The sequence below is a fragment of the Stenotrophomonas sp. 10N36 genome (assembly GCF_056395005.1).
In genome coordinates, this window is sequence record NZ_JBFTIS010000004.1 from 56368 (window position 1) to 114038 (window position 57671).

Here is a 57671-nt window from a genome sequence, read left to right on the forward strand (position 1 = left end):
GCACCGAGCGTGGTCACGTCGATGTCGTTGAAGGGCAGCACCTGCGGCGCATGCCGCTGCAGGGCCGGGAACGCGCCCAGGCGGTGGGCCAGGGCGCGTGCGTTGCCGGATTCGGAGCCGTATCCGACCAGGACGCGTTGGATCGGGGCGGCGGCGTCCATCAGGCGGCAGCGTAGAAGTCGTCGAACTTTTCCTTGCTGAACTCCACCGCCTCGAAGTTGCCCATCAGGTCATTCACCACGCGGCGGATGCTGATGTAGGCGGTGATCGTGCCGTCAGCGTCGAACAGCGGCTGCACGGTGGTGTCCACCACGTACAGCACGCCACCCTTGCCCAGGTTCGGCACGATGCCGGTCCAGCTCTTGCCGGCCTTGATCGTATCCCACATGTCCTTGTAGACAGCCTTGGGCACGTCCGGGTGGCGCACGATGCTGTGCGGCTGGCCAATCAGTTCGTCGCGGGTGAAGCCGGTGAGCGTGCAGAACAGGTCGTTGGCATAGGTGATGTTGCCCTGCAGGTCGGTGGTGGAGATCACCATGACGTTCTGCAGTGCGTTCAACAGCTGGGCATTGTCGGGGGCGTAAGACATGGCGGGTTCCTTGGAGCGGTGCGGTGGGTGCGGTGCCGGTGTACCGGCAACGCGTTGACGTCGTGTCCCGTACAGGATCGACGTAGCCCCCAGGCACCACCATGACAAAGGTCAAGGTCGCCGTTGCCGCTGCTGCGACATTGCGTCGCACGTGTGCACGCACGCGGTGCGAACGGCGCCCGCACCGCTGTGCATGCGCAGCGGGTACTTACAGGATGTCGCTGTACGCGCAGCCCACCGTCACCCAGCCCGGCGAGTAGCTCAGGTCCACCAGCACGCGGGCCGTGCGGTTGCCGCCCAGCGGCTTGCGGTAGTCCATGCCTTTCCAGCCGTAGGTCTCCTCCATGGCGGCCTGGTCCGGGCGCGGCGACATGCCGCCGATGCGGTCCACGATGGTCTTGCCGCGGGTCAGTTCCTGGCCCGGCGCGACCTTGAAGGCCAGCAGCATTTCGGTGGTGCTGGACAGGTGCACCAGGTCGGACGTCTCACCCCAGGCGGTGATGGGTGCGTCGCTCTTCCAGAGGCTGAGCGCGGCGTCGCCCGACGCTGCCGAACCGGCATGGGCGAAGTCGGTGACTTCTTCGGCGTTGATGCTGTCGGTGAAGGCGGCCACCTGGTCAGCGGTGAGTTTGCATTCCAGCAGGCGGGACAGCGTAGCGGCGCTGTCCTGGGCCATGGCAGCGGTCGGTGCGAGCAGGCCGAGCAGGGCGCACAGGGTGGTGGTCTTGATGGACATCGGGGTATCTCTTCGTGCTGGTGATGGGATGCCGCGCGCACGTTCCGTGTGAGCACGCCGCAGCGGCGCACGGATTCTGCACGATTCCCCATGTCCATCGATAGCGTTGCGTGGCACTCACGTGAAGATGAGGTAAGGATCACATTTTCGATGTGTAGTACCATGTGCCGCTTGATCATTGTCTCGGGCCGTTGCCCGTCTCTCGGTCACCCTTCCTGCAGCGCCGTGGAATTCCACGCGGCCGTCCGGGAACGCCTGTTGCCACCCCTTCTTCGCGCCTCGTGCTGCGTTCTTTCGAAGGCGGTTCTTTCCTGTGCCGTGCGCGGGACCTCGGGCGTGGTGGTGGCCATGCTTCCAGGAGAAAGCAGAATGCAGGACCTGCATGCCGCACACGCCCATTTCGGGTGGTTCAAACGCCGTCGCCACGTCCAGGTGGATGAAGTGACCGTTGTTGATCGCCCGATGCTCAAGAAGGCCGTCGGTGCCGCCGCCCTTGGCAATGCCATGGAGTGGTTCGATTTCGGTGTGTACGGCTACATCGCAGTCACCCTCGGGCAGGTGTTCTTTCCCGCCAGCAATCCGACCGCACAGCTGATCGCCACCTTCGCCACGTTCACCGTGGCCTTCCTGGTGCGGCCGCTGGGCGGCCTGGTGTTCGGGCCGCTGGGGGACAAGTACGGCCGGCAGAAAGTGCTGGCCTTCACCATGATCCTGATGGCGCTGGGCACCTTCAGCATCGGTTTGATTCCGTCCTATGAGCGCATCGGTCTATGGGCCCCGGCGTTGCTGCTGCTGGCGCGGCTGGTGCAGGGCTTCTCCACCGGCGGTGAATACGGCGGTGCGGCCACCTTCATCGCCGAGTATTCCACCGACCGCAACCGCGGCTTGATGGGCAGCTGGCTGGAGTTCGGCACGCTGGGCGGCTACATCGCCGGCGCGGGCACCGTGACCGCGCTGCATATGGCCTTGAGCAGCGCGCAGATGCTGGACTGGGGCTGGCGCATTCCGTTCCTGGTGGCCGGCCCACTGGGCCTGCTGGGCCTGTACATGCGCATGAAGCTGGAAGAGACCCCGGCGTTCCGGGCCTATGCCGAAGAGGCCGACAAACGCGACAACGAGCGCCCCGGCCTGGGTGCGCTGTTCCGCGTGCATTGGCCGCAGCTGCTCAAGTGCGTGGGCCTGGTGCTGGTGTTCAACGTCACCGACTACATGCTGCTCACCTACATGCCCAGCTACCTCAGCGTCACCATGGGCTACGCCGAAAGCAAGGGCCTGCTGCTGATCATCATCGTGATGCTGGTGATGATGCCGCTCAACGTGGTCGGCGGCCTGTTCAGTGACAAGCTCGGCCGTCGCCCGATGATCATCGGCGCCTGCATCGCGTTGTTCGCGCTGGCCATTCCGTGCCTGAAGCTGATCGGTACCGGCAACGACTGGCTGATCTTCCTCGGCCTGATGCTGCTGGGCCTTGCCCTGGTGTGCTTCACCAGCTCGATGCCCTCCACGCTGCCGGCATTGTTCTACACCCCGGTGCGTTACAGCGCGCTGTCGATCGCGTTCAATGTCTCGGTGTCGCTGTTCGGGGGCACCACGCCGCTGGTCACCGCCTGGCTGGTCGAGCGCACCGGCGACCCGCTGGTGCCGGCGTACTACCTGATGGGCGCAGCCGTCATTGGCATCATCACCATGCTGTTCGTCAACGAAACCGCGCGCCTGCCGCTGCGTGGCTCGCCGCCGGCGGTGGCCAGCGAAGCCGAAGCGAGGGCCCTGCTGCGCAGCGACGCCCCGATGACCGTGGACAACGCGCAGCCGACGTTGCCCGAGGCGGCCACCCACGATGACGCACGCCCGGCCTGACCCGGCCGATTCCCGTGCGCCGCCGGTAATGCCGGCTGCTGGCCGGCTCCGGCGCGATCTCGGTAATGCCGGTCGCTGGCCGGCACGCGTCCCCTCACCGCGTGCCCCCATCTACGCACTGCAACATGCGACCGCCCCGGACCGGTGCTAGGATCGAACCCACCTTGAATCGATCTAAATTCAAACGCCATGACGAAAACGGGGACGGTGCGGTGGTTGGGGCTCGCGGTTGGAGCGATGTTGGTGGCCGGCGCAGCGGGAGCGGCACCGGCAAACGTGGGTGAACGTGCCTACGCCGCCGTCGATCCCTTCATCGGTACCGGCGGGGAGGGGCATACCTATCCCGGCGCCACGGTGCCGTTCGGCATGGTCCAGCTCAGTCCGGACACCCGCATCCAGCCGCGCGAGAAGGCCTACGGCTGGGCCGCCGGTTACCGTTATGACGACAGCAGCATCGTCGGCTTCTCGCACACGCATTTCTCCGGCAGCGGCCATTCGGACCTCGGCGACGTGCTGCTGATGCCGTTCACCGGCGATCCCGGGCTGGACCGCGGCGATCCGGAGAAGCCCCGCAGTGGCTATGCCTCGCGCTTCCACCACGACAACGAGAAGGCCGAGCCGGGTTACTACGCGGTAACGCTGGACGACTACAAGGTGCGCGCCGAGCTCACCGCCAGCGCCCGCACCGGCGTGCACCGCTACACCTATCCAAAGGGCGAGAAGGCGCGGGTGCTGCTCGACCTGCGCACCAGCCTGTATGACTATCCGGGCAAGATCCTGTGGTCGCGGCTGCGCCTGCAGCCCGATGGCACGGTCACCGGCTTCCGCGAAACCCGCGGTTGGGCGCCGGGCCGGCAGCTGTATTTCGCGATGCGTTTCTCGCGCCCGCTGACCGGCCACGCATTGCACAACACCGAAACCGACATTGCCTACAAGGGCTTCCCACCGCCGGGCCAGAACGACCCCACGCAGCGCCCGCAGATCGAAGGGCGGCAACTGGTGGGCACGTTCGATTTCGGCAGGCTGGATGCGCCGCTGGTGGTCACCGTGGCCATCTCGTCGGTGAGCGAGCAGGGCGCGATCGCCAACCTGGACGCCGAAGCGAAAGACCAGAACTTCGACCGCGTGCGTGCGGCGGCAAAGCAGCAGTGGACCCAGGCGTTGTCCGCCGTGGACATCGAGGCCCCCGAGCATGACCGCCGCAGCGCCTACACCGCGCTGTACCACAGCATGCTGGGCCCGACCCTGTTCATGGATGCCGATGGCCAGTACCGCGGTTCGGACAATGCCGTGCACCGCGCCGAGGGCTACACCAACTACTCCACGTTCTCGCTGTGGGACACCTACCGTGCGCTGCATCCGTTGCTGACCCTGGTGCAGCCGGAAAAGCGCAACAGCGACTTCATCAATTCGCTGATCGCCCACCAGCAGCACAGTGCGTACGGCATGCTGCCGGTGTGGGCGTTCCACGGCCAGGAAACCTGGTGCATGATCGGCTACCACGCCGTGCCGGTGATCGCCGATGCCTACCTCAAGGGTATCCGCGGTTTCGATGCGGACAAGGCGCTGGATGCGATGGTGGCCACCGCCAACTACGGCCCGTATGACGGCATCGCGCAGTACCGCGAACTGGGCTGGGTGCCGATCGACGAAGAGGGCGAGGCGGCCAGCAAGACGCTGGAGTACGCCTTCGACGACTGGACCATCGCGCGCATGGCGGAGGCCATGGGCCGCAAGGACGTGCAGGCCACCTTCGACGGCCGCGCCGGCAACTGGCGCCACGCGTTCGACGCAGAGACCGGCTTCATGCGCGCGCGCAAGCGGGACGGCAGCTTCCGCACCCCGTTCGATCCGTCGGCCAGCGGGTACGGCACCGACTACACCGAAGGCAATGCCTGGCAGTATTCCTGGTACGTGCCGCAGGACGTGGCCGGGCTGGCCGCCGCACACGGGGGCAGCGACAAGCTGCTGGCCCGCCTGGACCAGGTGTTCGAGGCCAAGGTCGATCCGTCGATCTTCGAGCATATGGAAGACATCACCGGCCTGATCGGCTGGTACGCGCACGGCAACGAACCCAGTCACCACGTCGCCTACCTGTACGCCCATGCCGGCCAGCCGTGGCGCACCCAGGCGCGCCTGAAGCAGATCATGGACACCCAGTACGCCGACCGTCCCGATGGCCTGGCCGGTAATGACGACCTGGGCCAGATGTCGGCCTGGTACGTGTTCACCGCGCTGGGCTTCTATCCGGCGGCACCGGGCAGCGGCGAGTACATCATCGGCCGCCCGTTCCTGCCCAAGGCAACGTTGAACCTGCCCAACGGCAAGCGCTTCAGCATCGTCACCGAGGGGATGGGCAAGGGCCATCAGTACGTGGGCTCGGTTACCCTCAACGGGCAGCCCCTGCAGCGCACCTTCCTGCGCCATGCCGAAATCCTGGCCGGCGGCGAACTGCGCTTCACCCTGCAGGCCGAGCCGAACAAGGCGTGGCCGGGGGAGGGCGCGCAGGCGCCGTACTCGATGTCGCGCTGAGCCTTGGGGGAAACCCCGTACAGCCCTTGCAAGGCAAGGGCTGCACAGGTTCGGAGGTGCCCGGGGCGGGCCAAAATGGGAGTTAAGTCCAATTTGGCCAAAAGGCGTATGATGGCCCCATATCCCGCGCTGGAGCCTGTCATGACCCTGCCCCTGGACCTGCCCGACCTTGAAAAGGCCACTGCATCGTCGGTAAAGACCCGTGGCTGGCCAAGCCTGATGCGCACCGTGCGCGAAAAGCAGGCCCTGGTAATCACCAACCACAACCACCCCGAAGCGGTGATCGTGGACATCAAGGCCTACCAGGAGCTGCTGGCCAAGGCCGCCGAGGCCGACAGCGATGAGCGCGGTGGCGAGCTGGAACGGCTGCGCGCGCAGTTCGACGTGCAGCTGGCCAGCCTCAACCGCGACGGCGGGCTGGGCAACGTGCTGGGCCAGCCGATCCGGCGCGGCAGGATCACCCCCGGCAAGTCGCTCTGACCGATGGGGCAGATTCTGGTGCTTGCCGGCGTCAATGGCGCCGGCAAGAGTTCGCTGCTGGGAACCTGGCTGGAGGCCGATGGCCTGACCTGGTTCAACCCGGATTCCTTCACCCGCGCCCTGGTCCAGGCGGGCTGGGCGGCCGAAGAGGCCAACTCCGCCGCCTGGCACGAAGGCGCACGGCGGCTGCGCACCGCCATGGCCGAGGGCAGCGATTTCGCCTTTGAGACCACCCTGGGCGGCAACACCATCGCGCGGCTGCTGCGCGAGGCGTGCGAAACCCACGACGTGGCGATCTGGTTCTGTGGTCTGGACAGCGTGCAGCTGCATATCGACCGGGTGGCCGCGCGCGTGGCCAAAGGGGGGCACGATATTCCCCAGGACAAGATCCACGCCCGCTACGACGCATCGCGTGAAAACCTGTTGGCGCTGCTGCCCCATCTGGCCGAACTGCAGGTCTACGACAACAGTGCACCGCTGGACGCGCAGGGCTGCGCCAACCCGCTGCCGCTGCTGCACTTGGACCGCAAGGGCCTGCACTACCCGGAATCGGTGGCGCAGTTGCTGCACACCCCGGACTGGGCCAAACCGATCGTGATGCGGGCGATGGAGTTGCACGCCAGCGCGCCCTGACCGCTGCGCAGGGCGTGCGCTGCACACATGGCGAACACATTCGTATGCGCGGTGCTTACACCTGCCCGCCTACGGTGGAGCTGGGTGCACTGGCACCCGTTTTTCCACAGGAGTTCACCATGCAGCAGCAGATCCCGGAAGGCACCTTGATTGTCGTCGCAGACGGCGGCTCGGCCCGCGTGTTCACCAACATCGGCAGTGGCCATACGCTGCAGCTCAAGCAGCAGGATGCACTGAAGCTGCAGGACATCAGCGCGCAGGGTGTTTCGGGGCAGGGTCCGTCCGGCTCGATGCCGCAGGACACCAGCATCGCGCAGATGAACGAAGCCACCTTTGCCAAGCAGCTTGCCGGACAGTTGAACGAGGATGCCCTCAACAACCGTTATGCGCACCTGGTGCTGATCGCCGACCCGCAGACCCTGGGGCGTATCCGCCCGCAGCTGCACAAGGAAGTCCAGGCCCGGTTGCTGACCGATATTGCCAAGGACCTCACCAACGCGCCGCTTGAAGACATCCAGCGGGCGCTTGAGTCATCGCGATGAGCTACACGCGCGCCTATGCCGCGCTGGAACCCAGCCGCGCCGCTGTCGATGCGGCGCCCGGCTGGCAACTGCTGGAATTCGGCGCGCCGTGGTGCCCACACTGCAGTGCCGCGCAGGCGCCCCTGAAGGATTGGCTGGAGGGGAGGGACAGCATCTCCCACCTCAAGATCGAAGACGGCAAGGGGCGGCCGCTGGGCCGCTCTTTCCAGGTGCGGCTGTGGCCGACGCTGGTAGTGCTGCATGACGGGCAGGAAGTGGCGCGCGTTGTACGCCCGCGCGCGGATGCGGATCTGGCAGCATTGGTGGCGGCCACGCCGACCACCTGACGCGCAGGCCGCGGTGGCCTGGCCCTTCGGTGGGTCAGGCCGACGCCGGGGCTGCTCTGCAATGGCCCAGCAAGCCCTGCATGCCCTGGCGGTAGACCTCCGGGTCCATCGCATCGCTGTGTTTCGGGATCCAGTACGCCTGCCCACGACTGTGTAGCGCGGCGCAGGCCACGACCAGGAACGCATCTGTCTCCCGCACATGCACCACGTCGCTCCAGCGCAGCGCCGCAGGTGGTTGGCCTGGCCGCGACACCTGCATGCCTTGGGCATCGAACTGCACGCGGTAGTCGCCCTGCAGTCGCTTGAAGCGCGTCGCCAAGGTGAGCCGGGCGAGGGCGCGGCTGAGCGGGCGAACGCGTACCGTACTGTCCGTCTGCTGTTGCGCCATCGTGCAGCGCAGACGCGCGGCGAACGGGCGGGCAAATCGCCAGGCAGGCACCAGCAGCAGCGCCGCCAATGCCAGCGTCATCCACGTTTGGGGCGTGGCGCCGCGATGGATCAGCAGCCAGCCAGCGCCGCACACCGGCAGCAGCACCAGCATCGGTGTGACTGCACGCTGCTGGAAAGCGCCGAGCCGCTCGGCCAACGCATCGTCCCGCTGCATCTCGCGCTCCAGTGCCGCATCCACCCAGTGGCGGGTGTGCGCGGCGGTAATGGTGTAGCGCAGTTCGCCGCACGCCTCGCTCATCGTGCGCGGGTCCTGGGCAGGAATGCCGTGGCCAGGCCCAGCAGCGGCAGGTACGAGGTGAAGTGGTAGATCCACACGATGCCATGCACGTCGGCCAGTTTGCCCAGCCCGGCGGCACCGAGGCCGCCGATGCCGAACATCAGGCCGAACATCAGCCCCGACACCATGCCCACGCGGCCCGGTACGGCTTCCTGCGCGTAGACCACCAGGGCCGCGAATGCCGAGGACATCACCAGGCCGATGGCCACGGCCAGCACCGCAGTGCCCATCAGGTTGGCGTAGGGCAGGGCAAGCGCGAACGGGGCGACGCCCAGGAAGGAAATCCAGATCACCGCCTTGCGCCCGATCCGGTCGCCCACCGGGCCACCGATGAAGGTGCCCAGCGCGATGGAGGCCAGGAAGATGAAGAGGTACATCTGGCTCTGCTGCACGCTCAGATGGAAGCGCTCGATCAGGTAGAAGGTGAAGTAGTTGGTGAAGGACGCGATGTAGACGAACTTGGCGAACATCAACACCGCGATCACCGCGATGGCCTGGACCACCTTGCCGCGTGCCAGGCCGACCCCGGTGTTGCGCGCCAGGCTGCTCATCTTTGCCTGCCCGTGGCGGATGGTCCACCCGGTGAGCAGGAACAGCACACCCACGGCCAGCGCGGCGGCCAGCATGAACCAGGCAATCGAACGCTGCCCATACGGAATCACCACCGCGGCCGCCAGCAGCGGCCCGATCGCCGAGCCGGTGTTGCCGCCCACCTGGAAGGTGGACTGTGCGGTGCCGAAGCGCCCGCCGGAGGCCATCCGCGCCACGCGCGAGGCTTCCGGGTGGAAGGTGGCCGAGCCCACGCCGACCACTGCGGCGGCCACCAGCAGCATCGGGTAACTGCCAGCCAAGGCCATCATCGCAATGCCGATGCACGTGGCGATCATGCCGCACGGCAACAGATAGGGCAGCGGACGTTTATCGGTGTACATCCCGATCCACGGTTGCAGCAGCGATGCGGTGATCTGGTAGACCAGCGCGATCACACCGATCTGCCCGAAGCTGAGCTGGAACTCGCTCTTGAACATCGGGTACACCGCCGGCAGCACCGCCTGGATCATGTCGTTGAGCAGGTGCGCGAAGGCGGCGGCACCGACGATATGGACCGCGAAGCCCTGGTTGGGCGCGGTGGCGCTGGCGGCGACGGGAAGCGGCGATTGCGCGGGGGAAGGCGAAGTCATGGACGGTATCGGCAGCGGAGTACGGTCAGCGGCACCACACGCGCGCACCCGGGCGCCGCCTGGTCCCTGGCCCGTAGGTGAGGGGTAGCCAAGGATAGGCCGGTTACAGGGCGCCGTCCTGTGCCGGACCGGGCGAATGGCCGCGATGTGGGCAGCGCGTGCGCCGGCGCGGTAGCATGCGCCGGCCTTCTGTACTGCCAACGAGATATCCCATGGCGTTCCTTTTGCCTGCACTGGCCCTGGTCGTGGCGGGCAGCACCTCTGCCGCGCCCGACCTGCTGCAGCCCGGGCTGTACGCGCTGCAGCCCGACGCGCACCTGCTGGCCACCCCGGCGACCCCGGCGGCGGGAGAAACCTACCAGCAGCGCTACGAACATGCCGTTCCCACGGCGGCCCGGGTGCGCTATGCGTTCGTCGCGCGCGATCCGCAGGCGCAGCTCAACAAACTGGTGTTCGTTACCGACGCGGCCTACCGGTACGACATCAACAGCGCCAACCTGCTGTGCCCGGCGTACGCCTTCCCGGATTGGAATGCGCATTCCGACGCGCAGCCCTACTGCCGCACCAACATTGGCGCCAACGACCGGGAAGCGGCACTGGACTGGACTGCCACCGCGTTCTCAGTGCGTTGGGCCGACCGCAAGCAGCTGCTGGGCACGGTGCAGGTGCCGCCGCAGCGCGCCCCCACCGCGGACGAGGCCGGCGCCTGCGCCATCGCCGATGTCTGTGCGGCGGACGCCTACGGGCGCCAGATCAAGCAGTACGAGGTGGTGCACTACAGCGACCGGTTCACCCTGCAGCAGCCACGGGACTATGTGGACGTACTGCATGTGGACCGGGCGCTGCCGTTGTACGCCCAGGCCAGCGACGCGCGCAGCGTTGCGACGATGGCCGCCGGCAGCTACCTGGCCGTGCTGCAGCGTACCGCGGCGTGGTACCAGGTTGAGCAGATCGGCCAGGACGGCAGCGCCGTGCGTGGCTGGATCGACCGCGGTGCGGTGTCCCCCCTTACCTGGGTGGCACAGGCGGTCGCCATGCCGGGGGCCACGTTCCGCGCGGGCGTGGAGCGTGACGAAGAGGGTGCCCGGCTGACCGCGATCGAGGTGCGGGACGCGAGCACCGGCCAGCGGCGCCAGGTCCTGCGCGATTTCGAGGCGGACACCATTGGCGACGGCGATGCGCTGTTGCAGGTGGTGGACGCGAACTTCGATGGTCACCCGGATCTGCTTGCACCGGGCCTGTCCGGCGGTGCTGGCCCGAACAGCACCACCAACGTGTTCCTGTTCGACCCGGCCACCGGTGCGTTCGTGCACGACGCCACGTTGTCGGCACTGCCGCAGCTGTCGATCAATGCGCAGGATCGCAGCATCACCTCCGCATCGCGGGGCGGCTGCTGTTCGCATGCCTCGGAAACCTATCGCTACCGCGACGGCAGGCTGGAATTGGTGAGCAGTTGGGAAGAGGCCCTCTCCGCCGACGGCGCGCAGGTTGAAACCACCCGCGGCACCTTGCGCAACGGGCACATGCAGTACCGCACCACGCGGACCCGCGCGACGCCCGACGGACCGTGACGCCGGCCTAGCCGGCGTGTTCGGGAACGGCCTGGCGGGTCGATGGCGCGGCGTTCTGGCTGCGCCGCACCGCGCCGGGTGTGCGCTCCAGCAACAAGGGCGACGGCATCGCGCACGCCGGATGCATCCGGCAGAAGCCGTAGATCGCGCCGGCCAGGCCAATCATCAGGCCGGGCGTGAACGCGGCGCGGGTCAGGCCACCGACCATGCCGTGATGCTCCTCGATCGAGGAAATGACCTCGATGGCAGCGGCGTCGACGTCGTAGGGGCAGGCCGGGTCCAGTTCCGCCGCGCGCAGCAGCAGTTCGCGGGTGGACAAATCGCCATGGCAGAGCGTGTGGCTGAAGCCCCACTTGCCGGAGGCATCGGCGACGGCCCGGCGCAGTCCGCGCAGGTGCTGCTCACTGCCGGTGCGCGCATACAGGTCGGCGTGGGCCAGGCCGATGCCGACGCTGCCGTGGCACCAAGTCGGGAAGTTCTTCTGGCCGTCCTTCAGGTGGATGTCGCGCCAGCGCCCGGTAGCGGGCTCGAACAGCGCTTCCTGGAACGCGAAGGCCGCTGCGGCCAGCTGCCGCCAGTCATCGCGCTCGGCGGCGGTGCCGGCGTCGGTTGCCGCCAGACGCGCCAGCGACCAGCCGATGCCCATGGCCCCATGGGCGAAGCCGCCGATCGGTTCGTCGAACTGCGGGCTGGGCCAGCGCGCACCATCACTGTCGACGATGGCAGCGGCCTGGACGGCGCGCGCCACACGTGCGGCCAGCGCAAGCCAGCGCGCTTCACCGGTGGCATCGGCCAGGCCGATCAAGGGCAGGATGGCGCCGCTGACGCCATCCAGTACTTCGAACTTTGGTGATGCATCAAAACTGTGCTGCTCCAGCGACGCCGCGCAGTGCCGCGCGTCGTCGAGCAGGGCCGGGCGGTCCAGCATGTCGGCCAGCGCAAGCAAGGCCCAGATCCGCGAGCCGGCACCCACAAAGCCGCCGTCCATCTCCGAGTGATCCAGCCGCGACATGCTCGCCAGCACCTGGATCGATCCCTCCAGGGCGGGTTCCAGGCCGGCAACCGCGTCGGCACGTCCCGCCTGCACTTCCAGCCAGTAGCCGGCCAGTGCGAAGGCAATGCCGCCCAGCCCGAAGTAGGTGTCCGGTCGGACGGGCTGTACCGTCCAGCCGTTGGGTGTGATCTCCGGCGTGATCCAGGTCATCGACCCATCGTCGCCACGCACCGACAACCGCAGCAGGCTTTCCACCGCGGCGGCGGACAGCGTCCGACGGCGCGCGTCGAGGTCGTCCGGACGGGGATCGCGGGCGGCGTAGGAGTAGCCTTCGCGCGCCTCGGCGCGGGCCAGGGCATGTTGATTCAGGTCGGTGGCCACCAGCGTGCTGCGGATCGTGACGTCTTCCAGGTCGATGCGCATGTCACGCCAGTTGGCGACCACGGTGCGGATCCGGTCGGGCGCGACCGGGGCGGCGAAGATCGGAATGTCGCCATACCGCAGGTCGTCGATCTCGCCCATGATGGCGGCCGGTTCCGATGGCGCCGCACGCACCACCTGCGCATTGCGCACCAGCAGGTCCATCGCGCGCGCGACGGCCTTGGGTTCGTCGTGCAGGGACGCCGGGTGCCACAGCATCCGCCCGATTTCGGCGTAGGCCATGGTGGGGCGGCGCACGTCGCGCACCTGGCAGCCCTCAAACGGCGCCAGCAACGGCATCAGCGCCCCGGAAGCGTCCAGCTCGCGCAGCCGCTGGCTGGCCTGCATGAACCCCTCGCTGATCTGGTCCCAGTACTGGGACACGTCCGGATGCAGGCTCGGATGGTTCTGTGACGTCACAAAGTCCGCATCGACCATGCCCAGGCGCGGCCCGTCCGGCGTGTCCTCGACAATCACCGGTACCCGCAGCCGCGGCTGTTCGCCGGGCAGCGCGCCAGCGGCGGAAAGGTCGACACCGGCCATGCCCAGCCCAGCGGTGCGGAACGGCACGATGCCCGTGCGCAGGACCGAATTCATCATCAGCTTCACGGCGATGTCGTACGCCTGCCCGTAGCCGGATGTTTCGATCTCGATCACCGGGGCGAACACGCTCTCGGCATCGACCACCACCGGCACCGGCCCGACCGCGATCAGGTTTTCCAGATGGATGTCGGTACCGCCGATCAGGCGCAGCACCGCCAGCCAGTGGCCGAGCCCGCGGTAGTAGGTCTGCAGCTCCTGGTCACCGTCACAGTAGCGATGCGCGGCAAATGCCGCCCAGCCGTAGCTGCCGCGATCGATCACGCGTGGCACCCGCACCCGGACCTGCACGTCGCCGAACACGGCGCCAAGGAAGGCGTCCAGCGTGGCGTCGATGCGCAGCGAGCGCGGCTTGTACATCAGGGTGCCGCCCTCGAACACAAGGCGGGCGACGGTGCGCCCCTGTGAATGCAGGTCGCCTTTGCCCAGCGAGACCGACAACAGCTCGCCGGCCGGGCGTCCGAGCAGGGCAGGGAAGTCGTCGCGGTCGGCGACGATGCGCGTTGCCAGCTCTTCGACGGCCGTGCACTGCCCGGCCAGCATCTGCTGGAACCGGGGGTGCAAGGCAGGGTAGCGCTGGTCCAGGTGGGCGCTGAAATCGGGGTGGGTGGCGAGCTGCACGAACTGTGCAAACTGCTCCGCGCTGTCGGTCGCGGTAAGGGTGCCGCTGCGGACCGCTGCGTGCAGCTCCAGCAGCAACAGCCGGTTGAGTTTCAGGTGGGCATGCTCGAGCAGTGCGCTCTCGGCCTGCGCGCTGATCAGCGCGATTTCCGCGGCACTCAAGCCGGGGGCCAGGCTGTTCAGCCGCCTGGACAGTGCCTCGCGCTGGTCTGCCGTGATGTGGTTGATAACAAGAGCAAACGAATCGACTACGGTTGTGCCCGCCATTGCCTTCCCTGCGCTAGTGTCCGGATGCGGCATTGCTGGAGACGGCGCGCAGCACGGTTGGCTGCGCGCCGGTACAGGCTAGATCAGCAACACATGCAGTGATTGACCACTGACATGGTGGTGGTGCAGTTGCCGGTGCCGCCGGTCGCCATGGTCGGGGCCACCGCGGTCAGGGCAGCGTCGGTTGCCTCCTGGCCGTAGATGAAGAGCGAACCTGCCGGATTCTCGCAGCCGTCGACGCTGTCTGCGCCATTGAGCCAGCCTGCAACGACGTTGTCATTCAATTGCATTCCGCGTTCTCCTGTTGATCAACAATAAAGCGATCAAGGCGCCAGGACGAAGCTGGCGCCTCTGGGATACGGCCATTCCATGGCAAGGCGAGGACGCCCGGCAATACGGAGTGACGATGGTCAGGCCGCGTTTGTAGGGTGCACATAATTGTTTGTCAGGTCAAACTGAGAAATGGTGCTCAGAACAATTCTGTCTACGCTCATTACCGTGTAGGAAAATACCTACTCCCCGGTGCGATGCGGTGCTGCAGCATCGAAGTGACAACGGCGGGCGAGGCGAATATCCGCCTGCTGCATGGGATCGATGGCGGAAACTACACGCCAGAAAGGTGCCGCTGCGGTGACGCATTATGTTGCGTCTGTCAGCCGCCACGTGCCTGCTGAAAAGTGAAACCCGGAACGGGTGCAGGATGCCCCGCAACCCGGTGTGCCGGGCTGCGGAGAATCACATGGCGTCATTACCAATCGGTAGGCGCGTAGTCTTTCAGGAACTGACCCCAGACGTGCTCGCCTGTGTTGATGCCATGGATGATCGGGTCCACGATGCGCGCGGCACCGTCCACGATGTCCAGCGGCGGATGGAAGCGCTCTTCCTGCACTTTCTTGGCCGCAATGTCCGCCGGATCCTCGTCGGTCACCCAGCCGGTGTCCACGCTGTTCATGTGGATGCCGTCGTTCTGGTAATCGGCCGCCGAGGTGCGCGTCATCATGTTCAACGCGGCCTTGGCCATGTTGGTATGCGGATGCCGGGTGGTTTTGAAGTTACGGTAGAACTGCCCCTCCATCGCCGACACGTTGACGATGTGCTTGTCGCGGCCCGGGGTGCGCAGCATCAGCGGCTTCAACCGCGCGTTGATAATGAACGGCGCGATGGCATTCACCAGTTGGGTTTCCAGCAGTTCCACCGACGGCACTTCGGCCATCAGCATGCGCCAGGAATTGCGCCCGCGCAGGTCCACCTGCTGCAGGTCCTGGTCAAGGCGGCCATCGGGGAACAGATGCTGCTGGGCCACCAGCTCATCCTCCAGCAGCGGCACCTGCGACAGCTCGGCGGCGCGGGTGAGGCCGTTGGCGCCGTTGAAGCCCTGGTCCTGCACCACCGGCAGCGCGGCGGTCGACGTTGCGCCCAGCAGCTCGGCGCTGCGCAGGCCTTCGTAGTCGCCGATCAGCTTGCGCAGGGTTTCCGGGACCTCGTGCAGCGCCGCGGTTTCGCCGGCCATCATGTGCGCATAGAACTGCGGCGGGCGACGGACAGTCTGGCAGGCGTTGTTGATGATGAAGTCCAGACGCGTACGCGTGGCCAGCAACTCGTTGCAGAACGCTTCCACGCTGGGCGTGTGGCGCAGGTCCAGACCATAGACCTGGAGGCGGTGGCCCCACTCGGCGAAGTCCGGCTCTTCGGCGTAACGGGCGGCCGAATCACGCGGGAAGCGCGTGGTGACGATCAGCTCGGCGCCGGCACGCAGCAGCTTCAGACCCGCCTGGTAGCCGATCTTGACCCGGCCACCGGTCAGCAGCGCAACGCGGCCGTGCAGGTCGGCCGTCTCGGTACGCTTGGTGAAGTTGAGCTCGGCGCACGCCGGGCACATCTGGTCGTAGAAGTGGTGCAGCTGGGTGAACTTCTGCTTGCATACATAGCAGTGGCGCAGCTCCGGGGAGTGCACCGGTTCCGGCGTCTCGGCGGCGTTCTCGCCGTTGTGCGCGTCATGCAGCCCGGCGGCGTGCGGCGGGAAGTAGTTGGGCGTGCTGAACACCGGCTTGCGGCGCAGGGCGCGGATGCCGGTCTGCTCCAGCAGGGCCTCGGCCTTGGCCACCTTTTCCTGGTGGCGCTGCTTGGCCTGCTGCTTGAGCTTCTGCCGGCGCGCCTTCGGTTCGGGGTGGTAGACCTTGGCCACCACCTGGTGCAGACGCACGCGGTCGGCTTCGGGCAGCGTGTCGAGCACGGTGCGGTCGGCCTCGATCGCCTCCAGCAGGTCCAGCGCGGCGCGCAGGCGGTCGGTCAGGGGCAGGTCGTCGGCGTCGACGGGCGTGGCAATGGTGTTCAAGTCAGATCCGGGAGCAGCGGCGGGAAGACAGCAGTGGACGGCAGAGCGATGACCGCCTCGATGCGGGTCCATGCTGTAGCGGACCGGAAGGTCCGGCCAGCCGCCATTGTCCCCGATCCGGGGGTGTTGGCGCCAATCCGGCCCGCCGGGGCGAGGCCAGGGGCCGCCTGGCCGCGTGGTCGGACGCAGGGAATGCGCTGATCAAACCGGGCTGTTCAGGTCTGCCAGCGACGGATGACGCACGTCAGGTGCCAACTGCGCAGCGGACAAGCGCTGCGCAGCACCGAGCCGAAATCGTCGCCGCCCCGTAGCTAGCCGTGACGCTCAGGACGCGCGTCATCCCCGGCTGCGGCTTCATGGGCACGACGCACCGCCTCTTCGGCGGCGGCATCGGCGCACCGCGCGGCCTCGTTGGCGGCTTCGACTGCGTGCTGGGAGACCGCCATCGCCCTGCGGACGGCCTCGTCAGTGGCGGCCATCGCGGCGGCCACCAGTTCCTGGGCGATCTCCATCTGAGATTTGTGGGGCAGGTGAGCCTCGGGGGGCGAAGGAGGCGGCGTCGGAAACGACATAGGGCGGGCGCCGTCTGGGGAGGGGGAAACGGAAGGGGAAGGGGAAACGGAAGGGGAAGGGGACGAGGGGCGCCTGGGTTGCACGGGCGCGGCAGTCGCCTGGCTGGCGTGGCTGGTCTGGTTGGCGGCAGTGGCTTGGCCAGCATCATCGATGCCTGAACGGCTGTATCGGGCCAGGGTGATGCTGTTGTCCTCCACCTGCACCGCCGCATGCCCGTGTTTGCCCTCTATCAGGCAGTGCATGCTGGCGCCGTCCTGGCCCAATCGACTGCTGTGGACCCGGTGGCTGCCGAGGAGCGCCTGTACGTCCCGCATCCGGCAACGTGCATGCTCGGCGACCGCCTGTTCCCCCAGGTGTGCAGGCGGCAGGCCGATCGACAGCTGCTGGGCCGCCAGTGATATCCGTGCAAACCCCACCGTCCTGCCGCTCGCCAGGGTCCCGTTGATCGCCTGGTCAACCTCCTCGGGTGCGGGTAGGTGGGTCAGCTGAGCGCCGTCCAGCATCTCGAACAGGTTGGGCAACAGCAGCTGCAGCGTGTACATGGCATTCAGCCGGCGCTGCTCGGCACTGTCCGCAGTGTGCGGGGCCGTGCGGTAGAACCGGTAGTAGTCGCAGAATTCAATTGGCCGGCGGGCGTTCGCCAAGGCAAAGCCGGCCGCCTCGGCGCTCGGCGCATCGGACGCCATGGCCGTGCCCTGTTCACTGGACAGCTGGCACAGGGCCAGGCTCTCGTGAAAGTCCAGCTGCTGGAACAGCGGCGCATCCGCCACCCCGATGCTGGCCAGGAACGGACGGTAGGCCTGCAGCGCGGTGTTGGTGAGCAGCGCGTGCCGCGACAACAGGTCGTGGAAGCGGAGGCTCGCCGGGCGGTCATCCTCGCCCGCCTCGATCCGGCACAGCGTGTCGATGTCTTCCTGGCCCAGGCTGAGCAGTTTGACCGGCCCGATCTGCAGGCCCGCCTGCGGCAGCCAGGCCATTCGCGCGCCATGCAGGCCCTGCTGCACCCCGTCCAACAAACTGCCTTCATCGCCGAATGCATAACGCTGCGTGGTCGATGCCATGGCCCACTGCACCCACGGCACGCCACCATCGAGCAGGGAGAGCACCCTCTGGCCCAGCGGACTGAGCTGGTGTGGGTGGAGGATGGAACGACCGGCAACGAACAGACTCATCTGCGGTTCTCCTGATTGGCCCCAACCGGGCGGAAAGTCCCCCGGTGCTGATGCAACGGCCGTGCCAACGCGGTTGGCGACTGCCCTTGCAGGCCTTCAGTACGTTTACCGGAAGGAACGCGGTAGCTGTCGGGTCATCGCCAGCGTCAGGCGGCTTTCTGGCGTCATCAGGTGGTCGTGGCTGCCCTGCGAACCCAAGCGATGTCGCCACTGAACGGTGCCGTGCTGGCGTCAGCCGGGGACCGTGGCGGCATGCGGGTCATGCAGGCTGCGCAGCTTCTTCTTGTTGATCTTGCCCACGCTGGTGCGTTCGATCGCATCCACGAAGCTGACGCGGTCCGGGATCGCGAAACGGGAGATGTCGCCCGAGCGGCTGCGCGCGGCGACCAGTTCAATGATCTCCGCTTCGGTCACCTCGCTGCCGGGATGCCTGACCACCAACGGCAGCGGTCGCTCGCCCCATTTCGTGTCGGTAATCCCGATGACGGCCACTTCGTTGACCGCCGGATGCAGGGCGATGATGTCCTCCAGCGCGAGGGAGGAGATCCACTCGCCGCCGGTCTTGATCACGTCCTTGATCCGGTCGGCCACGCGCAGGTAACCGCCGGCATCGATGTTGCCGATGTCCCCGGTATGCAGGTAACCGCCGGCCCACAAGGCCGCCGACGCGTCCGGGTTGTGCAGGTAGCCTTGGGTAAGCCAGGGCGCGCGCACCACCACTTCGCCGGTAGCTACGCCATCGTGGGCGACATCCTGCATGTCTTCGTCCACGATGCGCAGGTCCACCAGCGGCACCGGAATGCCCGCCTTGGTGCGCAGCGACAACGCCTCGTCCGACTCCCCGAGGGTGGTGGCATCGATCTGGGCGAGGGTAAGCAGGGGGCAGGTCTCGGACATGCCGTAGCCGCCGAAGATGTCGATGCCACGGGCCAGCGCTTGCTGCGCCAGTGCGCGGGGCAGGGCCGCGCCGCCGATGACCACTTTCCAACCGCTCAGATCGGTATCGGCCGCGCTGGGATGGCCCAGCAGCATGTGCAGGATGGTGGGCACGCAGTGCGAGAAGGTCACCTTCTCGCGGGCGATCAACGCCAGCAGCTGCCCCGGCAGGTAGCGACCGGGGTAGACCTGCTTGATGCCCATCAGCGTGGCCACGTACGGCAGGCCCCAGGCGTGGACATGGAACATCGGCGTGATCGGCATGTACACATCGTCGCGGTGCAGGCGGCCTTGGCTGGCCGCACTGCCCAGCGCGGCCATCCCCGCCAGCGAGTGCAGCACCAGCTGGCGATGGCTGAAGTACACCCCTTTGGGCAGGCCGGTGGTGCCGGTGGTGAAGAACATCGTGGCGCGGGTGTTCTCGTCGAAGTCCGGAAAGTGGCTGACCGGCGTGGCGGCACGCAGCCCGGCCTCATACTCGGTCACGAAACCCGCCGGCAGCGGTTGATCGGCCTCGTCCTCCAGCAGGATCCGCGTGCGTACATCCGGCAGCTGGTCGTCGATGCCGTCCAGCACCGGCAGGAACGCGCGGTTGGCCAGAATCACGCGCGCACAGCTGTGGTTGAGGGTATAGGCAATCTGCTCGGGCGCCAGGCGGATGTTCACCATCATCAGCACCGCACCGAGCATCGGCACGGCGAAATAGCTCTCCAGATAGCGGTTGCTGTCCCAGTCCATCACCGCCACGGTATCGCCGTGCTTGACCCCAAGGGACGTCAACAGTCCGGCCAGCTGGCCGATGCGGGCCTGCAATGTGCGGTAGTCGAAGCGCACGGTGTCGCCGTAGACGATCTCCTGCTCCGGGCGCACCGCCAGCGGCGTGAGCAGCAGCTGCTTGATCAGCAGCGGGTAGGCAGGGGCGTCGGGGGCGGGCGTGTGTGCGGCGGTGGCAAGTGACATGGGGGGGTTCCTGGAGGGGGCGTGTCAGCGGCCGCGGGCGGCGGGAATGGACAGCTGCTCACGCTGCAACGGTGCTTCCGCGCGGGGTGTGGGCTGGATGCGGGCGTCCTGCGGCAGGGCGCGGGCAGAGTCCTCAAGGTGATCCCACACCTGGTCCATCGCCGCGAACATATAGGGCAGCAGCGGCACATAGCGCTTGCGGTAGTCGGGGAAGGCCAGCACCGCGTCGAAGTGCTGTGCGTTGTCCACGCGCCAGTAGGCGATCTGCGCCCCCGCCTTGCGTGCGAGGGGCACGTAGCGATCGCTGGTCATGCCGATCGGCACCAGCCCGTCGTCCATGCCGTGAATGACCACGATCGGCAGGCCGCGACGCGGCGCCTTGGCGGCTGCCTCGGCGATTCCTGCGCGTACCCGTCGGGCATCGGCGCTGTCGCCTCGGCCGAGCGCACGCAGGCAGTTCAGGCCCTGCAGCGGGTCCTCTGGCGAGCGTGCCGCATTGCCATCCACCAGCACCACGCCGCTGCCTGGCGGGATGCCGCTGCCTTCGCTCCACCAGGTGGCACGCAACGCCGCTGCGGCCGGGCCGGGTGTGCCGTCAGCGGCCGCGGCCGAGAAGCGGTACGCACAGGGATGCTCGCCCGCGCCAAAACGCCCATAGGCCGACGCATAGGTCACCGCGATGGCGCGCCACAGATCGAACCCGGTCGAGAACGCGCCGGCACGAAGTGCACCGTCGCTCAGGCCAGCATCGGTCAGCTGCTGCCGCGCGGAGCGTGCCTGTGTTGCGGTGTCATCGCCTTGCACCTGCCCGGCGGTTTTCAGCAGGGCACACCGCTGGCTCCCGGCCGCCGCGGCCTGTGCCTGCAGCGGCGGTTGTGGCAGATCCTCCAGGGCCAGCAGCGCGCAGGGCATCAGCAACGCGGCCTCGGTGACGAAGTCGTACAGCGCCGGTGCGCCGGCCACCGAGACATTGGGTTCGCCGGCCACCATCGCATCGAACCAGTCGCCGTCGATCTCCGCGGCACGCAGCACCGCGCCACCGCCGTTGGAGACACCCACACCCAGTGTGCGCGTCGTGGCCGGTGTGAACGGGGCGGATTCGGGGTAGGCGCGGTCCAGTGCCTGCAGGCCGAACTGCAGCGCCTGCAGCAGATGTTGGCCCCAGTCCGCTTCCGGGTTGTCGCCCGAATGGGCGTGCTTGAAGGCCACGCCGTGTGCGGCGGTCGGCGTGGCGGGCGCGAATGCCAGCGCGCCCTGCGAGGCGGGCGTGCCGTCGGCCTGGAAGCCGATCTTGGCGTCCAGGTCGTAGTAGTCGCTGCCGGTGCCTTTGTCGGTGTAGGCGACTGCACAGCCGTGGGTCAGCCCCCAGCTGCCGGCCACCGCGATGGCGCCATAGATGCCGCGCGAGCCGGACGAGGCGGCGACCACCAGGCAACGTCGCGCGGCATCGAAGGTATCGGGTACCTGCACCAGTACGCGGTGCGGGTGGCGCGCGCCGGGGATGCGCGCATAGGCGGCGAATTCGCGGCCGGGCACCGCCTGCAGGCGGCCGTAGACATCGCCGAAACCGCCGCCGGGGGTGAGGTCGGCGATGCCGCGCCAGCTGCTCCAGATTGCGCGCCGCCGGGCCTCGTCGGCTGTTGGCTGGGCCGGGTTGGCGAACGCCGGCGCGGTGGTCGAGCGCAGAGCGTCCAGTCCCAGCCCGGCGGTCAGCAGTTCATCGGTGCCGCGGTGCGGGGTTTCCCGCCACTGCTCGAACACGGGTGCTGCGGCGGTGGCGCGGGGCGCGGCGGCATCGGCGATGGAGATGCCGCCCGGCAACAGGGCCAGCGCGGCGCACAGTGGAGCAAGGGAGCGATGAATGTTCATTGCGCCACCCTAGCAAGCCCGGCAGCCCGCGCCAGCGTACCTAGGTACCCGTGCCGAGCGGTGGGCGATTTGCTAACCTCGGCTAGACATGCCGACCCTGCTCATCGCCGACGATCACCCCTTGTTCCGCGCGGCGCTGCATCGCGCGGCCGAGGAAGCCGTTGCCGATCTGCAGATCAGCGAGGCCGATTCCCTGCACAGCGTGCTGGAGGCACTCGAGAGCCAGCAGATCGACCTGATGCTGCTGGACCTGCACATGCCGGGCAACCACGGGCTTGCCGGACTGGCAACCATACGTGCGTTGCAGCCGGGGTTGGCGATCATCATCGTGTCGGCCAACGAAGAGCCGCACGTGATCCGCCGTGCCATCGACCTGGGCGCTGCCGGTTACCTTCCCAAGAGTTCGGGGCTGACCGACCTGCAGTCGGCGCTGCTGAGCGTGCTGGAAGGTGAACGCTGGATCCCCGCGCTGCTGCGCGAGCCGGTGGCGCGGGTGGCGCCCTTCAGCAAGGACGCCGACCTTGCCGCGCGCCTGTCCAGCCTGTCGGCGCATCAGTACCGGGTATTGAGCCTGGTCGCCGAAGGGCTGCTCAACAAGCAGATCGCCGACCGCCTGGGCGTGCAGCTGCGCACGGTCAAGGCACACATGACCCGCATCATGGGCCGGCTGGGCGTACGCAACCGCGCGCAGGCCATCCGTGTGCTGCATGAGATGGGGTTGACCGATCCCGCGCGGCAGATCGAAGCGGCGCAGGACGCCTGATCCTGCGTCAGGCGGTGGCCGGGCGCGGCGTGGCCAGCAGGTGATTGATCGCCCAGCGCAGCGCCAACGGCTTGAACGGCTTGTTCAACAGGGATAGCCCCACCTCGCGCACCGCTTCACGGGTGTCGCTGCCGGTGTCGGCACTGAGAATCACCGTTGGCCGCGGCCCATGCACGGCGGCAAGGCGCGTCCACAGCCCAACCCCGGTATCGCCCTCGTCAAGGTGATAGTCGAACAACCACAGCGCGGCCTCGTGCGCGGCTGCACCCACGTCACTGGCGTCGCGCACGGCGACGACCTCGCAGCCCCACGCAAGCAGCATCTGCCGCATGGCTTCCAGTGCGTCCGGGTCGTTGTCGACCACCAGCACGCGGAGGCCTTTTAGGGTGCTGGTGCCGGTCGTGGCTTCAATCCGCGGCGCGGTGGGCGCAGCGGCTTGTGCCACGGTGATGGAGAAAGCCGAGCCGCGCTCGAGCACGCTGTGCAGTTCCAGCGGTGCATGCAGCAGGTCGGCAATGCGGTGGGCGATGGTCAGGCCAAGGCCCAGTCCTTGGCCATTGCTGCGGTCGCCGCGGTGGAACTCCTCGAACACCACCGCCTGCTGTTCCACGGCGATGCCGGGGCCACTGTCATGCACCCCGATCGACAGCGTATCGCCCCGGCGACGCACGCCCAACAGCACGCCGCCGCTACGGGTGTAGCGGATGGCATTGGCCAGGAAGTTCTGCAGCACGCGGCGCAGCAGCAACGGGTCGCTGTGCACCCAGGCGCGGGTGCGGACATGGCGGAACTGCAGCCCGCGCGCCGCAGCCAGCACGGCGAACTCCTGCGCCAGCGGCTCCAGCACGGTGGACAGCGCGAACGGGCGGGGATCGGCCACCAGTCCACCGGCCTCCAGCCGTGAGATATCGAGCAGGCCCGACAGCAGGTCGTCGGTGGAATCGAGGGCGCCGCGAATCTGGCGCAGGAAGCTGTCCAGGAACTCAGACTCAATGTGCTGCGACATGGCGTCGGTGAGCAGCTGCGCCGCGTGCAGCGGCTGGATCAGGTCGTGGCCGACCGCGGTGAGGAAGCGGGTCTTGGCCACGTTGGCCCGCTCGGCTTCGTGCACGGCCTGCTCCAGCCGGGCGGTGCGGTCCTGCACGCGGCGTTCCAGGGTTTCGTTACTTCGCTTGAGGGCATCCTCGGCGCGGCGGAAGGCGGTGACATCGGTGAAGGTGGCCACGTAGCCGCCCCCCGGCATCGGGTTGCCGCGGATCTCCACGATGGTGTTGTCCGGGAATATCCGCTCGGACAGGTGCGGGGTAGCGCGGCGCATGTGGGCAACACGGCGCTGCAATGCCTTGTCGCGCGTATCACCGGGGCTGTCGCCGATTTTCAGCTGTCCCAACGCCCACGCCGTGAGGTTGACCACCGGCTGCCCCACCTGCAACAGCTCCGGCGGGAATTTGAACAGCGCGGCATAGCGGCTGTTCCAGGCCACCAGCTGCAGCTGGGCATCGACCACGCTGATGCCCTGGCTCATGTTCTCCAAGGCCGCTTCCAGCAGGCGCTGGTTGAAGCGCAGTACCTGGGTGGCCTCACCGACGGCGCGGGTGACCGCGTCCAGCGGCGCGGCGCCGCCATCGCGTGCGGCTTCCACCAGCAGCCGCGCCATCCCGGCGCCCACCACGGCGGTCAGCTCGCGTTCGATGGCAGTGACCCGGTCGTCATCCAGCATCTGCCCGGCGTGGCCGTCCATCAGCTGCCGTGCCCGTTCCGGGCCGAGGAAGCGACCGGCGGTCTTGCGCATCGACGCGGCGGCCACCGCGTCCCGTTGCCGTGGCAGCGAGGGCCGCACGGCACGCGACACCAGCACCACGGTGGCCAGGTTGACCGCCAGGCTGGCGCCCATGCTGATCGCGATATGCCCCGGTTGCATGCGCAGCGAGAACATCGCCAGCCAGTGCAGTCCCTCGGGGCTGGCCGACGCCGGCGCGGTCGGGATCACCATCGGCAGCAACACCAGCCACAGCCAGACCAGTGAGCCCAGCACGATGCCGGCAATGATGGCCGGGGAGGGCGTGCGCGGGCGATACACCGCCAACAGCACCGCCGGTGCCAGTTGCGAGAGCGCGGTGAACGACATCAGGCCGAAATCGCTGAGCGCCTCGGTGCCGCTCATCGCGCGGCTGTACAGCCACGACATCAGGAACACGGCGACGATACCGGCGCGCCGGAACGCCAGCACGCGCGGACGCAGATCGGCGCCGGAATTGAAGCCGGTGACGCCGCTCAGCAGGCGCGAGCCCACGCCGTGGTTGCCGAGCATGATCGACAGGGTCAGCCCGGACAGGATCATCATGCCGGTGGCCGCGCTCAGGCTGCCCAGGTACGCCATCAATGCCAGTACGTGGTGGCCGCGTGCCTGCGGCAGGGCCAGCACGTACAGGTCGGGCGACATCGATGCCGGCAGCTGCGCGGCACCGGACAGCGCCATCGGCACCGACGGCAGGCCGATCAGCAGCAGATACAGCGGAAACAGCCAGCGCGCCGTTTTCAGGTCCGAGGACTGGCGCAGTTCGACCACGCCCACATGGAACTGGTGGGGCAGGGTGAACGCAGCCATCGCACCGAGCGCGACCATGGTCAGGAAATCGGGGATGACCGCCGGCGGTGGCAGGTGCGCCATCTTCTCAAGCAGGGGCGTGCCGGCCTGGTGCACCGACAGCCCGGCATACAGGCCGATGGCCAGCAGCGCCGTCAGTTTCAACAGTGATTCCAGGCCCAGCGCGACCACGATGCCGCGGTTGTGCTCGGTGGCCGATGCCTTGCGTGCGCCAAACAGCAGGGTAAACGCAGCCATGGTCAGCGCGAACCAGAACGAGATATCCAGCTGCCACCCAACCGGCGCGAACTGATCGCCGAGCAAGGCGCCGAGACCCTGGCTGACCGCTTTGAGCTGCAGCGCGATGTACGGAATGATGCCGAACAGGGCGACCAGGGTGATGGTGACGCCCAGGCCTTGGTCGGTACGCAGCCGCGCGACCACCAGGTCGGCGATGGTGGCGCTGTTGTGCTGCTTGGCCAGGCGCCCGAGGCGCGCCAGGAACGGCAGGCCGAAAGCGAAGATCAGCGCCATGCCGATCAGTGTCGGTGGAATCGGGAAGCCCCATTGCACGCCCTGCGAGGCGGCGCCGTAGTACGTCCATGCGGTGCAGTGCACGCCGAGCGACAGCGCGTAGATGGCCGGCCAGAGCCTGGACAGGCGGTGCCCCTGGCGCTCCCCCCACAGGGCGACGCCAAACAGCAGCACGGTCCACGCGATGCAGGCGAACAGGACGATGGTGGGCGTCAACATCGCTCCAGTGTAGAGAGAACCGCCTCCGCCGGGCAGTAGGCCGGCACGGTGGGGTGGGGCAGTGCTAGGCGGTGAGCACGATCAGCGACAGCTGCTCGGCCACCAGCGCCACTTCGCCACCGGGGACAACCTCCACGGCCTTGTGCTGGGTCAGCAGCCACTGCCCCGGGTTGCGTGCTTCCAGTGCCAGCAGTCGCGAGCGCACCCGGACGTCGGCGCCGCTGGGCACCGGCGCCAGAAAGCGCACCTTGTTCAAGCCGTAGTTGAGGACATGGGCGATGCCGGGGAAGCCGGTCAGCGCGGCGACATCGTCTTCGACGGTGAGGGAGAGCAGGAGAAACCCATGGGCGATGGTCTGCCCGCCGGGCAACCCGGCCTGTGCGCGGGCCGGATCGACGTGGATCCAGTTGTGGTCACCGGTGGCGTCGGCGAATGCATCGATGCGTGATTGCGCGAGGCGGGTGCTGCCACCCACGCGCTCGGTTGCGGCCCATTGCCCCAGCGGCTTCAGCGCGGAGGGCAGTTCGTCGATCCAGGATGTGGGGCTCATCGCACGCGCTCCAGCAAGGCCAGGATCGCCTCACGCGCTTCGGGCTCGGACAAGGTCGGCGCATGCCCCACCTCCGGCACTTCGACCAGACGCGCGGTGGGGGAGGTCGCGGCCATCCTGCGTGCGACATCGGCCGGCAGGATGTCCGACAACGCCCCGCGCACCACCAGTACCGGCACGCGCGCCGTCAGCCCACGCACCGCGCGCCATAACACCGGGCGCAACAGCCACAACACCCAGGGCCGCGTGGTGCGGATCACCGCCGGGTCGTAGTCCAGCTCCAGCAGCCCATCGTCGCGCTGGCGGAAGGTATTGGTGGCCATCGTCTGCCAGTCCTCGGCAGTGAAGCGCGGGAACGAGGCCTTGCCGATGGATTCCACGTAAGCCGTGGCCTGCGTCAGGTCCATCGGCGGTACCGGCTTGCCGGCGTACTTGCCGATCCGCGCCAGGGCTTCGCGCGGCACCTTGGGGCCGGCATCGTTGAGCACCGCGGCGGCAATGCGCTCGGGCGCGCGGGAGGCGAGGGTGATGGTGACCAGCACGCCCAGCGAGGTGCCGATGAAGACCGCCTTGTCGATGTCCTGCGACTGCAGCAGCGCCACCATGTCGTCGGCATACGCGCGCGGGTTGTAGCCGGATGGGTCCGGCGCCCGCGCTGAGCGTGCCCGCCCGCGCAGGTCAACCGCAAGCACGCGCCAACCGGCGGCGGTCAGCGCGTGTGCAAGGGCATCGAAGTCGGCCGCATTGCGGGTCAACCCCGGAATGCAGACCACCGTGCCGCGAGGCGGTTGCCCCGCGGCCGGTGCATGGTCGCGTGCATGCAGGCGCAGACCATCGCTGCTGTTCCAGTACAGATCATCGTAAGACGGCGTCATGCACAAGCTTCCTAGAAATCGTAACGAACGCTGAGGCTATATTGGCGCGGCGGCCCATAGAAGCCTATCAGCGTGCCGACCGCCGGAATGTTGTAGCCGGTGGTGCGGTATTCCTTGTCGGCCAGGTTGGTGCCCTGCAGCGAGAAGGTCCAGGCATCGTCCAGCTTCCAGATCACACCGGCATTGACCAGCCCGTAGCCGTCCTGGCGGATCACCGGGCTCAGGTCGGTGGTCGGCCACACTTCGCTCTGGTAGCTGTAGCTCACCCGTGCCGAGAGGTTGCCGCCGCTGGCCAGATCGGTGCGGTACTCCACGTTCAAGGCGCCGGAGAAATCCGGTGCATTGGTGAACTTCATCTGGTCGGCCACGTTGACGCCACGGTCCATGTATTCATCGTACTTGGCGTCCAGCCAGGCCAGGTTGCCGGAGATCAGCCAGTGCTGGCTGGGCAGGTACTGGTATTCGATTTCCAGTCCGTTGATGGTGCCGGCGCCGGCGTTGGTGAAGTCGCCGAAGAAGGCATCGTTGGTGCCGTCGCCATTGGTATCGATGCCGGTAAACACCGACAGCTGGATATCCTTGTACTTGTTGTGGAAGGCCGACAGGTTCAGGAATACGCGCTGGTCGAGGAAGGCCATCTTGCTGCCGATCTCAACGCTGTCGACGGTCTCGTCGTCGAACGGCTCGGCCGAGCGCGGCACGGCCACGGCATTGGCACGGATGTTGTAGCCGCCCGACTTGAAGCCGCGCGTCGCCAATCCGTAGATCATGATGTCCGGGGTGATCTGGTAGTCCAGCGACACCTTCGGCGAGACATTCGTGAAGTTGGTCTTCTTGTCGAAATCCGCCGCCACCGCGATCGGTCTGCTGAAGGTCGCATCGGCGTAGAAGCGGTTCAACACGATCGCGCGCTTGTCCTCGTCGGTGTAGCGGGCGCCGACGTCCAGCTTCAGCTTGCTGGTCAGGTCGAAGGTCCAATCGGCATACAGCGCGACGCTGTCAGTCAGAACCTTGCCGCGGGTATCGCCGAACTGAAGGTTGAAGAAGTTGTTGCGGATCTGGCCACCGGCTTCACCGCTGAACTGGTAGAGGCCCACCACGCCGCGCACCTTGCCACCGGCATCATAGTTGAGCTGCACCTCGTTGCTGACCTGGTTGTCGGTGTAGGCACCGCCCACATCGGCCAGCTTCACCGGCGTGCTGTCGAAGTCGATGTTGGCATCGCTGTCCGACTCGCGCTTGGCCACCACGTACTTCAGTGCGAGGTCGTCGTTGGGCCGCCAGTTCACCGTTGCCGACGCGCCCTTGGTCTCGACGCTGTTGAGGTTGCGCATGCCCGACCGGATGTCGTAGCGATCATCCATCGGCGGGTAGGCCGGGGTGAACGGGTTGGGTGCCAGCATCTTCGACCCGCGCATGCCGGATTGGTCGTCGATCCAGTCCAGGGCGAACTGCACGTCGAAATCGTCGCCCGCGTAGGCACCAACGTTGAGGCGGGCGGCGTTGATCTGCTTGTCACTGACCGGCTGGCCATTGAACGTGTTCTCGCCGAAGCCGTCGCGGTTCATGCTGGCCACCGCCACGCGCGCCCGCAGGCCGCTGTCGGCGCCGCCTACCGGACCGCCGATAGCAGCCTTGGCGTCCAGCTGGCCGTAGTTGCCCACGGTGATCTGGGCGAAGCCTTCGTTCTGGGTGGGCAGGCCGCGCGAGATGTACTTGATCGCCCCGCCGATGGTGTTCTTGCCGTACAGCGTGCCCTGCGGACCGCGCAGCACCTCGATGCGCGATACGTCGAACACGTCCAGCAGCGCCCCCTGCGGGCGTGCGATATACACGTCGTCGAGGTAGATGCCCACGCCCGGGTCCGCGCCCCAGGTGGGATCGGACTGGCCAATGCCGCGGATGTAGGCGGTGACCGTACTGCTGGCGCCGCGCGCGGCGTAGATGGTCAGGTTGGGTACCTGGCCATCCAGGTCGCTGATGTCCTGGACATTCATCTTGTCCAGCGCCTCGGAGGTAAAGGCGGTGACGGCCACCGGCACCTCCTGCAGAGTTTCCTCACGCTTGCGCGCGGTTACCGTGATGCTGTCCAGGTTGGTGGCCGAAGCGGTCTTGCCTGCCGCCGGTGCGGCGCGTGGCGCCTCCTGTGCCAGTACCGGCCCGGAGGCCAACAGCGCGCCGATCATCAGGCTCAAGCAATTCCGTTTCATGCGGTCCTCCCCCAAGGCAGCTACGTTGCGGATGGCCCATTGCCACCCATGGAGCCTAGGCTAGCGGCGCCGCGGTGCACCGGCGAGTGGACCTAGGTCCAGTCGGCAGCGGTCGCCAGATCCGGATACTGGGCGCGTCCTCACCTGGAAGCGCCGTATGTCGTTACTGATCGTACTTGCAGCGCTGGGGTTCCTGATCCTGGTGGCCTACCGCGGTTACAGCGTGATCCTGTTCGCGCCCATCGCCGCCCTTGGCGCCGTGCTGCTGACCGACCCTTCGCTGGTGGCCCCGATGTTCACCGGCTTGTTCATGGACAAGATGGTGGGCTTCCTGAAGCTCTACTTCCCGGTGTTCCTGCTGGGTGCGGTGTTCGGCAAGCTGATCGAACTGTCCGGCTTTTCCCGCTCCATCGTAGGCGCCGCAATCCGGCTTTTTGGCCCACAGCGGGCGATGCTGTCGATCGTGCTGGTGTCGGGCCTGCTGACCTATGGTGGCGTGTCGCTGTTCGTGGTGGTATTTGCGGTCTATCCGTTCGCGGCGGAAATGTTCCGCCAGAGCAACATCCCCAAGCGCTTGATCCCGGCGACGCTGGGGGTAGGCGGTTTCAGCTTCACCATGGATGCGTTGCCCGGCACGCCGCAGATCCAGAACATCATCCCGACGACCTTCTTCGGTACCGATACCTGGGCGGCGCCTGTACTGGGCACGCTGGGCAGCATCCTCGTGCTTGCGGTGGGCATGGCGTATCTGGAGTGGCGGCGGCGCGTCGCGCAGCGCAACGGCGAGGGCTACGGCGAGCCGGCCACCCTGGTGAACGAGCCGACACCCTTCACCGGTTCGCATCTGGCGCACGCAGGTATTGCCGTGCTGCCGTTGGTACTGGTGTTCGTCTCCAACAAGCTGTTTACCCTGGGCATGCCGCACTGGTACGGCGGCGGCGAGCACAGCTTCGTGCCCTCGATCATGGGCAACGCCGCGCCGGTCGTGCAGGACGTGGCGAAGATCGGGGCGATCTGGGCGGTGGTGGGGGCGCTGCTGGTGGGCATCCTGTCGGTGCTGGCGCTGGCCTGGCGCCCGGTGGTCGCCCAGTTTGCCGAAGGCACCCGGGCGGCCATCAGCGGTGCGGTGCTGGCGGCCATGAACACCGCATCGGAATACGGCTTCGGTGCCGTGATCGCTGCATTGCCGGGTTTCATGGTGGTGGCCAACGCGTTGGGCTCCATCAAGGATCCGCTGCTGCATGAGGCGGTCACGGTGACCGGCCTGGCCGGCGTCACTGGCTCGGCGTCCGGTGGCATGAGCATCGCCTTGGCCGCGATGTCGGAGACTTTCATCGCCAACGCGCAGGCGGCCGGCATCCCGATGGAGGTATTGCATCGGGTCGCCTCGATGGCGTCCGGCGGCATGGACAGCCTGCCGCACAACGGGGCGGTCATCACCTTGCTGATGGTGACCGGGCTGACCCATCGCCAGGCCTACAAGGACATTTTTGCGGTGACCGTCATCAAGACCCTCGCGGTGTTCGTGGTGATCGGCATCTATTACGCCACCGGCTGGGTTTGACAGCGGCGTCGCAGCACCCTCTGGAAGGCTGGTCCACGAGGATTCCCGGAACCACTTCATCCACGACTCACGCATGAGGATCTGGCAATGAACTCTGGAATCAATTCGATCAAGGCGGCCGCGCTGGTGCTGTGCACCTGGCTGGCAACGGCGGCAAGCGCCTTCGCTGCAGGGCCCGCCGGGCATTGGGATGTGGGCCTGTTCGGCAACATCTTTGGCGCCCGCGAGTACCAGGTGTGGGTGCCCGCGGGCTACGACGCCACGCAGCCGCTGCCCGTGCTGCTTGTGCTGCACGGCTGCGTGACCGGGCCGAACCTGATGGGCGAGGCCTCCGGCTTCAACGATGTGGCCGATACAGAAGGCTTCCTGGTTGTCTACCCCCGGCAGAACGTCACCGCCAACCCCGCACGCTGCTGGAACTGGCAGCTGCCGATCAACCAGGCGCGCGGCAGCGGCGAGGCGTCGATCCTGGCCGGGATCGTGGACCAGGTGAAGGGCAGCTACAGCGTCGATCCGCGCCGGGTCTACGTCACCGGCATTTCGGCCGGCGGTGCGATGACCTCGATCATGCTGGCCTGCTATTCGGACGTATTCGCCGCCGGTGCGATCCATTCCGGTGGCATGTACAAGGGGGCCACCACCGTGTCCGGCAGCGCCTACGCGCTGCTGGCGGGCAGCATCTATTCGCCGGACAGCAACGGCCGGCTGGCCTGGCAGTGCTCGGGCTCGCCGACGCCGCGACCGATCCCGGTGCTGGTATTCCATGGCACCGCCGACAGCACGGTGAACCCGGTGAACGGCCAGCAGGCCGTGCGCCAGTTCCTGCAGACCAATGACCTCGCCGACGATGGCCTGGACAACGACTCGGTGAAGTACGTCCCGACCAATACCTACAACGGGCAGGTGCCGGGCGGGCGCGCGTATCGGGTTGACACCTACACCTACGGCGGCAGGACGCTGGCCCAGCATTACGTGGTACAGGGGATGGGGCATGCGTGGAGTGGCAGCCAGACGGGATTGCCGTTTACCGATCCCAATGGGCCCGATGCCACGCTGATCACGTGGGTGTTCCTGAAGGATCAGCTGCGCTGAGCCCATGGAATGAAAGGCCGGTAGGGGCGGACCGTTGCTCCGCTCCCACCGGGGGCAGACCGAACCATGGTAGAGCGGACCGTTGGTCCGCTACCGCCAAGGCAGACCGATCCATCGTAGAGCGGACCGTTGGTCCGCTGCCGCCCGCGGCATGGCCGGTAGCCGCCCAACCTCCCGCGACAGGCGTGCGCACCATCCATACGCTATCTTTAGGTCCCTTTCCACCTCCCCACCAAGCGCCGACGCATGCGAGCTACTTCGATGGTTGTACGACACAGGCTGTGGCTGAGTTGCCTCGTAGTGTCCGCTGCGCTTCTGGCCGCCGGATGCGCCGCCGAAAAAGCCCCGGCGAAGGATCTGGCCACGGACATCGACGAGGTCGCCGCAACCCTCATCGAGCAACCCTTGCTGCACTCCACCTCGATCGGCGTGGTGTACCGGGGCCAGGCGTTCATCCGGCACCGCGGCGACATGGAAGCAGGGAAGCCAAGCCCTCCCACTGACGCGACCCTCTATGAAATCGGCTCGTTGAGCAAGACCCTGGCCGGCACGCTGATGGCCAACGCCGTCCTGGAGCACAAGGTGGGTCTGGACGACGACGTCCGGATGTACCTACAGGGGGACTACCCGAACCTGCAGTACAAGGGCGAACCCCTGCGCGTTCGCAACCTGCTCTCGCATACCAGTGGTCTGCCGAACATGCTGCCGACGCGTGCGAACACAGTGCTGGCCGACTTCACCGATCACCGTACGCCCGGCGACCTCAATGCCGTTTACGCGCACTACGGCCAGGCGGATTTCCTCAGGGATCTGCGCACGGTCGAGATCGGCGGCATGCCCGGAAAGGAGTACGCCTACTCAAGTGCCGGAACGGAGCTGGTGGCGCACATCCTGGAAGTGGTCTACAAGCGCGACTACGAAACGCTGTTGCGCAACGTCCTGGATGATTCTGCGGGCATGACGGGTGTCAGGATCCGGCTGGACGGTGCCGAGGCAGCCCGCCTTGCGGTTGGGTACCACAGCGACAACCCGATGCCGACCACGCCGATGCCGCAGTTGCCGTGGGGCGCTTCCGGAAACGTGAAGGCGACCGTTCCCGAGATGGTGAAGTACCTCAAGTTCCAGCTGGCCGCTGGGCCGGTCGTGGCGGAATCGCATCGCGCCCTGGCCAAATTCGATCCCGAATTCAGCGTTGGCTACTTCTGGAACATCGTCAGCGGCGACGCCTTGAAGGGTGTCTACTACGCGCACCATGGGGGCGTACCACGGTCGCAGTGCTACATCTACATCGTGCCCAAGTACGACCTGGGCATATTCGTGATCACCAACCAGAGCGGCGACGATACGGCGCACGCCATGGAGGCGGCGATCGACACGCTGGTCGAGAGAATCGCCGCGCGCGAGAAGGCTGCGGGTTCGACCTGAAACACCGGGCCGAACCCTGACCGGCTGACCTCAGCCCGGCAGCTCGCACTTCATTCTGCCGTCCACGTAGTAAGGCTTGGGCACATTCGGGTTGTCGCTGATCTTCTCGAAGACCACTTCGAACGAATCGGCATCCGGCGAGCCCTTGCGTTCGGTGCAGGCCTCCTGCAGCTTCTTCTTCACCGCCGTGATACCGGCATCGCGGTTGGCGCCGTCTGCGCTGTTGGTCAGGTTGACGGTTTCAGCGGATGCCACGGCACTGAAGCCCATCAGGCAGCCGGCAATCATCAGCGTGTGCAGTTTGGTCATGGCGCTTTACCTTGTGGACGCGAAGGGGTTCCAGCATAGGGCGACGCGGTGAAGATGCCGTGGTCAGAGCGCTGGCAGACCAAAGGGGCTACCGCCGAGCACCTCCGCAGATGCGGGCCACTTCCGGCAGTGGGTTATCGATCTACAATGAAGAGCGCCAGACTCCAGCGCTCACAGAAAAGTAGCCCCAACGCATGGCCCCCTCGATGAAAAAACTGGCGTTTGTCGCATTCGCTGTCTCCATCTGCATCCCCCTCGCCGGTTGCATTGCCCCCTTCCGAGTGAAGGCGCGCGCCTACGCAACGGCCGACACGGCCTCGCCAGCGAAGCCGGATTCCCCGTCGCCGTCAGCGCCCCCGAAGTGATGGGAGGCGCGGCATCGCCTTGGCCGCGCCAACCAAACGCGGTCAGGCAGGGCAACGCTCCGTCTGGCCGGCACCACGACGGGCAGGTGGTCCCGACACTGCGCACGCTGCAGCGTCAGGCTTCAGCCACCTTGCTCATCGATGTCGGTGAAACGAGACGCTGCTCGCGGCGATGGCAACCGTCCTGAGGCCAGCCCAGGCCTCGATACGGAGTCACGCGTAATCAGCTGGTGCGCAAGCACATGATTGACCGTGACGCGTCCCGAGGACGGCGTGCGGCGAATCTCCCGCAACAGGATGTCGACCGCACTGTCTGCCATCTCGGCCACCGGCTGATGGAGGGTGGTCAGTTCCGGCCACACCATGGTGGATGCCGAGGTGTCATCGAAACCGACCACTGAAAGATCACCCGGTACCTCGAGGCCGCGACGATGCGCCACGGAAACAACGGCCGATGCCATGTCATCGTTGCTGGCGAAGATCGCGCTGGGAGGCGGCTGCAGGGTCAGCAGCCGTTCGGCCGCGTCCAGTCCGGAGCGGTAGGTGAAGTAGCCGGGTTGGACAAGCGCGGGGTCATAGCCGATGCCGGCGTCAGCCAGCGCATCCCGGTAGCCCTGCCAGCGGTGCGCGCTCGCGGTCTGGTTCGGATCGCCCTTGATGTACCCGATGCGCGTGTGTCCGCGTGTGATCAGGTGCGACACCATGTCGTGGCTCGCCTGGCGATCATCGATGCGCACGCAGGAAATTCTGTCGTTCAGATGGCTGGACGCAATGGACACCACCGGGATGCCGGCGCCGACGAACTGGTCGACGATCGCCTTCGATTCACACAGGGGCGGCGGAAGAATCACGCCCGCTACGCTGCTGGACAGCTGCCGTGCTGCTTCGCAGCGTGCATCGGTATCCAGTTCATCCCAGGTGGCGATGACCAACTGCGCCGCCGCCCGGGTGGACCCGCGCAGCGCGCCGACCAGCAGTTCGCGCAGGTAGCTGGAACTGGGATTGGTGTAGATCAGCGCGATGCAGGTGTGCTGTGCCGCCGCCAGGGCGCTTGCCGCAAGGTTGGGGCGGTAGTCCAGTTCGCGCACGCTGCGCATGACCCGTTCCCGGTTGGCGTCGCGCACGCTGGCATGGCCGTGAATGACGCGCGACACGGTCATGGCCGACACCCCGGCATGCGCCGCAACGTCGTCAATGGTGATGCCGCTCGCTTTCCGACGGGCCGCTTTGGGGCTGTTCTTCAAGGGCTCGGCTCCTTTGCTGCGCTGCATGATGACAAGCGTTATCCCGGGTGATTAGTCTGCGCCCGTGACGTGATGGTAGCGCTACCACTGTGCCGGGGTAAGGCCAGCGGGTACCCCCCCTTTACCACGCGGCTGTTCTGGCAAGCCTGAAAGCGAGTTGAGTCGCAGCGAGCGCACAGCGCGCTGCGATGTTCGGTGTGGAAGACGGGCATCGCCCGTACGTGCCCCTGGAGGGGCGGTACATCCATTCGATCGTATGTCAGAGGGGAGAGTCATGAGCGCGTTTTCGATCCGTCGTACTGCAGGCCGGAGGGCTCGTTCATGAGCCGTACGCTGGCGAAGTTCACATCCAGGGCCATGTTCACCTTCGTAGGTGGCGTCCTGGTCATCAATCCCGCATTTGCACAGGACGCCTCAACGCCTGCGCCGGTTGCCCAGCCGCAGGCCCAGCCCAGCCCGACACAGCTGGACACGGTGCAGGTCACCGGCATCCGCAACAGCCTCAGCCAGGCGATGGATATCAAACGCGACTCGGCCGGTGTGGTGGATGCGATCAGTGCCGAGGACATCGGCAAGTTCCCCGATACCAATCTGGCCGAGTCCCTGCAGCGCATCACCGGTATTTCCATCGAACGCCGTGACGGTGAGGGCGCGCAGGTAACAGCGCGTGGCTTCGGTCCCCAGTTCAATATGGTGACCCTCAACGGGCGCCAGATGCCGGGCGCGGATGCGTTCGGTGCGTCGGGCCAGGTAGCCATCGGCGGCGTGGACGGCGGTACCCGCGCCTTCAACTTCGCCCAGTTGGCCGCTGAAGCCATCAATGGCATCGAGGTCTACAAGACCAGCCAGGCCAACGTGCCCAGCGGGGGTATTGGCGCCACCATCAACATTCTGACCGCGCGCCCGTTCGATCATGAGGGCACGGTCGCAAGCGTCGGCGCCAAAGCCGTCTACGACAAGAGCCAACCGTTCGCTGACGATCTGACACCGGAACTGTCCGGCATCTTCAGCTACAGCAATCCGGACAAGACCTTCGGCGTCGGACTGAGTGCCAGCTACCAGAAGCGCAAGGGTGGCTCGGTGCAGGCCACCAACAACTACTGGAACATCCAGCCGTGGACCGGCACGATGCCCGGCAACCCGACCGTGGTCAATGCACCGGCGGTGGGCGCGCTGTACGGTCGCCCGAACGACCTTCGCTACGCGTTCTCCGAGTTCGAGCGCGAGCGCATCAATGGCCAGGCGGTGCTGCAGTTCGCGCCGACGGACGCGGTGACCTTGACCCTGGACTACACCTATTCGACCAACGAGATCACCGAGAATCGTGGCGAGCAGGGCATGTGGTTGCAGAACAGCAACTACACCGATGTCACGTTCGACACCAGCGGTGCGGTCGCTACGCCGATCTATATCCGTGAAATCGCCGGAACCAAGGATTTCGGGCTTGAACAGCAGCGCAGCATGCAGAAGTACAAGCTGGGATCGCTCGGCTTCAATGCACTGTGGAACGTCACCGACCGGTTCAAGCTGACCTTCGACGCGCACAACTCGAAGAACGAAAGCCGGCCGAACGATCCGCTCACCGGGGGCGGCTCGATCTTCAGCAGCATCGCCGGCACCAACAACTGCACCACCGGGCCGCACTGCGGTGGGTCATGGGTGCAGGAAATGAACTTCAACAACGGCCTGCCGGTGGGCACCCAGGTCTGGTACCCGAGCACGGCCGATGCCATCGCCAAGACAAACGGCGTGGTCAACCCGGGCTTCGTGCCGGGCGAGATTGGTTCGCAGGTGCTGCGTATCAATTCGCAGAGCCAGGTGAGCGAGATCAAGCAGGGGCGCGTCGACGGTGAGTGGAGCTTCGACAAGGGCCGCTTCCAGTTTGGCGTGGACTCGAGCAAGCAGACCACCCATCGCATCCAGGCCGCGGAGAATTACAACACCCTGGGCGACTGGGGCGTGGCCAACGTTGACGGGGATGTTGCCAACGGGCTGATGGACCTGCTGCAACCGGTCAACATCGTCGGGTTGTTCAACGATTACAACGCCAACAGCTTCACGGCCTGGCGCGGCGATGCCGGCCGCCTGGCGCAATGGGCGGCGGACAACTATGGCGCCAATCTCGGCGTGAGCCCGCAGCGCGCCGCCGACAACCTGGTGGAGGAGAAGACCAAATCGGCCTATTTCCAGGTCGAGCTGGACGGCGAACTGGGCGGCCTGCGCACCAATACCCGTCTGGGCGTGCGCTACGAAACCACCGATGTGGTGTCGACGTCGGTCATCGCCATCCCGGAAGCCATCGAATGGCAGTCCAACAACGACTTCCGCGTGGTGTTGTCCGACGAGCAACAGCCGTTCACCGAGAAAAACAGCTACAGCTACATCCTGCCCAACCTCGACTTCAGCATCGACCTCATGGACGATCTGAAGGGGCGCGTCTCATTCGGCAAGAGCATCGCGCGTGCGCCGATCGGCAACCTCTACGCAGGCCCGACCGCACAGCAACCGTTTGGCTCGGTGCTGATCGATCCGTCCTCGCGGGCCAGCGGCACCGCCCAGAACCCGCAGCTGAAGCCGCTGGAGTCGGACAACCTCGACCTGGCACTGGAGTGGTACTTCGCGGATGCGAGCTACGTATCGGTGACGTACTGGAACAAGTCGGTCGACAATTTCATCGGCAATACCATCGTGCAGGAGAACCTGTACGGCCTGAGGGATCCCACCGCCGGTCCCGATGCGCAGGCCGCCCTGGCATTCCTCAACAGCGGCGCCTGTATCACCCAGGTGGGCGCAGCCAATGCGGCGGCGTGCTCGGCCAATGACACCGCGCTGTTCACCGCGCTGGCCCTGCTGCGCAACAACCCCGCCGGGTTGGGCGCCTACACAGGTACCGATGCCCAGGTGCTGGCGACCGAAGCGGCCTACGATCTGTACGGCAACGCCGCTGACCCGTTGTACCAGTTCAACGTCAACCGCCCCATCAACCAGAACAAGGCCAAGCTGCACGGCTGGGAGCTGGGCGGGCAGTACTTCTTCGGCGACACCGGCTTTGGCGTCCTGGCCAACTACACCATCGTTGACGGCGATGTCGGCTACAACAATGCGGGTGACCCGGGCATCGACCAGTTCTCGCTCACGGGCCTGAGCGACACGGCCAATGCGATGCTAATGTACGAAAAGTACGGCTGGTCGGTCCGCTTGGCATGGAACTGGCGTGACGAGTACCTGATTCTGGCCAACCAGGGGGCCAGCCGGAATCCGTACTACGTGGAAGCGTACGAACAGTGGGATCTCAGCGTGAACTACACCCTGGATGATCACTGGTCGTTCGGCCTGGAGGCGATCAATCTGACCGGTGAAGACGTCCGCTGGCGTTCACGTACGTCCGAGATGATCGTGAAGCTGGCAGATCAGAGTCCGCGTTACATGCTTGGCGTTCGTTACAGGTTCTGAACGGAGGGTGCCGCTGCACGTGCAGCGGCACCTGTTCACCGCTCCTGAGGGGATTGGACAGCACCATGCCGCGTTACGAAATGCTCAACAACATCGCCCATCGCGACCTGCGGGTGGCGACCGGCTTCGGGCCCGAATATGGCGACGCGGTGGGCATGGTCCCGGCCTACCCGAGCGAGTTTGCCGAGCTGCAGCGCGAGTACCCCATCTTCCTTCGCAAGGACGCCGCAACGGGCCAGTGGCAGTCGGTGGTTCTGCTGGGGTTCGAGCAGCACGAGAATCTGTTTCTGCAGGACGGTCGCTGGAATGCGTCCTATCTGCCCGGGGCGGCAGCCAAGGGGCCGTTCCTCATCGGATTCCAGGAGCACCAGGTCGACGGCGCGTTCACCCAGGAAGCGGTGCTGCACGTGGACCTGGATCATCCCCGCGTCAAGGCGATGCAGGGCGAGCCGGTGTTCCTGCCGCAGGGCGGCAATACCCCCTACCTGGACCACATCGCAGGCGTGCTGCGTGGCATACATGATGGTCATGCTTTTGGCGCGGACATGTATGCCATGTTCGATGCGAAAGGCCTGATTCAACCCCTTACCCTGGACGTGCAGATCGATCCGCAGCATCGGATCGGCGTCAATGGCCTGCACGCGATCGACCGTGACCGCCTGGCCCTGCTGGACGGTCCTGCGCTGGCTGACCTCAATCGCGCCGGGTATCTGGAGGGTGCGTATCTGATGCTGGCGTCACTGCACAACATGCGCCGCCTGATCGCCGAGAAGCAGCGACGCCTGCGCATGCACGATGCCGCCGTTGCGGCCGGGGGACACTGACCCGTGCTGGACGGCGCCGCCATGCAGACCCTGGAAGGCCTGGACCCGGCCGCACTGCCGATGGAGGCGTTGGTGGCCGCGGGAGTGCCGGTGGTGCTGCGGGGCATCGCGCGCGACTGGGGGGTGGTGCAGGCCGGGCTGCGCTCCACGCACGAGGCGATGGCCTATCTGCGCGGCTTCGATGTCGGCGTGCCCGTGCCGTATTCCTTCGGCGGCCCCGAGATCGAAGGACGTCCGTTCTACAACGCCGATTTCACCCGGTTGAACGTGGAGGTCCGGCGTGGATTGCTGACGCAGGTGCTCGACGAGATTGCCGACACCCTCGATGACCCGAAGCCACCCACTTATTACGTGGCGTCGCTGCTGATCGATCGGGCGCTGCCCGGGTTTGCGCAGTCCAACGACGCCGGCTTGGCGGGGCAGGGCATCGAGGCCTCGGCCAGCATCTGGATCGGCAACCGCGTGACCGCCTCCTGCCATTTCGACACCCCCGAGAACCTGGCGTGCTGTGTAGTGGGCCAACGCCGCTTCACCCTGTTTCCGCCGGAGCAGATCGACAATCTGTACCCGGGGCCGCTGGAGCCCACGCCGGGTGGCCAGGTGGTCAGCGTGGTGGATATGGACCGCCCCGACTTCGCGTGCCATCCCCGGTTCCGTGACGCGCTCGCCAGCGCGCAGACTGCCGTGCTGGAGCCCGGCGATGCGATCTTCATTCCGAGCATGTGGTGGCACCACGTGCGCAGCCTGATGCCGTTCAACGTGCTGGTGAACTACTGGTGGCGCAGTTCGCCGCACTTCCTTTCCTCGCCGCTGCCGGCGCTCCAGCATGCAATGTGGGCGCTGCGCGATCTGCCGCCCCGCCAGAAACAGGCGTGGTCGGAGATCTTCGCGTACTACGTTTTCGGACCCGGCGAACGCGCAGGGCAGCACCTGCCGGACGTGGCCCGGGGTGAGCTGGCGCCGTTCGACGAGACACAGGCACGGCGCACGCGCGCCCAACTGCTGGCTCGACTCAACCGCTGATGGGAGCATTGCATTGAACGTGGCGGACACAACACACGGGCGCATCCGCAAGGTGGTCATCGCCGGCGGCGGTACGGCAGGCTGGCTGGCCGGCTGTGCGCTGTCCCATCAGTTCCGCGACCAGCTGGACATCACCCTGGTGGAGTCCGAGCAGATCGGTACCGTGGGCGTCGGCGAGTCGACGGTGCCGCCCATCCGTACCTTCCACCGCTTTCTGCAGATCGACGAGCAGGAGTTCCTGCGCGCCGTCGCCGGCACGTTCAAGCTCTCGATCTCGTTCGAGAACTGGCGTCGCCCCGGGGACCGGTTCATCCACCCGTTCGGCACCATCGGGCAGGGCACCTGGGCCACGCCGTTCCATCATTTCTGGCTGGACAGCCTGCGCCGCGGCATGCCGTCGGACCTGGGCGACTTCTGCCTGGAGAGCGTCGCCTCCCGCGGTGACCAGTTCTCGCTGGAGACCCAGCCCGCGCTCAACTACGCCTATCACTTCGACGCCGGGCTGTATGCCAGGTTCCTGCGAGGCAAGGCCGAAGGGCATGGTCTTCGACGGGTGGAGGGAAAGATCCGTGAGGTCAGGCAGCATCCCGACGACGGCTCCGTCGCGTCACTGGTGCTGGAGGATGGGCAGGTCATCGAGGGCGACCTGTTCATCGACTGCACCGGGTTCCGCGGGCTGTTGACCGAGCAGACCCTGCATACCGGCTACGAGGACTGGCACGAATGGTTGCCCAGTGATCGCGCCGTTGCGGTGCAGACCGAGGCGGTCGCGCCGCCCGTTCCGTACACCCGTGCCATTGCGCACGAGGCCGGCTGGCGCTGGCATATCGCGCTTCAGCACCGGGTTGGGTGCGGGCTGGTGTTCTCCAGCCGGCACATGTCCGATGACGAGGCGCAGGCCAAGCTGCTGCGTGATGTTGACGGTCCGCCCCTGCGCGATCCCTGGTTGGTGCCGTTCCGCAGCGGGCGCCGGTTGAAAGCGTGGAACAAGAATGTGGTCGCGCTCGGGCTTGCCAGTGGCTTCATCGAGCCGCTGGAATCGACCAGCATCCACCTGACCATCAGTGCCGTGGTCCGCCTGATCCAGCTGTTCCCGATCGACGGCATCAGCCCGGCGCTGGTGGCGCTGTACAACGATGTCAGCCGCCAGGAAATGGAGCACGTGCGCGACTTCATCATCCTGCATTACCACGCCACCCAGCGCGACGAGCCGATGTGGAAGGCCTGCCGCGAGATGGCACTGCCGGAGTCGCTCGCGGTCCGGCTGCGCGCCTGGCGCGAACGTGCCCATGCCTGGCAGGACCCCGGTGAGCTGTTCCGCGTGGATTCCTGGACCAGCGTGCTGATGGGGCAGGGCATCCAGCCCGGTCCGCCGCACCCGCTGGCGGCCGCCATCAACGACGCAGACCTGCGGACGCTGCTGGCGCGGATTCGGCAGCCCGTGCAGCAGGCGGTCGCAACGATGCCGTCGCAGGCCGCCTTCATTGAACGCTACTGCAAGGCAGCGGCGGACGTATGGCCACGGCGCTCCGCCGTGGCGTAGCAGAGCCGCACGCTGCGGCTTGGAAATGGTAGCGCTACCTTCAACAACAGGCGAGGTGGAAGACGATGGATCTGGTGGCTGGAATCGACGCGGGTACGCAAAGTCTGAAGGTCGTGGTCTACGACCCTGCCGGGCGGCGTCTCATTGCCAACACCAGCGCGCCCCTGGACCTGGCGTCCGACGCCGATGGGAGCCGCGAACAGCGCCCGGCCGATTGGATCGCCGCACTGCATGCCTGCTTCCGTGCGGTTGATCCCAAGATACGGTCCCGCATCGCCGCACTGGCGGTCTCGGGCCAGCAGCACGGCTTCGTGCCGGTGGACGCGGCAGGGGAGGTGCTGGCACCGGCCAAGCTGTGGTGCGACACCAGCACCTCGGCGGAGTGCGTGCAGATCATGGACGCGGTGGGCGGAACGGCGCGCACCATCGCACTGGCGGGCAATCCGGTGCTGACCGGTTATACGGCATCCAAACTGCCGTGGACAAAGGCCCACCGGCCGGAGGCCTACGCGCGGCTTGCCAGCATCCTGCTGCCGCACGACTACCTCAATTTCGTATTGACCGGCCAGCGCTTCTGCGAATTCGGGGATGCCTCGGGCACGGGCTGGCTGGACGTGCGGACCCGTACCTGGTCGGCCGAGCTGCTGCGCGCGACCGATCCGGATCGCGACCTGGCCGCGTGCTTGCCGCGCATCGCCGCGCCCGAGGAAGTGTTCGACATCGACCCGTCCACCGCAGCGGCGCTGGGCCTGCCCGCGACAGTGAAGGTGGCCGTCGGCGGTGGCGACAACATGATGGCGGCCATCGGCACTGGCTGCGTCGCACCGGGTCGCCTGACGGTGAGCCTGGGCACCTCGGGCACCCTGTTCGCCTACTCCGACACCCCGGTGGTCGACCCCGACGGGGCGTGGGCCGCGTTCTGTTCGTCCACCGGCGGCTGGCTGCCGCTGATCTGCACGATGAACTGCACCGTGGTGACCGAACAGGTCGCCGACGCGTTCAGCTTCAGCACCCGGTACGGCGACGGACACCTGCGCGCGACCGCGCCCGGGGCCGACGGCCTGGTGATGCTGCCGTTCCTCAATGGCGAGCGCACGCCGGACCTGCCGCGTGGCAAAGGGGTACTGGCGGGTCTGGACACGACCAACATGACCCCGGCGCACTTCTACCGCGCGGCTATGGAAGGGGCGACCTACACCCTGAAATATGGCTACGACGCCTTTGTCCGCGCGGGCATGCGGTTCGACCGCATCGTGCTGACCGGTGGCGGCAGCAACAGTGCGCAGTGGCGGCAGATGGTGGCCGATGTGTTCCGCCTGCCGGTGGACGTACCTACCCAGCCCGAGGGCGCAGCCTTCGGTGCGGCATTGCAGGCGCTGTGGGCCTTGGGTCACGCCCGCGGTGACGCCGCCTCCATCGCCGACATAGCGGACCGGCACGTGGCGGTCGACCCGCTGCAGTCCGCACAACCCGATCCAGCGCGTACGGCCGCTTACGCAACGGCGTATGCCCGTTTTCTGCGCCATCTCGATGCCATCACGCCGTTGTATCGCGGCTGATATCCCCTTTTTCGCGACGCCTCGCACAACGACAGGAAGACGCACCATGAGCAACCAGCCCTTCATCGGCGGCAAGGAATACTTCCCCGGCATCGGCCGCATCCCCTTCGAAGGCCGCGCCTCGGACAACCCGCTCGCGTTCAAGGTCTATGACGCGAACAAGGTCATCGGCGGCAAAACCATGCAGGACCACCTGCGTTTTGCGGCCTGCTACTGGCACACGTTCTGCAACGCCGGCCATGATCCGTTTGGCCCGGGCACGCGCCACTTCCCGTGGGAGACCGGCTCGCCGATGGGCACCGCCGAGGCGAAGGTGGACGCGGCATTCGAGTTCTTCACCAAGCTCGGCGTGCCGTACTGGTGCTTCCACGATATCGACCTGGCGCCGGATGCCGAGGATGTCGGCGCGTACGAAAAGAACCTGAAGCACATGGTGCGCCTGGCCAAAGAGCGCCAGGACGCGACCGGCATGAAGCTGCTGTGGGGCACGGCCAACCTGTTCTCGCACCCCCGCTATATGAACGGTGCATCCACCAACCCGGATTTCGCGGTGGTCGCGCGTGCCGCCGTACAGGTGAAGGCGGCGCTGGACGCCACGGTTGAGCTGGGCGGCGAGCACTACGTGTTCTGGGGCGGCCGCGAAGGCTACGGCTCCCTGGCCAACACGCTGATGAAGCGTGAGGTCGACCACTTCGCGCGGTTCCTCACCATGGCGCGCGACTATGGCCGCAGCATCGGGCTGAAGGGGAATTTCCTGATCGAGCCCAAGCCGATGGAGCCGATGAAGCACCAGTACGACTTCGACAGCGCCACCGTGGTCGGCTTCCTGAAGGAGCATGGCCTGGACAAGGATTTCAAGCTCAACATCGAGGCAAACCACGCCACGCTGTCCGGTCACACTTTCGAACACGACCTGCAGGTCGCTTCGGATCATGGCCTGCTGGGCAGCATCGACGCCAACCGCGGCAATGCCCAGAACGGCTGGGATACCGACCAGTTCCCGACCGACCTGTACGACACCGTGGGCGCGATGCTGGTGGTGCTGCGCCAGGGTGGGCTGGAAGGCGGCTTGAACTTTGATGCCAAGGTGCGTCGCGAATCCACCGATCTGGAGGACCTGTTCATTGCCCACATCGGTGGCATGGATGCGTTCGCCCGCGGGTTGGAAGTGGCCCATGCGCTGCTGAACGACTCGCCCCTGGAGCAGTGGCGCAAGGCGCGTTACGCCAGCTTCGACAGCGGGTCCGGCGAGCAGTTCGCGCGCGGCGCGCTCAGCCTTGCCGACCTGGCCGCACTGGGTGCCAAGGGTGGTGAACCCACGCAGATCAGCGGCAAGCAGGAGCGTTACGAGAACCTGATCAACCAGTACCTGCTGCGCTGAGCGTTGCAGCTCGCATTGATGACACCGGACCGGAGAAGGGCAGGGCAATGGACCAGGCAATGAAGGGCGGCGAGAACACCCGCCTGATTGTAGTGATCAGCGTGGTGGCGACGATTGGCGGATTCCTGTTCGGCTTCGACAGCGGGGTGATCAACGGTACCCAGGACGGGCTGCACCAGACCTTCAAATCCGGCGAGTGGATGCAGGGGTTCGAGATCGCATCGATGCTGTTGGGCTGCGCGGTCGGTGCCTTCAGCGCCGGCCGTCTGGCCGACCGCCTGGGGCGCCGCAACGTGCTGATCGTCTCGGCAGTGCTGTTCCTGCTGTCGGCGATCGGCGCGGGTGCGGCGTCGTCCTCGGCCATGTTCATCGTCGCGCGGGTGATGGGCGGCTTTGCGGTGGGGGCGGCGAGTGTGATCTCGCCGGCCTACATCGCCGAAGTGGCGCCGGCACGCTACCGCGGCCGCCTGGCCACGGTGCAGCAGATCGCCATCATCAGCGGGCTCACCGTCGCGTTCCTGTCCAACTATCTGCTGGCGGCCACGGCGGGTGCGTCCACCGAAGCGCTGTGGGGCGGGTACGCGGCGTGGCGTTGGATGTTCTGGATGCAGGCGGTGCCCTCGCTGCTGTTCCTCGCGCTGTTGCTGACCATTCCGGAAAGCCCGCGCTACCTGGCGGTGAAGCGCCGCAAGGACGAGGCATTGCAGGTGCTGACGCGGCTGTTCGGCGCTGCCGAGGCGCAGGCAAAGCTGGCCGAGATCGACGCCTCGCTGTCGACCGACCATCATCGCCCGCGGCTGTCGGATCTCCTCAGCAAGGCGACCGGCCGGGTCCGCTCGATTGTCTGGGTCGGCATCGGCCTGGCCACCTTCCAGCAGCTGGTCGGTATCAACGTGGTGTTCTACTACGGCGCCGTGCTCTGGCAGGCGGTCGGCTTCTCCGAGAACGACGCGCTGATGATCAATGTGCTGTCCGGTGCGCTCAGCATCGGCGCCTGCATCGTCACCGTGCTGCTGATTGATCGCATCGGGCGCAAGCCGCTGCTCTGGGCTGGCTCGGCCGGCATGGCGGTGTCGTTGGCGCTGTTGGTGGTCGCATTCGCCAGCGGCTCCCTGGTCGATACACACCTGCAGCTGCCGCCGGGCATGGGCACGCTGGCGCTGGTGGCGGCCAATGCCTACGTGGTGTTCTTCAACATCTCCTGGGGGCCGGTGATGTGGGTGATGCTGGGCGAAATGTTCCCCAACCAGATCCGTGGCTCGGGGCTGGCCGTGGCGGGGGCGGCGCAGTGGACCGCGAATTTCGCCGTCACGGTGACCTTCCCCATTCTGCTGGCGGGAACCGGGCTGGCAACCACGTACAGCCTCTACCTGGTGGCGGCCGTCATCTCGATCTTCTTCGTGCTCAGGTACGTGCACGAAACCAAGGGCAAGGAACTGGAGCAGATGGAAGGATGAACACGATGACCAATCAAGGCGCTTCCCGCGCCCGGAAGGGCGTGCTGCTGACCGCGCTGCTGCTGGTACTGGCCGCCTGCGGGAAGGAAGACAATGCGCCCGCAGCTGCGACGGCGGCCCCCAATCCATGGCCGGAGGTCACCTGGCCGCTGGCCGAGGACCCCGCCCTGGAAAAGCGCATCACCGACCTGATGGCGACCATGACGGTAGAGGAGAAGGTCGGTCAGCTGGTGCAGGGGGATATTGCCAGCATCACGCCGGATGACCTCCGCAAGTACCGGCTCGGCTCGATCCTGGCCGGCGGCAACTCCGACCCGGGCGGCCGGTACGATGCGTCGCCGGCCGAGTGGCTGGCGCTCGCCGACGCGTTCTATGCGGCATCGATGGACACCTCGCAGGGCGGCAAGGCGATTCCGGTGCTGTTCGGCATCGATGCCGTGCACGGGCAGAGCAACATCATCGGCGCGACCCTGTTCCCGCACAACATCGGTCTGGGCGCGACCCGCAACCCGGAACTGCTGCGCCGGATCGGTGAGATCACCGCGCTGGAGACCCGTGCCACCGGCATGGAGTGGGCGTTCGCACCCACCGTGGCCGTCCCGCAGGACGACCGCTGGGGGCGCACCTATGAGGGCTATTCCGAATCACCCGAAGTGGTGGCCAGCTATGCCGGTGCGATGGTCGAGGGCCTGCAGGGCAAGGTGGGCACGCCGGCCTTCCTGGACGGTCGCCATGTGATTGCGTCGGTAAAGCACTTCCTCGGCGACGGCGGCACGGCCGATGGCAAGGACCAGGGCGATACCCGGATCAGCGAGGCCGAGCTGGTGCGCATCCATGCGGCCGGGTATCCGCCGGCGATTGCCGCCGGTGCGCAGACCGTCATGGCGTCCTTCAACAGCGTCAACGGCGAAAAGATGCACGGTCACAAGCCGTACCTGACCGATGCGTTGAAGGGCCGCATGCACTTCGGTGGGTTCGTGGTGGGCGACTGGAACGGCCACGGGCAGGTCAAGGGCTGCACCACCACCGATTGCCCGGCCACCCTCAATGCCGGCCTGGACATTGCCATGGCGTCGGACAGCTGGAAGGGCTTCTATGAGACCACGCTGGCCGCAGTGAAGGCGGGCACCATCGCCCCGCAACGCCTGGACGATGCGGTGCGCCGGATCCTGCGGGTCAAGATGCGGCTGGGTCTGTTCGAGGCGGGCACGCCATCGTCGCGCGCAGTCGGTGGCCAGTTCGCGCTCATCGGCGCCCCGGCGCATCGTGAGGTCGCACGGCAGGCGGTACGTGAATCGCTGGTGTTGCTGAAGAACCAGGGCGGCGTGCTGCCGTTGTCGCCGAAGCAGCGCATCCTCGTCGCCGGTGACGGTGCCAACGACGTCGGCAAGCAGGCGGGCGGGTGGACGCTGAACTGGCAGGGCACCGGCACCACCCGCAAGGACTTCCCGAATGCGGACACCATCTTCGAGGGCATTGCGCGGCAGGCGAAGGCCGCTGGCGGTCAGGCGGAGCTGGCGGTGGATGGCAAGTATGCGGCCAAGCCGGACGTCGCCGTGGTGGTGTTCGGGGAGAACCCCTATGCGGAGTTCCAGGGAGATCTGCCGACACTGGCCTACAAGCCGGGGGACGACGCCGATCTTGCGTTGATCAAGCGACTGAAGGCCGAGGGCATTCCGGTGGTCGCGGTGTTCCTGAGCGGGCGCCCGCTGTGGGTGAACCGGGAGATCAATGCCGCCGACGCGTTCGTGGCGGCGTGGCTGCCCGGCTCGGAAGGCGCCGGCATTGCCGATGTGCTGCTGCGTGGGCCGGGGGGCGACGTGCAGCACGACTTCAAGGGCACGCTGAGCTTCAGCTGGCCGCGCACGGCAACGCAGTACGTCAACAATGTCGGGCAGAAGGACTACGCCCCGCAGTTCGCGTTCGGCTTCGGCCTGACCTACGCCGATAACGGCGATCTGGCCCCGCTGCCGGAAGTCTCTGGCGTTACCGGCAAGGAAGGTGCGGGCGGCGTGTTCTTCGCGCGCGGTGATGCCGGCGCCGGCATGGCGCTGCGACTGGAGGGCAGCACAGGGCAGGGCGTGACCGTCACCAAGGTGCCGGAGTCCCTCGATGGCGACCTGCTGCAGGTCACCGGCGTGGATCATCTCGCACAGGAAGACGGTCGTCGCCTTGCGTGGACGGGCAAGGGCGAGGCGACTGCCGCGTTGCAGTCGCATACGGCGCTGGACCTGCAGCGCGAGAGCAACGGCGACCTGATGCTGTTGACCACGCTGCGCGTTGACGCCGCACCCCAGGGCGATGCGTGGTTGTCGGTAGGCTGCGGCCCGGGCTGTTCGGCCCGTGTGGCGCTCGGACCGACGCTGGCCAAGCTGCCCAAGGGTCAATGGACCCGCGTGGGCGTGCCTTTGAAGTGTCTGGCGGCGGCAGGCGCGGATGTCGGCAAGCTGGATCGCCCCTGGTCCATCGGGACAGCGGGCGCGATGACGCTTTCGGTGTCACGTGTCGCGCTGGGTGCCTTGAACGAGGTGGAATCCACCATCGCATGCCCGGGCGCGTGACGATGCGTCGCGCGCCATCAGCGCTTGGGTGGGCGCGCGACCGAGTCGCGCACCACCAGCCGGTGCGGCATAACGTGGTCGGTCAACACGCGCGTGTCCTCGCCCTTGCGGCGGATGGTGCGCAGCAGGATATCGATGGCGGCGTCGGCCATCGCGGCGATGGGTTGATGGATGGTGGTCAGCTCGGGCCAGACGGTGGTGGCGGCCGAGGTGTCATCGAAGCCCACCACCGACAGGTCGCGGGGTACGTCCAGGCCGCGCCGGTGCGCGACGGAGATCACCGCCGCACCCATATCGTCGTTGCTGGCAAAGATCGCGGTGGGCGGCTGGCGCTGGGCCAGCAGCTTCTCGGCGGCGGCGAGCCCCGAGCGGTAGGTGTAGTCGCCCTGCTGCACCAGGCCGGGTTCAACGTCCAGCCCGGCCGCGTGCAAGGCCGTCACAAAGCCGTCGTAGCGCCGTGCACTGGCACTGAGGTCCTTGCGCCCGCAGATGAAACCGATGCGGCTGTGGCCGTGCTCGATCAGGTGTTCGGCCAGTTCCCTGCCGGCCTGGAAGTCGTCGATGCGCACGCAGGAGATGCCGTTGCCCAGGTGGCCCGGTGCGATCGCGACCACCTGGATGCCCGCCTTGATGAGCTCGGTCACCGCCGGCTGCGACTCGCACAGCGGGGGCGGCAGGATGACGCCATCCACACGGCCGGCCAAGGCACGCGCGGCCTTGCGCTCGGCGGCGGGTTCGAAGTCCTCCCAGTAGTCGACCACCAGCTGGATGGCGGCATTGGACGCCACACGCAGCAGGCCGACCAGCAGTTCGCGCAGGTAAGCGCCGCTGGGATTGGTGTAGATCAGGGCGATGCGCGTGTGCTGTGCGGCGGCCAGCGTACTCGCGGCCAGGTTGGGCGTATAGCCCAGTTCGCGCACCGCGCGCATCACGCGTTCGCGGGTGTCATCGCGCACCTTGCCCTGGTTGATCGCCCGCGACACCGTCATCGGCGACACCCCGGCCAGGGCCGCCACTTCGTCGATCGTCACGCCACTGGTTTTGCGACGGACCGATTTCTTCGGCTTGTCCAATACGCGCTCCCGTTTTTCGTTGCGACGCTGGCGCATCGAAGGCACGTCCGGAGCTTACAAGGTTTGCTGTCCCCGCTGCGGTTCCGCTGGGATGTCGAGCGGTGTCATTGGAGGGTGGGTGCGTTGATGGCGTTGTTGGCGTGCACCTGCACCGTGCACGCGGAGGATGGCTACGCGCTCTGGATGCGTTACGCGCCCCTCGAACCCGCGCTGGCGGCCGATTACCACACGCGCCTGGCGGAGGTGGTGGCCCCGGATCAGACACCCACCCAGCGTGCCGCGCGCGAGGAGCTGGAACGTGGTCTCACGGGTCTGACAGGCAGCGCGCCGCGGATGCATGTCGCGCCTGCCATCAACCCGTCACTGGTCATCGGCACACCGCAGTCGTCGACCTTGATCGCGCCGCTACGCCAGGAGCTTGACGCGCTGGGCGACGAAGGCTATCTGCTCCGGCAGACCCGCATCGACGGGCGCGACGTACTGCTGGTGGCCGCGCGCCGGGACATCGGCGTGCTGTACGGCGTGTTCCATCTGCTGCGACTGCTGCAGACCGGCGCCTCACTGGAGGCGCTGGAGGTGCGCGAATCGCCGCGGATGCGGCTGCGGGTGCTCAACCACTGGGACAACCTGGACGGCTATGTCGAACGCGGCTACGCCGGTCGCTCGCTGTGGGACTGGCAGACGCTGCCGGAATGGCGCGACCCGCGTTACACCGACTACGCACGCGCCAACGCCTCGGTGGGTATCAACGGCACCGTGCTCAACAACGTGAACGCCAATGCGCAGAGCCTGGCGCCGGACTACCTCGCCAAAGCGGCGACGCTGGCGGACATGTTCCGGCCCTACGGTATCCGCGTGTACCTCAGCGTGCGTTTCAGCGCGCCCATCGAGCTGGGCGGCCTGAAAACCGCCGATCCGCGCGATCCGGAGGTACAGCGCTGGTGGCAGCACAAGGCCGACGAGATTTACGCGCGCATTCCGGATTTCGGCGGCTTCCTGGTGAAGGCCAATTCCGAAGGGCAGCCCGGTCCGCAGGACTACGGCCGCTCGCACGCCGAGGGCGCCAACCTGTTGGCCGATGCGCTGGCCCCGCATGGCGGCGTGGTGATGTGGCGGGCGTTCGTCTACGCGCACGATGTTCCTGCCGACCGTGCCACACAGGCATACACCGAATTCGCGGGGCTGGACGGCGCCTTCCGCCCGAACGTGATCCTGCAGGTGAAGAACGGGCCCATCGACTTCCAACCCCGCGAGCCGTTCCACCCGCTGTTCGGGGCCATGCCGCGTACGCCGCTGATGATGGAAGTGCAGATCACCAAGGAATATCTCGGCTTCGCCACGCACCTGGTGTACCTGGGGCCGTTGTACGAAGAGGTGCTGCAGTCCCCCACCCGTGGACAGGGCGCCACGGTGGCGCAGGCGCTGACCGGCATGGCCGGCGTTGCCAACATCGGCACGGATCGCACCTGGAGTGGCTCGCACTTCGATCCCGCCAACTGGTACGCCTTCGGCAGGCTGGCATGGAATCCGCAGCAGTCGGCCCGCGCCATCGCGGCGGACTGGGCGGCGATGACCTTCTCGCCAGACCCCGCGGTCGTGCAGCCCATCGTCGGGATGATGATGGGCTCGCGGGAGGCCGCCGTGAACTACATGACCCCGCTGGGCCTGCACCACCTGATGGCACGCGGACACCACTACGGGCCCGGCCCGTGGGTCGACGGCGGCCCGCGCGCGGACTGGACGTCGGTGTACTACCACCGCGCCGACCGCGATGGCATCGGCTTCGACCGGACCGCCCGTGGCAGCAACGCGGTGGGCCAGTACGCCCCTGACGTGGCCGCGCGGTATGGCGATCTGGCGCGGGTGCCGGAACCGCTGCTGCTGTGGTTCCATCACGTGCCCTGGGATCACCGCATGGCGTCGGGCAGGTCATTGTGGGACGAACTGGTCGGGCGCTACTCGCAGGGCGTGCGCCAGGTCCAGGACATGCAGGCGACCTGGGCCAGCCTGGGGGGCAGGGTGGATCCACAACGGCATGCGCAGGTCACCGCGTTCCTGCGCATCCAGCTGCGCGAAGCACAATGGTGGCGCGATGCGAGCGTGGCGTATTTCCAGTCGGTGAGCGGCAGGCCCCTGCCTGCCGGCGAGATCGCCCCGCCGCACCCGCTGGGCTGGTACCAGGGCCTGCAGTTTCCTTCCGCGCCGGGAGATGGGCGATGAGTCATAGGACCTGGATTGGTTGGCTGCTGGCAGTCGCGTTGGCGTGCTGCGTCATGCCGTCAACGGCGCAGGAACCGGTGACGACGCTGTTGCATCCGCTGTTCCAGGACCACGCCGTGCTGCAGCGCGACCAGCCGATTCCGGTCTGGGGCAACGCTGCGCCGGGCACCACGGTGTCTGTGACATTGGCAGGGCGAACCGTCACCACGCGCGCCGATGCCAGCGGTCGCTGGCAGGCACGGCTCGCCCCTCTCGCCGCTGGCGGTCCGTACGTACTGTCGGTGCGCGCAGGGAAGGCCAGCCAAGTGGTGCAGGACGTGCAGATGGGCGATGTCTGGTTGTGTTCCGGACAGTCGAACATGGAACTGCCGGTGTGGCGCGCGCTCGACGCGGGCAGCGAGATCGCCTCGGCCACACACCCGACGATCCGCCTGTTCACCGTGCCCAAGGCGGTGGCCACCGTGCCGCAACTGCAGTTCGGCGCGCCGGTTGCGTGGCACCCCGCGTCACCGGAGACGGTGCGCGACTTTTCTGCGGCCTGCTTCTACTTTGCGCGCGAGCTGCAGAAAACCGTCACCGTTCCGATGGGGCTGATCCAGGCGGCGTGGGGCGGCTCGCGGATCGAGGCCTGGACCAGCGCCGATGCGCTGCGCGCACAGGGCGGCATGGACCCGGCGCTCGACGTGCTCGCGCTGTATGCCCGCGATCCGGCGGCGGCAAACGCACGCTGGGGCTTGCAGTGGCAGCACTGGTGGGCAACGCGCGAGGGTGCGGTCGCGGACGACAGGCCCTGGCAGCCAGGTAAAGACGGCAAGGGATGGCAAACGGCGCCGGCCATGCTTGGGGCATGGGAGCGCTGGGGTGTGCCGGCGCTGTCCACCTACAACGGCATGGTCTGGTACCGCACCCAGGTGACCCTGACCGCCGCGCAGGCGGCGCAGGGCGCACGACTTGCGCTGGGCTCCATCGATGAGACGGACATGACCTGGGTGAACGGCGTGGCCGTGGGCAGCCAGTACGGTCCGGGCGAGGCGCGGTCGTATGCGCTGCCCCCCGGTGTGTTGACCGCCGGTGCGAACACGGTGGTGATCAATGTGCTGGACACGTACGGCGACGGCGGCCTGGCAGGCCCTTCGGACGCCCACGCCGTGGCGCTCGACGATGGCACGCGGATCGCCCTGGATGCGCCGTGGCAGTACCGGGTCGCGCCGGGCGCGCAGGCACCGCCGTCCGCGCCGTGGCACGCCGCCACCGGCCTGTCGACGTTGTACAACGCCATGATTGCGCCGCTGGGCGCCTATGGTCTGCGCGGCATGCTGTGGTACCAAGGCGAATCCAACACCGGGGATGGCCTTGCCTACGCCGCACGGCTGCGCGGCCTGCGCGCGGACTGGCGCAGGCAGTTCAGCGCGCCGATGCCGCTGCTGGTGGTGCAGCTGGCCGGCTACGGTCAGCCGCCCGTGGCGCCGGTAGACAGTGGCTGGGCGCAGGTACGCGAGGCGCAGCGGCGGGTCGCGGCCGAAGACCCGCGCACCGGGCTTGCGCTGGCCATCGACATCGGCGATGCCTACGACATCCATCCGCCCAACAAACAGGAACTGGGCCGTCGCCTGGCCCGGGTGGCGCGCCACGTGGTGTACGGCGACCGCACGCTGGCACCCTCCGGCCCGACGGCCCGCACGGCGTCGCTCGCAGAGGGCAAGGTGCGGGTGATGTCCGACGGTGTCACCGGCAGCCTGGTCACGACCGGTGCGAACGGCCCCATAGGATTCGAGCTCTGCGACGCCGACGCACGGCACTGTGGCTATGCCGACGCGGTGCTGGAGGGGCGTGAGGTTGTGCTTTCTTGCGCGGATTGCGTGGAGCCGGCCAGCGGCCGCCACCACCTCGGCGCTGCGTTGCGTGTGCGCTATTGCTGGGCCGACGGTCCGGTCTGCACGCTGCGCGACAGCAGCGGTGCGCCGGCCGGGCCTTTCGAGATTTCCCTCACTGCTGCGGAGGTTCGCTGATGCGTCTGCTGATGGCCATTATCGTTCTGCTGGTGTCGGCGACGGTGTCGCCACTGGGCGCTGCGCCTGCGCCTGCGCCGCCGGTGTACTTCGACTGGTTCGAATATTCGGGTCACGACGCGGCCTTTGAAACACCCCTTCCAGCCGGGCACTACCGCAACCCGATCCTGGCCGGCTTCCACGCGGACCCCAGTATCGTCGGCGCGAACGGGCGCTTCTACCTGGTCAATTCCAGCTTCACCTACTTCCCGGGCATTCCAGTGTTCGAGAGCGTGGATCTGGTGCACTGGAAGCAGATCGGCAACGTGATCGACCGTCCGGGTCAGCTGGATTTCGATGGCCTGAGCGTGTCGCGCGGCATCTTCGCACCGGCGATCGCGTACCACGACGGCATGTTCTATGTGGTCACCACGGCAGTGGACAGCGGCGGCAACTTCATCGCGACCGCGCGCGACCCTGCCGGCCCGTGGTCCGACCCGCACTGGCTGCCTGGCGTGGAGGGCATCGATCCGTCGCTGTTTTTCGACGACGACGGCACCGTTTACCTGCTGAACAACGATGTGCCACCCGGTCCGCAGCGCTACGAAGGCCACCGCGCCATCTGGATGCAGCAGATCGACCTGGCCACCTTCCAGCCGGTGGGTGCGCGCAAGGTGCTGATCGACGGCGGCGTGGAGCCGGCGAAGAACCCGATCTGGATCGAAGGGCCGCACCTGTACAAGCGCGACGGCTGGTACTACCTCTCCGACGCCGAGGGTGGCACCGGGCCGCAGCATTCCCAGGTGGTGCTGCGCAGCCGTGACGTCTGGGGTCCCTACGTGCCGTATGCGGGCAATCCGATTCTTACCCAGCGCGACCTGCCCGATGACCGGCCGCTGCCGATCACCAATGCCGGGCATGCCGATCTGGTGGAAGGGCCGGACGGCTCCTGGTGGGCGGTGTTCCTTGCCAGTCGCAATTACGACACACGCCACTACAACACCGGCAGGGAGACGTATCTGCTTCCGGTGGAATGGCGGAATGGCTGGCCGGTAATCCTGCCGGCCGGCCAGGCCATCCCGTATGCGGTCAAGGCACCTGCGTGGATGCAGGGCGAGGCGTCGCAGGCACCTTCCACCGGCAACTTCGTCGACCGCGACGCGTTCGATGCCCCGGTGCTGGGCACGGGATGGGTGCACGTGCGCGTTCCCAAGCAGGCCTGGGCAGACCTGCGCGGGCGACCGGGCAGCTTGGCGGTGCACCCGCTGCCGGAGAATCTGGACACGCTGCGCAACCCGGCCTTCCTGGGACGCCGCCAGCAGCATCTGCGCTTCGAGGCCAGCACCGCGATGACGCGCCCGGCGGCAGGGGTAGCGGCCGGCCTGGCCGCATTCCAGAGCGAGGCGTACTGGTATTTCCTTGGCGTCCGCAGCCTCGGCGGTGACCGTGTTGCGGTCTTCCTCGAAGCACGCGACGGCGGCGGCGCGACCAGGACGCTGGCCAGCCAGGAGCTGGACGCAACCCCGTCACTGCGCCTGCGGATTGCAGGCGACGCAGGCCACTATGCGTTCGCGTTCGACACCGGCGACGGCCGTGGCTGGCAGACGCTCGCCGACAACGTGGACGGCACTGTATTGAGTACTGATCGTGCCGGCGGTTTTGTCGGCGCCCTGCTGGGACCATTCGCGCGCGATGAGCGTGCCTTGAGGAGCAAATGATGACGCGCATGCCCATCGTCCGCACGCTGGCGCTATGCGCCGCCGCTGCCCTGGCGAACGTCGGTTACGCCGCCGGACCCCAGCCTTGGCTCGACACCTCGGCCAGCTTTGAAACCCGGGCCGCCGCGCTGGTGGCGCAGATGAGCCTGGAAGAAAAGGCGGCGCAGATGCAGAATGCCGCCCCTGCCATCGAGCGCCTGGGCGTGCCGGCCTACGACTGGTGGAACGAAGGCCTGCACGGCGTCGCGCGGGCGGGGCAGGCCACGGTGTTTCCGCAGGCCATCGGGCTGGCGGCCACGTTCGATGTGCCGTTGATGGGGCAGGTGGCGACCACCATCAGCGACGAAGCGCGGGCCAAGCATCACCAGTTCGTCCGTGAAGGATCGCATGGCCGCTATCAGGGGCTGACCTACTGGTCGCCGAACATCAACATCTTCCGTGACCCGCGGTGGGGGCGGGGCCAGGAGACCTACGGCGAGGACCCGTACCTCACCGCGCGGATGGGCGTTGCCTTCGTGCAAGGCCTGCAGGGCGACGACCCGGTGTACCGCAAGCTCGACGCCACGGCCAAGCACCTCGCCGTGCACAGTGGCCCCGAGGCCGACCGTCACCACTTCGATGCCCGCCCGAGCAGGCGCGACCTCTACGACACCTATCTGCCGGCGTTCGAGGCCCTGGTGAAAGAGGGGCAGGTAGATGCGGTGATGGGTGCTTACAACCGGGTGTACGGCGAGTCCGCCAGCGCCAGCCAGTTCCTGCTGCGCGACGTGCTTCGCCGCGACTGGGGGTTCAAGGGCTATGTGGTGTCTGACTGCTGGGCCATCGTCGACATCTGGAAGCATCACAAGATCGTGCCCACCCGCGAGGCTGCGGCGGCGCTGGCCGTCAAGAACGGCACCGAGCTGGAGTGCGGCCAGGAATACGCGACGCTGCCGGCGGCCGTGCGGCAGGGCCTGATCAGCGAGGCGGAGATCGACGACGCGGTGACGCGCCTGTTCACCGCGCGGATGCGGCTGGGCATGTTCGATCCACCCGAGCGCGTGCGCTGGGCGCGGATTCCCGCGTCGGTGAACCAGGCCCCGGCACACGATGCGCTGGCCTTGAAGGCCGCCCAGGAATCGCTGGTGCTGCTGAAGAACGATGGCGTCCTGCCGCTGTCACGCAGCCTCAAGCGCATTGCCGTGGTCGGTCCCACTGCCGATGACACCATGGC

General features: G+C 67.0%; 41 protein-coding genes (2 of these 41 only partly in view). 23 read left to right on the plus strand and 18 right to left on the minus strand.

Features of this window, described 5'->3' with window-relative positions; all coding sequences use genetic code 11:
- From AC1DCJ_RS06375 to AC1DCJ_RS06385, 3 genes are all read right to left on the minus strand, one after another.
- Positions 1-161, minus strand: partial view of a flavodoxin domain-containing protein gene (locus AC1DCJ_RS06375; RefSeq protein ID WP_478070424.1) — the 5' portion only. Its footprint begins 1381 nt before the window's first position; 161 of the gene's 1542 nt are visible here — the first part of the coding sequence; it begins with the start codon at positions 159-161; the stop codon falls past the left edge of the window.
- On the minus strand, positions 161-589 hold the full coding sequence (locus AC1DCJ_RS06380) for a PAS domain-containing protein (RefSeq protein WP_141058054.1): 429 nt from the start codon (positions 587-589) through the stop codon (positions 161-163). Before AC1DCJ_RS06380 ends, AC1DCJ_RS06375 begins: the two co-directional genes overlap by 1 nt.
- A 208-nt stretch (positions 590-797) precedes the next feature.
- On the minus strand, positions 798-1325 hold the full coding sequence (locus AC1DCJ_RS06385) for a hypothetical protein (RefSeq protein WP_137189480.1): 528 nt from the start codon (positions 1323-1325) through the stop codon (positions 798-800).
- A gap of 369 nt (positions 1326-1694) precedes the next feature.
- On the opposite strand from AC1DCJ_RS06385, the gene proP reads away from it, so the two are divergent.
- The 6 genes from proP (at position 1695) to AC1DCJ_RS06415 (ending at position 7695) form a co-directional block, all read left to right on the plus strand.
- Complete coding sequence (gene proP / locus AC1DCJ_RS06390; protein WP_478070425.1) at positions 1695-3182, plus strand: glycine betaine/L-proline transporter ProP; 1488 nt, start codon at positions 1695-1697, stop codon at positions 3180-3182.
- Between the two features lie 189 nt (positions 3183-3371).
- Positions 3372-5714, plus strand: coding sequence for a GH92 family glycosyl hydrolase (locus tag AC1DCJ_RS06395; protein WP_478070426.1), 2343 nt, complete (start codon positions 3372-3374; stop codon positions 5712-5714).
- Between the two features lie 141 nt (positions 5715-5855).
- Positions 5856-6194, plus strand: coding sequence for a type II toxin-antitoxin system prevent-host-death family antitoxin (locus AC1DCJ_RS06400; RefSeq protein WP_478070427.1), 339 nt, complete (start codon positions 5856-5858; stop codon positions 6192-6194).
- A 3-nt stretch (positions 6195-6197) separates the two neighbouring features.
- Positions 6198-6827 carry an ATPase gene (locus tag AC1DCJ_RS06405; RefSeq protein WP_478070428.1) on the plus strand — a complete coding sequence of 210 codons (630 nt, stop codon included), beginning with the start codon at positions 6198-6200 and terminating at the stop codon, positions 6825-6827.
- A 119-nt stretch (positions 6828-6946) separates the two neighbouring features.
- Positions 6947-7369 carry a baeRF12 domain-containing protein gene (locus AC1DCJ_RS06410; protein WP_137189485.1) on the plus strand — a complete coding sequence of 141 codons (423 nt, stop codon included), beginning with the start codon at positions 6947-6949 and terminating at the stop codon, positions 7367-7369.
- Entirely contained in the window at positions 7366-7695 is a 330-nt protein-coding gene (locus AC1DCJ_RS06415; protein WP_478070429.1) for a thioredoxin family protein, read from the plus strand. The genes AC1DCJ_RS06410 and AC1DCJ_RS06415 overlap by 4 nt, the downstream gene beginning before the upstream one ends.
- Before the next feature lie 34 nt (positions 7696-7729).
- Here AC1DCJ_RS06415 and AC1DCJ_RS06420 read toward each other — a convergent pair whose 3' ends face one another.
- On the minus strand, positions 7730-8383 hold the full coding sequence (locus tag AC1DCJ_RS06420) for a YcxB family protein (protein WP_478070430.1): 654 nt from the start codon (positions 8381-8383) through the stop codon (positions 7730-7732).
- Positions 8380-9603 (minus strand): MFS transporter, encoded by a 1224-nt coding sequence (locus tag AC1DCJ_RS06425; protein WP_313244211.1) that lies wholly within the window; start codon positions 9601-9603, stop codon positions 8380-8382. The genes AC1DCJ_RS06420 and AC1DCJ_RS06425 overlap by 4 nt, the downstream gene beginning before the upstream one ends.
- Positions 9604-9815: 212 nt before the next feature.
- Between AC1DCJ_RS06425 and AC1DCJ_RS06430 the strand changes: the two genes are divergently transcribed.
- The gene (locus AC1DCJ_RS06430) at positions 9816-11174 is read left to right on the plus strand and encodes an XAC2610-related protein (RefSeq protein ID WP_478070431.1); all 1359 of its coding nucleotides are present in this window, start codon (positions 9816-9818) and stop codon (positions 11172-11174) included.
- Positions 11175-11181: 7 nt separating this feature from the next.
- Here AC1DCJ_RS06430 and AC1DCJ_RS06435 read toward each other — a convergent pair whose 3' ends face one another.
- From AC1DCJ_RS06435 to AC1DCJ_RS06460, 6 genes are all read right to left on the minus strand, one after another.
- Positions 11182-14109, minus strand: coding sequence for a type 2 lanthipeptide synthetase LanM family protein (locus AC1DCJ_RS06435; RefSeq protein ID WP_478070432.1), 2928 nt, complete (start codon positions 14107-14109; stop codon positions 11182-11184).
- A gap of 50 nt (positions 14110-14159) precedes the next feature.
- Entirely contained in the window at positions 14160-14366 is a 207-nt protein-coding gene (locus AC1DCJ_RS06440) for a DUF6229 family protein (RefSeq protein ID WP_137189491.1), read from the minus strand.
- 458 nt (positions 14367-14824) lie between these two features.
- Positions 14825-16411, minus strand: a complete 1587-nt coding sequence (locus AC1DCJ_RS06445; protein ID WP_448135825.1) for an SDR family NAD(P)-dependent oxidoreductase — start codon at positions 16409-16411, stop codon at positions 14825-14827.
- Between the two features lie 311 nt (positions 16412-16722).
- A complete protein-coding gene (locus tag AC1DCJ_RS06450; RefSeq protein ID WP_478070433.1) occupies positions 16723-18156 on the minus strand; it encodes a hypothetical protein in 1434 nt (477 codons plus the stop codon).
- 231 nt (positions 18157-18387) lie between these two features.
- Positions 18388-20052: a fatty acid--CoA ligase gene (locus tag AC1DCJ_RS06455; RefSeq protein ID WP_478070434.1), complete on the minus strand. Its 1665-nt coding sequence runs from the start codon at positions 20050-20052 to the stop codon at positions 18388-18390.
- Positions 20053-20076: 24 nt separating this feature from the next.
- On the minus strand, positions 20077-21921 hold the full coding sequence (locus AC1DCJ_RS06460) for a 3-hydroxybutyrate oligomer hydrolase family protein (protein WP_478070435.1): 1845 nt from the start codon (positions 21919-21921) through the stop codon (positions 20077-20079).
- An 88-nt stretch (positions 21922-22009) separates the two neighbouring features.
- Between AC1DCJ_RS06460 and AC1DCJ_RS06465 the strand changes: the two genes are divergently transcribed.
- Positions 22010-22684, plus strand: coding sequence for a response regulator transcription factor (locus AC1DCJ_RS06465; protein ID WP_478070436.1), 675 nt, complete (start codon positions 22010-22012; stop codon positions 22682-22684).
- 7 nt (positions 22685-22691) lie between these two features.
- Here AC1DCJ_RS06465 and AC1DCJ_RS06470 read toward each other — a convergent pair whose 3' ends face one another.
- From AC1DCJ_RS06470 to AC1DCJ_RS06485, 4 genes are all read right to left on the minus strand, one after another.
- Positions 22692-26024, minus strand: a complete 3333-nt coding sequence (locus AC1DCJ_RS06470) for a hybrid sensor histidine kinase/response regulator (protein ID WP_478070437.1) — start codon at positions 26022-26024, stop codon at positions 22692-22694.
- A gap of 64 nt (positions 26025-26088) precedes the next feature.
- Entirely contained in the window at positions 26089-26574 is a 486-nt protein-coding gene (locus AC1DCJ_RS06475; RefSeq protein WP_141058039.1) for a MaoC family dehydratase, read from the minus strand.
- Positions 26571-27449: an alpha/beta fold hydrolase gene (locus AC1DCJ_RS06480; RefSeq protein ID WP_478070438.1), complete on the minus strand. Its 879-nt coding sequence runs from the start codon at positions 27447-27449 to the stop codon at positions 26571-26573. Before AC1DCJ_RS06480 ends, AC1DCJ_RS06475 begins: the two co-directional genes overlap by 4 nt.
- 11 nt (positions 27450-27460) lie before the next feature.
- Positions 27461-29659, minus strand: coding sequence for a TonB-dependent receptor (locus AC1DCJ_RS06485; protein ID WP_478070439.1), 2199 nt, complete (start codon positions 29657-29659; stop codon positions 27461-27463).
- 157 nt (positions 29660-29816) lie between these two features.
- Between AC1DCJ_RS06485 and AC1DCJ_RS06490 the strand changes: the two genes are divergently transcribed.
- The 3 genes from AC1DCJ_RS06490 to AC1DCJ_RS06500 all read left to right on the plus strand — a co-directional run bounded on the left by AC1DCJ_RS06490 (position 29817) and on the right by AC1DCJ_RS06500 (position 33740).
- Positions 29817-31223: a GntP family permease gene (locus AC1DCJ_RS06490; RefSeq protein ID WP_478070440.1), complete on the plus strand. Its 1407-nt coding sequence runs from the start codon at positions 29817-29819 to the stop codon at positions 31221-31223.
- A gap of 87 nt (positions 31224-31310) precedes the next feature.
- Positions 31311-32315, plus strand: coding sequence for an extracellular catalytic domain type 1 short-chain-length polyhydroxyalkanoate depolymerase (locus AC1DCJ_RS06495; RefSeq protein WP_478070441.1), 1005 nt, complete (start codon positions 31311-31313; stop codon positions 32313-32315).
- Positions 32316-32615: 300 nt separating this feature from the next.
- A complete protein-coding gene (locus tag AC1DCJ_RS06500; protein WP_478070442.1) occupies positions 32616-33740 on the plus strand; it encodes a serine hydrolase domain-containing protein in 1125 nt (374 codons plus the stop codon).
- Between the two features lie 30 nt (positions 33741-33770).
- Here the strand turns inward: AC1DCJ_RS06500 and AC1DCJ_RS06505 are convergent, their stop codons facing one another.
- Positions 33771-34049, minus strand: a complete 279-nt coding sequence (locus AC1DCJ_RS06505) for a hypothetical protein (protein ID WP_478070443.1) — start codon at positions 34047-34049, stop codon at positions 33771-33773.
- A gap of 487 nt (positions 34050-34536) precedes the next feature.
- The gene (locus tag AC1DCJ_RS06510) at positions 34537-35685 is read right to left on the minus strand and encodes a LacI family DNA-binding transcriptional regulator (protein WP_478070444.1); all 1149 of its coding nucleotides are present in this window, start codon (positions 35683-35685) and stop codon (positions 34537-34539) included.
- A 294-nt stretch (positions 35686-35979) separates the two neighbouring features.
- Here AC1DCJ_RS06510 and AC1DCJ_RS06515 point away from each other — a divergent pair, with 294 nt between their 5' ends.
- From AC1DCJ_RS06515 to AC1DCJ_RS06550, 8 genes are all read left to right on the plus strand, one after another.
- Entirely contained in the window at positions 35980-39111 is a 3132-nt protein-coding gene (locus AC1DCJ_RS06515; RefSeq protein WP_313422727.1) for a TonB-dependent receptor, read from the plus strand.
- 65 nt (positions 39112-39176) lie between these two features.
- Positions 39177-39935 (plus strand): SapC family protein, encoded by a 759-nt coding sequence (locus tag AC1DCJ_RS06520; protein WP_478070445.1) that lies wholly within the window; start codon positions 39177-39179, stop codon positions 39933-39935.
- Positions 39936-39956: 21 nt separating this feature from the next.
- Complete coding sequence (locus AC1DCJ_RS06525; protein ID WP_478070446.1) at positions 39957-40958, plus strand: cupin-like domain-containing protein; 1002 nt, start codon at positions 39957-39959, stop codon at positions 40956-40958.
- 13 nt (positions 40959-40971) lie between these two features.
- Complete coding sequence (locus AC1DCJ_RS06530; protein ID WP_478070447.1) at positions 40972-42501, plus strand: tryptophan halogenase family protein; 1530 nt, start codon at positions 40972-40974, stop codon at positions 42499-42501.
- Positions 42502-42566: 65 nt separating this feature from the next.
- Positions 42567-44060 carry a xylulokinase gene (gene xylB / locus AC1DCJ_RS06535; protein ID WP_478070448.1) on the plus strand — a complete coding sequence of 498 codons (1494 nt, stop codon included), beginning with the start codon at positions 42567-42569 and terminating at the stop codon, positions 44058-44060.
- Positions 44061-44106: 46 nt separating this feature from the next.
- Positions 44107-45441, plus strand: coding sequence for a xylose isomerase (gene xylA, locus AC1DCJ_RS06540; protein WP_478070449.1), 1335 nt, complete (start codon positions 44107-44109; stop codon positions 45439-45441).
- Between the two features lie 47 nt (positions 45442-45488).
- On the plus strand, positions 45489-46898 hold the full coding sequence (locus tag AC1DCJ_RS06545) for a sugar porter family MFS transporter (RefSeq protein ID WP_478070450.1): 1410 nt from the start codon (positions 45489-45491) through the stop codon (positions 46896-46898).
- On the plus strand, positions 46895-49459 hold the full coding sequence (locus AC1DCJ_RS06550) for a glycoside hydrolase family 3 N-terminal domain-containing protein (RefSeq protein WP_478070451.1): 2565 nt from the start codon (positions 46895-46897) through the stop codon (positions 49457-49459). Before AC1DCJ_RS06545 ends, AC1DCJ_RS06550 begins: the two co-directional genes overlap by 4 nt.
- A 17-nt stretch (positions 49460-49476) precedes the next feature.
- Here AC1DCJ_RS06550 and AC1DCJ_RS06555 read toward each other — a convergent pair whose 3' ends face one another.
- Positions 49477-50532, minus strand: coding sequence for a LacI family DNA-binding transcriptional regulator (locus tag AC1DCJ_RS06555; protein ID WP_478070522.1), 1056 nt, complete (start codon positions 50530-50532; stop codon positions 49477-49479).
- A gap of 126 nt (positions 50533-50658) precedes the next feature.
- Here AC1DCJ_RS06555 and AC1DCJ_RS06560 point away from each other — a divergent pair, with 126 nt between their 5' ends.
- The 4 genes in view from AC1DCJ_RS06560 to AC1DCJ_RS06575 are tightly spaced (at most 8 nt apart) and all read left to right on the plus strand, a layout consistent with a single transcriptional unit that may run on beyond the window.
- Positions 50659-52752 (plus strand): alpha-glucuronidase family glycosyl hydrolase, encoded by a 2094-nt coding sequence (locus tag AC1DCJ_RS06560; RefSeq protein ID WP_478070452.1) that lies wholly within the window; start codon positions 50659-50661, stop codon positions 52750-52752.
- A complete protein-coding gene (locus AC1DCJ_RS06565; RefSeq protein WP_478070453.1) occupies positions 52749-54761 on the plus strand; it encodes a sialate O-acetylesterase in 2013 nt (670 codons plus the stop codon). Before AC1DCJ_RS06560 ends, AC1DCJ_RS06565 begins: the two co-directional genes overlap by 4 nt.
- On the plus strand, positions 54761-56458 hold the full coding sequence (locus AC1DCJ_RS06570) for a glycoside hydrolase family 43 protein (RefSeq protein WP_478070454.1): 1698 nt from the start codon (positions 54761-54763) through the stop codon (positions 56456-56458). Before AC1DCJ_RS06565 ends, AC1DCJ_RS06570 begins: the two co-directional genes overlap by 1 nt.
- An 8-nt stretch (positions 56459-56466) precedes the next feature.
- Positions 56467-57671: the start of a glycoside hydrolase family 3 protein gene (locus AC1DCJ_RS06575; RefSeq protein ID WP_478070523.1), read on the plus strand. It continues 1456 nt past the right edge of the window; the window shows 1205 of its 2661 coding nt (coding positions 1-1205); the start codon lies at positions 56467-56469; its stop codon lies off the right edge, out of view.

Bases quoted from the DNA above. Each gene is read 5' to 3' on its own strand.
- AC1DCJ_RS06380 (WP_141058054.1), bottom strand. From the start codon at position 589: ATGTCTTACGCCCCCGACAATGCCCAGCTGTTGAACGCACTGCAGAAC.
- AC1DCJ_RS06385 (WP_137189480.1), bottom strand. From the start codon at position 1,325: ATGTCCATCAAGACCACCACCCTGTGCGCCCTGCTCGGCCTGCTCGCA.
- proP (WP_478070425.1), top strand. From the start codon at position 1,695: ATGCAGGACCTGCATGCCGCACACGCCCATTTCGGGTGGTTCAAACGC.
- AC1DCJ_RS06395 (WP_478070426.1), top strand. From the start codon at position 3,372: ATGACGAAAACGGGGACGGTGCGGTGGTTGGGGCTCGCGGTTGGAGCG.
- AC1DCJ_RS06400 (WP_478070427.1), top strand. From the start codon at position 5,856: ATGACCCTGCCCCTGGACCTGCCCGACCTTGAAAAGGCCACTGCATCG.
- AC1DCJ_RS06405 (WP_478070428.1), top strand. From the start codon at position 6,198: ATGGGGCAGATTCTGGTGCTTGCCGGCGTCAATGGCGCCGGCAAGAGT.
- AC1DCJ_RS06410 (WP_137189485.1), top strand. From the start codon at position 6,947: ATGCAGCAGCAGATCCCGGAAGGCACCTTGATTGTCGTCGCAGACGGC.
- AC1DCJ_RS06415 (WP_478070429.1), top strand. From the start codon at position 7,366: ATGAGCTACACGCGCGCCTATGCCGCGCTGGAACCCAGCCGCGCCGCT.
- AC1DCJ_RS06420 (WP_478070430.1), bottom strand. From the start codon at position 8,383: ATGAGCGAGGCGTGCGGCGAACTGCGCTACACCATTACCGCCGCGCAC.
- AC1DCJ_RS06425 (WP_313244211.1), bottom strand. From the start codon at position 9,603: ATGACTTCGCCTTCCCCCGCGCAATCGCCGCTTCCCGTCGCCGCCAGC.
- AC1DCJ_RS06430 (WP_478070431.1), top strand. From the start codon at position 9,816: ATGGCGTTCCTTTTGCCTGCACTGGCCCTGGTCGTGGCGGGCAGCACC.
- AC1DCJ_RS06435 (WP_478070432.1), bottom strand. From the start codon at position 14,109: ATGCCGCATCCGGACACTAGCGCAGGGAAGGCAATGGCGGGCACAACC.
- AC1DCJ_RS06440 (WP_137189491.1), bottom strand. From the start codon at position 14,366: ATGCAATTGAATGACAACGTCGTTGCAGGCTGGCTCAATGGCGCAGAC.
- AC1DCJ_RS06450 (WP_478070433.1), bottom strand. From the start codon at position 18,156: ATGAGTCTGTTCGTTGCCGGTCGTTCCATCCTCCACCCACACCAGCTC.
- AC1DCJ_RS06455 (WP_478070434.1), bottom strand. From the start codon at position 20,052: ATGTCACTTGCCACCGCCGCACACACGCCCGCCCCCGACGCCCCTGCC.
- AC1DCJ_RS06460 (WP_478070435.1), bottom strand. From the start codon at position 21,921: ATGAACATTCATCGCTCCCTTGCTCCACTGTGCGCCGCGCTGGCCCTG.
- AC1DCJ_RS06465 (WP_478070436.1), top strand. From the start codon at position 22,010: ATGCCGACCCTGCTCATCGCCGACGATCACCCCTTGTTCCGCGCGGCG.
- AC1DCJ_RS06470 (WP_478070437.1), bottom strand. From the start codon at position 26,024: ATGTTGACGCCCACCATCGTCCTGTTCGCCTGCATCGCGTGGACCGTG.
- AC1DCJ_RS06475 (WP_141058039.1), bottom strand. From the start codon at position 26,574: ATGAGCCCCACATCCTGGATCGACGAACTGCCCTCCGCGCTGAAGCCG.
- AC1DCJ_RS06480 (WP_478070438.1), bottom strand. From the start codon at position 27,449: ATGACGCCGTCTTACGATGATCTGTACTGGAACAGCAGCGATGGTCTG.
- AC1DCJ_RS06485 (WP_478070439.1), bottom strand. From the start codon at position 29,659: ATGAAACGGAATTGCTTGAGCCTGATGATCGGCGCGCTGTTGGCCTCC.
- AC1DCJ_RS06490 (WP_478070440.1), top strand. From the start codon at position 29,817: ATGTCGTTACTGATCGTACTTGCAGCGCTGGGGTTCCTGATCCTGGTG.
- AC1DCJ_RS06495 (WP_478070441.1), top strand. From the start codon at position 31,311: ATGAACTCTGGAATCAATTCGATCAAGGCGGCCGCGCTGGTGCTGTGC.
- AC1DCJ_RS06505 (WP_478070443.1), bottom strand. From the start codon at position 34,049: ATGACCAAACTGCACACGCTGATGATTGCCGGCTGCCTGATGGGCTTC.
- AC1DCJ_RS06510 (WP_478070444.1), bottom strand. From the start codon at position 35,685: ATGCAGCGCAGCAAAGGAGCCGAGCCCTTGAAGAACAGCCCCAAAGCG.
- AC1DCJ_RS06515 (WP_313422727.1), top strand. From the start codon at position 35,980: ATGAGCCGTACGCTGGCGAAGTTCACATCCAGGGCCATGTTCACCTTC.
- AC1DCJ_RS06520 (WP_478070445.1), top strand. From the start codon at position 39,177: ATGCCGCGTTACGAAATGCTCAACAACATCGCCCATCGCGACCTGCGG.
- AC1DCJ_RS06525 (WP_478070446.1), top strand. From the start codon at position 39,957: ATGCAGACCCTGGAAGGCCTGGACCCGGCCGCACTGCCGATGGAGGCG.
- xylB (WP_478070448.1), top strand. From the start codon at position 42,567: ATGGATCTGGTGGCTGGAATCGACGCGGGTACGCAAAGTCTGAAGGTC.
- xylA (WP_478070449.1), top strand. From the start codon at position 44,107: ATGAGCAACCAGCCCTTCATCGGCGGCAAGGAATACTTCCCCGGCATC.
- AC1DCJ_RS06545 (WP_478070450.1), top strand. From the start codon at position 45,489: ATGGACCAGGCAATGAAGGGCGGCGAGAACACCCGCCTGATTGTAGTG.
- AC1DCJ_RS06550 (WP_478070451.1), top strand. From the start codon at position 46,895: ATGAACACGATGACCAATCAAGGCGCTTCCCGCGCCCGGAAGGGCGTG.
- AC1DCJ_RS06560 (WP_478070452.1), top strand. From the start codon at position 50,659: ATGGCGTTGTTGGCGTGCACCTGCACCGTGCACGCGGAGGATGGCTAC.
- AC1DCJ_RS06565 (WP_478070453.1), top strand. From the start codon at position 52,749: ATGAGTCATAGGACCTGGATTGGTTGGCTGCTGGCAGTCGCGTTGGCG.
- AC1DCJ_RS06570 (WP_478070454.1), top strand. From the start codon at position 54,761: ATGCGTCTGCTGATGGCCATTATCGTTCTGCTGGTGTCGGCGACGGTG.